This is a genomic window from Streptomyces sp. NPDC053673 (assembly GCF_055585225.1).
Window position 1 is genome coordinate 163032 of sequence record NZ_JBVJKN010000010.1, and the last position, 55509, is coordinate 218540.

A 55509-nucleotide genomic window follows, 5' to 3' on the forward strand; every position below is an offset into this window, starting at 1 on the left:
CCGACCACGCCCCGGTCCGTGTGGCGCACCGCGAGCCGGGCCAGGGTACGGGCGTCCAGGGGGTGCTTCATCCGGTTGGCGGCGACCACGACCCGTATCCCGAGGCCGGTCTCGCGCGCCGCGCCGTCCACGGCGTCGAGGATGACCTCGAGCGCGGGGATCAGCCCACCCAGCATCGGCGCGTACGACGTCGGGTCGACCTGGATCTCCAGCCAGCCGGAACCGTCCTTGACGTCCTCCTGGGCCGTCTCCCGAACCAGCCGCTGGATGTCCTCGGGCGCCCGCAGGCAGGAGCGCGCGATGTCGTAGAGCCGCTGGAAGCGGAACCAGCCGCGCTCGTCCGTCGCCCGGAGCTTCGGCGGTTCGCCGCCGGTCAGCGCGTCGGGGAGGTGCACGCCGTACTTGTCGGCGAGTTCGAGGAGGGTGGCGGGCCGCATCGACCCGGTGAAGTGCAGATGCAGATGGGCCTTGGGCAGCAGGGTGAGATCTCGGACGTCCGGGGGGTTCGGGGGGTGTCCCGCTGAAAGGTGGGGCATTACAGGATCCTGCCGCACGCCCCGCCCGTACGGCACCCCCTTTCCCCGATCGGGTCCTTGCCCGAACGAAGAAACGGACCCCCGGCCGAAGCCGGGAGCCCGTCAGAAAGCGGAACTGGCGGCACTGGGGGAACCAGCGGAACCAGCGGAAACCGGAACCTCAGTCCCGGGCCTCCGAGAGCAGCTTCTGGATCCGCGAGACACCCTCGACCAGGTCCTCGTCGCCCAGCGCGTACGACAGCCGCAGATAGCCCGGCGTACCGAAGGCCTCGCCCGGCACGACCGCGACCTCGGCCTCGTCCAGGATCAGCGCCGCCAGCTCGACCGAGGTCTGCGGGCGCTTGCCGCGGATCTCCTTGCCGAGCACACCCTTCACCGAGGGGTACGCGTAGAACGCGCCCTCGGGCGTCGGGCAGACCACACCGTCGATCTCGCTCAGCATGCGCACGATCGTCTGCCGGCGGCGGTCGAAGGCCTCACGCATCTTCGCGACCGCGTCCAGGTTCCCGGAGACGGCGGCCAGCGCCGCGACCTGCGCCACGTTCGACACGTTCGACGTGGCGTGCGACTGCAGGTTGGTCGCGGCCTTCACGACGTCCTTCGGGCCGACGAACCAGCCCACCCGCCAGCCGGTCATCGCGTACGTCTTCGCCACACCGTTCACCACGATGCACTTGTCGCGCAGCTCGGGCACGAGGGCCGGCAGCGAGGTGAACTTCGCGTCGCCGTAGACGAGGTGCTCGTAGATCTCGTCCGTCAGCGCCCACAGGCCGTGCTCCAGTGCCCAGCGGCCGATCGCCTCGGCGTCCGCCTCGCTGTAGACCGCGCCGGTGGGGTTGGACGGGGAGACGAAGAGGACCACCTTGGTCTTCTCGGTGCGTGCCGCCTCCAGCTGCTCCACCGACACCCGGTAGCCGGTGGTCTCGTCGGCGACGACCTCCACCGGGACGCCGCCGGCGAGGCGGATCGACTCGGGGTACGTCGTCCAGTACGGGGCCGGGACGATGACCTCGTCACCCGGGTCCAGGATCGCCGCGAAGGCCTCGTAGATCGCCTGCTTGCCGCCGTTGGTCACCAGGACCTCGGCGGGGTCGACCTCGTAGCCGGAGTCGCGCAGCGTCTTCTCGGCGATGGCCTTCTTCAGCTCGGGGAGGCCGCCGGCCGGCGTGTAGCGGTGGTACTTGGGGTTCTTGCAGGCCTCGATCGCGGCCTCGACGATGTAGTCGGGAGTCGGGAAGTCCGGCTCGCCGGCGCCGAAACCGATCACCGGACGCCCGGCGGCCTTGAGGGCCTTGGCCTTGGCGTCGACGGCGAGGGTCGCGGACTCGGAGATCGCGCCGATTCGGGCGGAGACCCGGCGCTCGGTGGGTGGAATAGCAGCGCTCATGCGGCCATCGTCCCAGACCCCGCTCGGCCCGGGCACACAGGTTTCGAAGAACGGACGGGGTGCTCACGGGACGGTGACCCGGCGCGTACCCGACGGCCGGCACGAACGCGAAAGAGAGCGAAAGAGCGCGAAAGAACGCGGACAGGAACCGCCTCGGAGCTATCTGTTCGACGCACGGCCTCTGACCACGTACACTCACTCGTCGTTGGCCCTCACCGACCACCTCTACTGATGCGGTAGGTTTGGGGGAACCACAAAGGGTCGTAGCTCAATTGGTAGAGCACTGGTCTCCAAAACCAGCGGTTGGGGGTTCAAGTCCCTCCGGCCCTGCTACACACACCGCCAGGATGTGTGCGCATGTACGTACATCAATGCACAGCCGTGCGGCTCGACCGGGCGCGGCACGGCCACGACCCGGAATCAGGTGAGAGACGTGACGGACGCCGTGGGCTCCATCGACATGCCTGATGCCGAGGACGAAGCGCCGGAGAACCGGAAGAAGACCCGGAAGGGCGGCAAGCGCGGAAAGAAGGGCCCCCTGGGTCGTCTCGCGCTGTTCTACCGCCAGATCGTCGCCGAGCTGCGCAAGGTCGTCTGGCCCACTCGAAGCCAGCTGACGACGTACACCACCGTGGTGATTGTCTTCGTTGTCATCATGATCGGCCTCGTGACCGTGATTGACTATGGCTTCCAGGAAGCAGTCAAGTACGTCTTCGGCTGATCCCGCGGAGGGCGCCTCATCGGCGCCCCTTTCGCATGTTCCACCCCATCTGTATCCAGGAAGAAGCAGCCACCGTGTCTGACCCGAACCTGAACGACGCCGTTGAGCCGCGCGTAGATGCAGCGGAGTCCACCGAGGACCAGCTCGACATCGTTGAGGCGGCGGACGCTGTGGACCCAGACCAGGCGGAAGCTGCGGACGCCGAGTCGGGCGTGCCGGCCGAGGAAGCCGCGATCCACGTCGAGGACGAGAGCGTCATCGAGGACGAGGACGAGGACGAGGACGTGACCGCCGAGGACGAGTCCGAGGCGGCCGCAGAGTTCACCGAGGAGGGCGAAGAGGCCGAGGAAGCTCCGGCCGCGGAGCCCGAGGCCCCCGCCGACCCGATCGCGGCGCTCCGCGACGAGCTGCGCGGTCTGCCCGGTGAGTGGTACGTGATCCACACCTACGCGGGCTACGAGAAGCGCGTGAAGGCCAACCTGGAGCAGCGCGCCGTCTCGCTGAACGTCGAGGACTTCATCTACCAGGCCGAGGTGCCCGAGGAAGAGATCGTCCAGATCAAGAACGGTGAGCGCAAGAACGTCCGGCAGAACAAGCTGCCCGGCTATGTGCTCGTCCGGATGGATCTGACGAACGAGTCCTGGGGCGTCGTCCGCAACACCCCCGGTGTCACCGGCTTCGTCGGCAACGCCTACGACCCGTACCCGCTGACCCTGGACGAGATCGTCAAGATGCTCGCCCCGGAGGCGGAGGAGAAGGCCGCCCGCGAGGCCGCCGAGGCCGAGGGCAAGCCGGCTCCGGCCCGCAAGGTCGAGGTCCAGGTGCTGGACTTCGAGGTCGGCGACTCGGTCACCGTCACCGACGGTCCGTTCGCCACCCTGCAGGCCACGATCAACGAGATCAACGCCGACTCGAAGAAGGTCAAGGGCCTCGTCGAGATCTTCGGCCGCGAGACCCCGGTCGAGCTGAGCTTCGACCAGATCCAGAAGAACTAACCGGCACACAGGTTTCCGATCAGGTCAGAACGGCCCTCATGGCCGTTCTGACCTGCTCGGTTTTTGGCCGCGCAGCCATACCCGTTATCGTTGTGCGGTATGCCTCCATCCGGATGACCGGGTGGAAGCCACGCAGTTTCAGCAAACTCTCACTAGGACCCGGAGAGAGCAATGCCTCCCAAGAAGAAGAAGGTCACGGGGCTCATCAAGCTCCAGATCCAGGCCGGCGCCGCCAACCCGGCTCCGCCGGTCGGCCCCGCGCTGGGCCAGCACGGCGTCAACATCATGGAGTTCTGCAAGGCCTACAACGCCGCGACCGAGTCGCAGCGTGGCATGGTCGTGCCGGTGGAGATCACGGTCTACGAGGACCGTTCCTTCACCTTCGTCACCAAGACTCCGCCGGCCGCCAAGCTGATCCTCAAGGCCGCGGGTGTGGACAAGGGCTCCGGCGAGCCGCACAAGACCAAGGTCGCCAAGCTGACGCGCGACCAGGTCCGTGACATCGCCACCACCAAGATGCCCGACCTGAACGCCAACGACCTGGACGCCGCCGAGAAGATCATCGCCGGCACCGCCCGTTCCATGGGCATCACGGTCGAGGGCTGACAGTCCCCGTCTGACCTCTCAGTGGCAGGGCCAGCGCCGGCCCGGACCACGACTCCACACCTGAACCAACAGGAGAAGAAGTGAAGCGCAGCAAGGCTCTCCGCGGCGCGGACGCCAAGATCGACCGGGAGCGCACCTACGCCCCGCTTGAGGCCGTCCGTCTCGCCAAGGACACCGCCACCACCAAGTTCGACGGCACCGTCGAGGTCGCCTTCCGCCTGGGCGTTGACCCGCGCAAGGCCGACCAGATGGTCCGTGGCACCGTGAACCTTCCGCACGGCACCGGCAAGACCGCCCGGGTCCTGGTCTTCGCGACCGGTGACCGTGCTGCAGCCGCGGAAGCCGCGGGCGCCGACATCGTCGGCTCCGACGAACTGATCGACGAGGTTTCGAAGGGCCGTCTGGACTTCGACGCCGTCGTCGCCACCCCGGACCTCATGGGCAAGGTCGGCCGCCTCGGCCGCGTGCTCGGTCCCCGTGGTCTGATGCCGAACCCCAAGACCGGCACCGTGACCATGGACGTCGCCAAGGCTGTCAACGACATCAAGGGCGGCAAGATCGAGTTCCGCGTCGACAAGCACTCGAACCTGCACTTCATCATCGGCAAGGTCTCCTTCGACGAGACGAAGCTGGTCGAGAACTACGCCGCGGCGCTGGAGGAGATCCTCCGTCTGAAGCCGTCCGCCGCGAAGGGCCGCTACATCAAGAAGGCGACCCTGACCACCACCATGGGCCCCGGCATCCCGCTGGACTCCAACCGCACCCGCAACCTCCTCGTCGAGGAGGACCCGGCGGCTGTCTGACCGGGCTGAGCTGTCCGACGGCTCGCGTCCTGTGAACCGGCCCCCGCACCTCTCCTGAGGCGCGGGGGCCGGTTTTTTCGTACGACAGTGTCAGAGACGTGGGTTACCGTTCAGTTGACGTCACAGACGAAATACCAAGGGGTGGGGATTCATGAGCATGTCCGCATGGAAGCGCGCGGGCGTCTCTCTGACGGCGGTTGCCGTCATCGCGGGGGTCGCGGGGTGCCAGGACGGTGACGGAGGGAAGAAGGCCGCAGCGCCCGGGAAGGCCGCGCCTCACTCCCAGGGCTCGGTGACCGAGGTCCTCCAGGCCGCGTACAAGAAGACGGCGGCGGCGAAGTCCGCGAAGGTCCGTATGACCATGTCCATGCCCGCGGGGATGGACGGCGGCGGCACCATGGAGATGACCGGTGTCCAGGGGTGGAACCCCACGGTGATGGACTTCACCATGAAGGGCTCCATGCTCAAGGCGGGCGACCCCGACGCCCCCGAGCAGATGCGCATGGTGTGGCTGGACAACGTCATGTACATGGACATGGGTGCGAAGAACGCCGCCCAGATGGACGGCAAGCGCTGGATGAAGATGGACCTCAAGGCCGCCGCGGAGGCCAGCGGCGACAAGGCCCTGCAGCAGCAGATGACCGGCAGCCTGGAGAACATGAACCAGGACCCGGCCCAGCAGCTCGCCCTGCTGCTCGGCTCGCCGAGCGTCAAGCACGTGGGTGCCGAGAAGGTCGACGGTGTCCAGACGCAGCACTACAAGGGCACGCTGACGTTCGAGGAGATGGTCAAGGCCAACAAGTCCCTCGATGTGCTCTCCGAGAAGGAGCGCAAGGACCTCGTCGCCAACGTCAAGAAGGCGGGCATCAAGGGGTACGACACCGAGGTCTGGGTCAACGAGGACAACTACCCGGTGAAGATGGTCGTCGGCATGAAGATGCCCCAGGGCACCGTGCACATGACCGCCAACTACTCGGACTACGGCGCCAAGGCCAGCGTCCAGGCGCCGCCGGCCAAGGACACCCTGGACCTCTTCAAGATGCTGAAGGACCTGGAGAACGCCGGGATGGACGGCGGCACCGGCTCCGGCGCCTGATAGCCCCGATGGACCGATTTGCTTGACGCGGGCCCGTTCCCGTAACCTTCCACAGAAGCCAAAGACCGCTGGTCGTTGCTGTGCCCGCAAGGGTGCGGTGGCCGAAGGATCCGCTAGCTGCGGACGACCCGCGCAGGTGACTGTGGATGAGCTCCCGGATGCCGCTCTTCGAAGAGCACAACCGGTCGAGCTACGCCCCGTGCGCCTGCGCCGGGGCGTTTCGTTTTGTTCAGCCCCTTCTGAGCGGTCCTCATCACCCGGAAGGAGGCCGACGCTCTATGGCAAGGCCCGACAAGGCTGCCGCGGTAGCCGAGCTCGCGGAGCAGTTCCGCAGCTCGAACGCCGCTGTGCTGACCGAGTACCGGGGTCTCACCGTGGCGCAGCTCAAGACGCTGCGTCGTTCGCTCGGTGAGAACGCCCAGTACGCCGTGGTGAAGAACACGCTGACCAAGATTGCGGCCAACGAGGCCGGGATCACTTCGCTCGACGACCAGTTCGCTGGTCCGACGGCGGTTGCCTTCATCACCGGTGACCCGGTGGAGTCGGCGAAGGGTCTTCGTGACTTCGCCAAGGACAACCCCAACCTGATCATCAAGGGCGGTGTCCTTGATGGCAAGGCGCTGTCCGCCGATGAGATCAAGAAGCTTGCGGACCTCGAGTCCCGCGAGGTTCTGCTCGCCAAGCTGGCGGGCGCCATGAAGGGCAAGCAGTCCCAGGCTGCCGCGCTCTTCCAGGCGCTTCCCTCGAAGTTCGTCCGCACCGCGGAGGCGCTTCGTGCCAAGCAGGCCGAGCAGGGCGGTGCCGAGTAATTCGGCTCGCGCAATGACCGTCGCCGCATAAGCGGGCGCTGGTCGCAGCGGGCCAAACGTACGCCCGCCGACATGTACATCCGGCACCAGCCGAATTAGTGGAAGGATCGCCCATCATGGCGAAGCTCAGCCAGGAAGACCTGCTCGCGCAGTTCGAGGAGATGACCCTCATCGAGCTCTCCGAGTTCGTGAAGGCCTTCGAGGAGAAGTTCGACGTCACCGCCGCCGCCCCGGTCGCCGTTGCCGGCGCTGCTGTTCCGGGTGCCCCGGCCGAGGCCGTCGAGGAGAAGGACGAGTTCGACGTCATCCTCACCGGCGCCGGCGAGAAGAAGATCCAGGTCATCAAGGTCGTGCGTGAGCTGACCTCCCTGGGTCTGAAGGAGGCCAAGGACCTCGTCGACGGCACCCCGAAGCCGGTCCTCGAGAAGGTCGCCAAGGACGCTGCGGAGAAGGCTGCCGAGTCCCTCAAGGCTGCCGGCGCCTCCGTCGAGGTCAAGTAAGTTTCGACTTGCTCCTCTGCCGCGCGGCACGGAGTCTCCTGACTCCCGCGCTGTAACGCGCACGCACTGAAGGACGATCACCCATGCGGGTGGTCGTCCTTCGGCGTTCCCGGAGGCACCCGGGTGGCTGTCTTGCACTGATCGCTGCGGAGAGTAAGGTGATCTTCGCCGTGCGCCAGGTGACGATCTCCACCGAGTGGGGGGCCTTGACGAACCGCACGCAGCGCGCAATTCTCAGGACGCGTCGTCACAACGGTCCAAACTCGAGGCATGGATCGACGACCGAACGGGCAGTATCGGTGTGCGCCTCCAGCGCACGGCATACCGCGGAGTTGAGAACAACGAGGGTCTCGGAAAACCCGCCCTGGACATCAGTGGGCCAAGTGGCTACACTGACCCTTTGCGCTGCCTGTTAGCTGCCCCCTGCCCGTCACCAGGGGCATACCCTCGCACGAGCATCGTTGACCGAATAGCCCTGACCTGGCCATTTGACCAATCAGGAGCCGTCTGTCTTCGTGCCCGGCTGGGGACCGGTACGCGCGTAGTGAGTCCGAGCCCTCGGAAGGACCCCCTCTTGGCCGCCTCGCGCAACGCCTCGACCGCGAATACGAACAACGGCGCAAGCACCGCCCCGCTGCGCATCTCCTTTGCAAAGATCAAGGAGCCCCTCGAGGTTCCGAACCTCCTTGCGCTGCAGACCGAGAGCTTTGACTGGCTGCTCGGCAATGCCGCCTGGAAGGCTCGTGTCGAGGCGGCTCTGGAGTCCGGACAGGACGTCCCCACCAAGTCCGGTCTGGAGGAGATCTTCGAGGAGATCTCTCCGATCGAGGACTTCTCCGGGTCGATGTCGCTGACCTTCCGCGACCACCGCTTCGAGCCCCCGAAGAACTCGATCGACGAGTGCAAGGAGCGCGACTTCACGTACGCCGCGCCGCTCTTCGTCACGGCCGAGTTCACCAACAACGAGACCGGTGAGATCAAGTCCCAGACGGTCTTCATGGGCGACTTCCCGCTCATGACGAACAAGGGCACCTTCGTCATCAACGGCACCGAGCGTGTCGTGGTGTCGCAGCTGGTCCGCTCGCCGGGTGTCTACTTCGACTCCTCCATCGACAAGACGTCCGACAAGGACATCTTCTCCGCCAAGATCATCCCGTCCCGGGGTGCCTGGCTGGAGATGGAGATCGACAAGCGCGACATGGTCGGTGTCCGCATCGACCGCAAGCGCAAGCAGTCCGTCACCGTCCTCCTGAAGGCGCTCGGCTGGACCACCGAGCAGATCCTCGAGGAGTTCGGCGAGTACGAGTCGATGCGCGCCACCCTGGAGAAGGACCACACCCAGGGCCAGGACGACGCGCTGCTCGACATCTACCGCAAGCTGCGCCCGGGCGAGCCCCCGACGCGCGAGGCCGCGCAGACCCTTCTTGAGAACCTGTACTTCAACCCGAAGCGCTACGACCTCGCCAAGGTCGGCCGCTACAAGGTCAACAAGAAGCTCGGCGCGGACGAGCCGCTGGACGCCGGCGTGCTCACCACCGACGACGTCATCGCGACCATCAAGTACCTGGTCAAGCTGCACGCCGGTGAGGTCGAGACGGTCGGCGAGAACGGCACGCAGATCGTCGTCGAGACCGACGACATCGACCACTTCGGCAACCGTCGTCTGCGCAACGTCGGCGAGCTCATCCAGAACCAGGTCCGCACGGGTCTGGCTCGTATGGAGCGCGTCGTGCGCGAGCGCATGACCACCCAGGACGTCGAGGCGATCACGCCGCAGACCCTGATCAACATCCGGCCGGTCGTCGCCTCCATCAAGGAGTTCTTCGGCACCAGCCAGCTGTCCCAGTTCATGGACCAGAACAACCCGCTGTCGGGCCTGACCCACAAGCGCCGTCTGTCGGCGCTGGGCCCCGGCGGTCTGTCCCGTGAGCGGGCGGGCTTCGAGGTCCGAGACGTGCACCCGTCCCACTACGGACGCATGTGCCCGATCGAGACCCCCGAAGGCCCGAACATCGGTCTGATCGGTTCGCTCGCCTCGTACGGCCGCGTCAACGCGTTCGGCTTCGTCGAGACGCCGTACCGCAAGGTCGTCGACGGCCAGGTCACCGACGAGGTGGACTACCTGACCGCCGACGAGGAGGACCGCTTCGTCATCGCGCAGGCCAACGCCGCGCTGGGCGAGGACCTGCGCTTCTCCGAGCCTCGCGTGCTCGTTCGCCGTCGTGGCGGCGAGGTCGACTACGTGCCGCCGGCGGACGTGGACTACATGGACGTCTCGCCGCGCCAGATGGTGTCGGTCGCGACCGCCATGATCCCGTTCCTCGAGCACGACGACGCCAACCGTGCCCTCATGGGCGCGAACATGATGCGCCAGGCCGTGCCGCTCATCAAGGCGGAGGCCCCGCTCGTCGGCACCGGCATGGAGTACCGCTGTGCCACCGACGCCGGCGACGTCATCAAGGCGGAGAAGGACGGTGTGATCCAGGAGGTCTCGGCCGACTACGTCACCGTCGCCAACGACGACGGCACGTACACCACGTACCGCGTCGCCAAGTTCTCCCGCTCGAACCAGGGCACCTCGGTCAACCAGAAGGTCGTCGTCGCCGAGGGCGACCGGGTCGTCGAGGGCCAGGTCCTCGCCGACGGCCCGGCCACCGAGAACGGTGAGATGGCGCTCGGCAAGAACCTGCTGGTCGCGTTCATGCCGTGGGAGGGTCACAACTACGAGGACGCGATCATCCTGTCGCAGCGCCTCGTCCAGGACGACGTGCTCTCCTCGATCCACATCGAGGAGCACGAGGTCGACGCCCGTGACACCAAGCTCGGCCCCGAGGAGATCACCCGGGACATCCCGAACGTCTCCGAGGAGGTCCTCGCCGACCTCGACGAGCGCGGCATCATCCGTATCGGTGCCGAGGTCGTCGCCGGCGACATCCTGGTCGGCAAGGTCACCCCGAAGGGTGAGACCGAGCTGACCCCGGAGGAGCGCCTGCTCCGCGCGATCTTCGGTGAGAAGGCCCGTGAGGTCCGTGACACCTCGCTGAAGGTGCCGCACGGCGAGACCGGCAAGGTCATCGGCGTCCGCGTCTTCGACCGCGAGGAGGGCGACGAGCTTCCCCCCGGTGTGAACCAGCTCGTGCGCGTGTACGTCGCGCAGAAGCGCAAGATCACCGACGGTGACAAGCTCGCCGGCCGTCACGGCAACAAGGGCGTCATCTCCAAGATCCTGCCGATCGAGGACATGCCGTTCCTGGAGGACGGCACCCCGGTCGACATCATCCTCAACCCGCTGGGTGTCCCGTCCCGAATGAACCCGGGACAGGTCCTGGAGATCCACCTCGGCTGGCTCGCCAGCCGCGGCTGGGACGTCTCCGGCCTCGCCGACGAGTGGGCCCAGCGCCTGCAGTCCATCGGCGCGGACCAGGTCGCGCCGGGCACCAACGTCGCGACCCCGGTCTTCGACGGTGCGCGCGAGGACGAGCTCGCGGGTCTGCTCCAGCACACCATCCCGAACCGGGACGGCGAGCGCATGGTGCTCCCGACCGGTAAGGCGAGGCTGTTCGACGGCCGCTCCGGCGAGCCGTTCCCGGACCCGATCTCGGTCGGGTACATGTACATCCTCAAGCTCCACCACCTGGTCGACGACAAGCTGCACGCCCGGTCGACCGGTCCGTACTCGATGATCACCCAGCAGCCGCTGGGTGGTAAGGCTCAGTTCGGTGGCCAGCGGTTCGGTGAGATGGAGGTGTGGGCGCTGGAGGCTTACGGCGCCGCGTACGCCCTCCAGGAGCTGCTGACCATCAAGTCCGACGACGTCACCGGCCGCGTGAAGGTCTACGAGGCCATCGTCAAGGGCGAGAACATCCCCGAGCCCGGCATCCCCGAGTCCTTCAAGGTGCTCATCAAGGAGATGCAGTCCCTGTGCCTCAACGTGGAGGTGCTGTCCTCGGACGGCATGTCCATCGAGATGCGCGACACCGACGAGGACGTCTTCCGCGCCGCGGAGGAGCTCGGTATCGACCTGTCCAGGCGAGAGCCGAGCAGCGTCGAAGAGGTCTGACGGGCTTGGCCGGGGCTTCCACGAGGAGCCCCGGCTGTCCCCGGACCCTCCCCCTACGCCCTGCGGGCGTGGAGGGGCCCCCATCAGACCATTGATTGAGACACGACCCTGAGAGGGATTGACGCATAGTGCTCGACGTCAACTTCTTCGACGAGCTCCGGATCGGCCTGGCCACCGCTGACGACATCCGTCAGTGGTCCCACGGCGAGGTCAAGAAGCCCGAGACCATCAACTACCGCACCCTCAAGCCCGAGAAGGACGGACTCTTCTGCGAGAAGATCTTCGGTCCTACCCGGGACTGGGAGTGCTACTGCGGCAAGTACAAGCGTGTCCGCTTCAAGGGCATCATCTGTGAGCGGTGTGGCGTCGAGGTCACCCGCGCCAAGGTGCGCCGTGAGCGGATGGGCCACATCGAGCTGGCCGCTCCCGTCACCCACATCTGGTACTTCAAGGGCGTTCCGTCGCGGCTGGGCTACCTGCTCGACCTCGCCCCGAAGGACCTGGAGAAGGTCATCTACTTCGCGGCGTACATGATCACGTACGTCGACGAGGAGCGCCGCACCCGCGACCTGCCCTCGCTGGAGGCCCACGTCTCCGTCGAGCGCCAGCAGATCGAGAACCGCCGCGACGCCGACCTGGAGGCCCGCGCCAAGAAGCTCGAGGCCGACCTGGCCGAGCTCGAGGCCGAGGGTGCCAAGGCCGATGTGCGCCGCAAGGTGCGCGAGGGTGCCGAGCGTGAGATGAAGCAGCTGCGCGACCGCGCCCAGCGCGAGATCGACCGCCTGGACGAGGTGTGGAGCCGCTTCAAGAACCTCAAGGTCCAGGACCTGGAGGGCGACGAGCTGCTCTACCGCGAGCTGCGTGACCGCTTCGGCACGTACTTCGACGGTTCGATGGGTGCCGCGGCGCTGCAGAAGCGCCTGGAGTCCTTCGACCTGGAGGAGGAGGCCGAGCGCCTCCGCGAGATCATCCGTACCGGCAAGGGCCAGAAGAAGACCCGTGCGCTCAAGCGCCTCAAGGTCGTCTCCGCCTTCCTGCAGACCAGCAACAGCCCCAAGGGCATGGTGCTGGACTGCGTCCCGGTGATCCCGCCGGACCTGCGTCCGATGGTGCAGCTGGACGGTGGCCGCTTCGCGACCTCCGACCTGAACGACCTGTACCGCCGGGTCATCAACCGGAACAACCGTCTGAAGCGTCTGCTCGACCTCGGTGCCCCCGAGATCATCGTGAACAACGAGAAGCGGATGCTCCAGGAGGCCGTCGACGCGCTGTTCGACAACGGCCGCCGCGGCCGTCCGGTCACCGGTCCCGGTAACCGCCCGCTGAAGTCCCTCAGCGACATGCTGAAGGGCAAGCAGGGTCGCTTCCGTCAGAACCTGCTCGGTAAGCGAGTCGACTACTCGGCGCGTTCCGTCATCGTCGTCGGCCCGCAGCTGAAGCTGCACCAGTGCGGTCTGCCCAAGGCCATGGCGCTGGAGCTCTTCAAGCCGTTCGTGATGAAGCGCCTGGTCGACCTGAACCACGCGCAGAACATCAAGAGCGCCAAGCGCATGGTCGAGCGCGGCCGCACCGTCGTGTACGACGTCCTCGAAGAGGTCATCGCCGAGCACCCGGTGCTGCTGAACCGTGCGCCCACGCTGCACCGCCTCGGCATCCAGGCCTTCGAGCCGCAGCTGGTCGAGGGCAAGGCCATCCAGATCCACCCGCTCGTCTGCACCGCGTTCAACGCGGACTTCGACGGTGACCAGATGGCCGTGCACCTGCCGCTGTCCGCGGAGGCGCAGGCCGAGGCCCGCATCCTGATGCTGTCCTCGAACAACATCCTCAAGCCGGCCGACGGCCGACCGGTCACCATGCCGACCCAGGACATGGTGCTGGGCCTCTTCTTCCTCACCACGGACGAGGAGGAGCGCGAGGTGCGCGGCGAGGGCCGTGCGTTCAACTCCACCGCCGAGGCGATCATGGCCTTCGACGCCCGGGAGCTCTCGCTCCAGGCGAAGGTCGACATCCGCTTCCCGATCGGCACCGTCCCGCCGCGTGGCTGGACCCCGCCGGTCGCCGAGGAGGGTGAGCCGGAGTGGCAGCAGGGTGACTCGTTCCGTCTGCGGACGACCCTGGGCCGTGCGCTCTTCAACGAGCTGCTGCCCGAGGACTACCCGTTCGTCGACTACTCGGTCGGCAAGAAGCAGCTCTCCGAGATCGTCAACGACCTCGCCGAGCGCTACCCGAAGGTCATCGTGGCGGCGACGCTCGACAACCTGAAGGCGGCCGGCTTCTACTGGGCGACCCGTTCCGGCGTCACCGTGGCCATCTCCGACGTCGTCGTTCCCGAGGCGAAGAAGGAGATCGTCGCGGGCTACGAGGCCCAGGACGAGAAGGTCCAGAAGCAGTACGAGCGCGGTCTGATCACCAAGGACGAGCGCACGCAGGAGCTCATCGCGATCTGGACCAAGGCGACCAACGAGGTTGCCGAGGCCATGAACGAGAACTTCCCGAAGACCAACCCCATCTTCATGATGGTCAACTCGGGTGCTCGTGGAAACATGATGCAGATGCGTCAGATCGCCGGTATGCGTGGTCTGGTGTCGAACGCCAAGAACGAGACGATCCCGCGTCCCATCAAGGCGTCGTTCCGTGAGGGCCTGTCCGTGCTGGAGTACTTCATCTCCACCCACGGTGCCCGTAAGGGTCTCGCCGACACCGCTCTGCGTACCGCCGACTCGGGTTACCTGACGCGTCGTCTGGTCGACGTCTCGCAGGACGTCATCATCCGCGAGGAGGACTGTGGCACCGACCGCGGTCTGAAGCTGCGGATCGCCGAGCGCGGCGCCGACGGTGTCCTGCGCAAGGCGGAGGACGTCGAGACGTCCGTGTACGCGCGGATGCTCGCCGAGGACGTCGTCGTGGACGGCAAGGTCATCGCGCCGGCCAACGTCGACCTCGGTGACGTGCTCATCGACGCGCTGGTGGGCGCGGGTGTCGAGGAGGTCAAGACCCGCTCGGTCCTGACCTGTGAGTCCGCGGTCGGTACGTGTGCGTACTGCTACGGCCGTTCGCTCGCCACCGGCAAGCTGGTCGACATCGGTGAGGCGGTCGGCATCATCGCCGCCCAGTCCATCGGTGAGCCCGGTACCCAGCTGACGATGCGTACCTTCCACACCGGTGGTGTGGCCGGTGACGACATCACCCAGGGTCTGCCGCGTGTCGTCGAGCTCTTCGAGGCCCGTACGCCGAAGGGTGTCGCCCCGATCTCCGAGGCCGCCGGCCGCGTGCGGATCGAGGAGACCGAGAAGACCAAGAAGATCATCGTCACCCCGGACGACGGCAGCGACGAGACGGCTTTCCCGATCTCGAAGCGCGCCAAGGTCCTGGTGCGCGAGGGCGACCACGTCGAGGTGGGCCAGAAGCTCACCTTCGGTGCGACCAACCCGCACGACGTGCTGCGCATCCTCGGCCAGCGGGCCGTCCAGGTCCACCTGGTCGGCGAGGTCCAGAAGGTCTACAACTCGCAGGGTGTGTCGATCCACGACAAGCACATCGAGATCATCATCCGGCAGATGCTGCGCCGTGTGACGATCATCGAGTCCGGCGACGCGGAGCTGCTGCCGGGCGAGCTCGTGGAGCGCTCGAAGTTCGAGACCGAGAACCGTCGTGTGGTCACCGAGGGCGGTCACCCCGCCTCCGGCCGTCCGCAGCTGATGGGTATCACCAAGGCCTCGCTCGCCACCGAGTCGTGGCTGTCGGCGGCGTCCTTCCAGGAGACGACCCGGGTTCTGACCGACGCGGCGATCAACGCCAAGTCGGACTCCCTGATCGGCCTCAAGGAGAACGTCATCATCGGTAAGCTCATCCCGGCCGGTACGGGCCTGTCCCGCTACCGCAACATCCGGGTCGAGCCGACCGAGGAGGCCAAGGCCGCGATGTACTCGGCCGTCGGCTACGACGACATCGACTACTCGCCGTTCGGCACGGGCTCCGGCCAGGCCGTTCCGCTGGAGGACTACGACTACGGTCCGTACAACCAGTAAGGCGTACGACGTCTGACGAAGGGCGGCCACTCCGTTTCGTACGGGGTGGCCGCCCTTCGGCGTTGGTTCCGGGCCTTCCGGACTTGTGCGGGCCCGAGAGGGGGCTTGTGGCGCTCGGACGGCGGTCCGGGGCGCTTGGGGGCATCCTGGTGGCGTACCTGCGTGTCGGGCCCGCTTGCATTTGTTTTGACCGAACTCGGTGAGGTAGGTACGCTCAGACCTTGTGCCTGGGGTGTGCCTGGGCTCATGTGCGTGTCCTCAACCGCACAGCGAGCCAAGACCGGCCACCGTAATTCTGCGCTTTTCCGCCTTGCGGCGGGAGTCTGCAGCATTCGACACACCCGACCGCGTGGGTCGGCGACGTTCCAGGTTAGCTTCACTAACGGCACACAGAAACCGGAGAAGTAGTGCCTACGATCCAGCAGCTGGTCCGTAAGGGCCGGCAGGACAAGGTCGAGAAGAACAAGACGCCCGCACTGGAGGGTTCCCCCCAGCGTCGCGGCGTCTGCACGCGTGTGTTCACGACCACCCCGAAGAAGCCGAACTCGGCCCTCCGTAAGGTCGCGCGTGTGCGTCTGACCTCCGGCATCGAGGTCACGGCCTACATTCCGGGTGAGGGACACAACCTGCAGGAGCACTCCATCGTGCTCGTGCGTGGTGGCCGTGTGAAGGACCTGCCGGGTGTTCGCTACAAGATCATCCGCGGTTCCCTCGACACCCAGGGTGTCAAGAACCGCAAGCAGGCCCGCAGCCGCTACGGCGCCAAGAAGGAGAAGTAAGAATGCCTCGTAAGGGCCCCGCCCCGAAGCGCCCGGTCATCATCGACCCGGTTTACGGTTCTCCTCTGGTGACCTCGCTGATCAACAAGATCCTGCTCAACGGCAAGCGTTCCACCGCTGAGCGCATCGTCTACGGCGCCATGGAAGGCCTCCGCGAGAAGACCGGCGCTGACCCGGTCATCACGCTGAAGCGCGCCCTCGAGAACGTCAAGCCGTCTCTCGAGGTCAAGTCCCGCCGTGTCGGTGGCGCCACCTACCAGGTGCCGATCGAGGTCAAGCCCGGTCGCGCCTCCACCCTCGCGCTGCGCTGGGTCGTGGGTTACTCCCGCGCCCGCCGTGAGAAGACCATGACCGAGCGCCTCATGAACGAGCTGCTGGACGCCTCGAACGGCCTCGGCGCTTCGGTCAAGAAGCGTGAGGACACGCACAAGATGGCCGAGTCCAACAAGGCCTTCGCGCACTACCGCTGGTAGTCGCTACCCACATCGAGAACCGAGAGAAGACTGAGCCTTATGGCCACCACTTCGCTTGACCTGGCCAAGGTCCGCAACATCGGGATCATGGCCCACATCGACGCGGGCAAGACGACGACCACCGAGCGCATCCTGTTCTACACCGGTGTGTCTTACAAGATCGGTGAGGTCCACGACGGCGCTGCCACGATGGACTGGATGGAGCAGGAGCAGGAGCGCGGCATCACGATCACGTCCGCCGCGACGACCTGTCACTGGCCGCTCGAGGACGTCGACCACACCATCAACATCATCGACACCCCGGGTCACGTCGACTTCACCGTCGAGGTGGAGCGTTCCCTGCGTGTGCTCGACGGTGCCGTGACGGTGTTCGACGGCGTCGCCGGCGTCGAGCCGCAGTCCGAGACCGTCTGGCGTCAGGCGGACCGCTACGGCGTTCCGCGTATCTGCTTCGTCAACAAGCTCGACCGCACCGGTGCCGAGTTCCACCGCTGCGTGGACATGATCAGCGACCGCCTTGGTGCGCAGCCGATCGTCATGCAGCTCCCGATCGGTGCCGAGGCCGACTTCAAGGGCGTCATCGACCTGGTCCGTATGAAGGCCCTGGTCTGGTCCGCCGAGGCGGCCAAGGGCGAGATGTACGACGTCGTCGACATCCCGGCCACCCACACCGAGGCTGCCGAGGAGTACCGCGGCAAGCTCGTCGAGGCCGTCGCCGAGAACGACGAAGAGATCATGGAGCTGTACCTGGAGGGCCAGGAGCCTTCCGAGGAGCAGCTGTACGCCGCGATCCGTCGTATCACCATCGCCTCCGGCAAGGGCAAGGGCACCACGGTCACCCCGGTGTTCTGTGGCACCGCGTTCAAGAACAAGGGCGTTCAGCCCCTGCTCGACGCGGTCGTGCGCTACCTCCCGTCGCCCGTCGACATCGAGGCCATCGAGGGCCACGACGTCAAGGACGCGGACCTGGTCGTCAAGCGCAAGCCGTCCGACGACGAGCCGCTGTCGGCGCTGGCGTTCAAGATCATGAGCGACCCGCACCTCGGCAAGCTCACCTTCGTGCGCATCTACTCCGGCCGTCTGGAGTCCGGCACCGCCGTGCTGAACTCCGTGAAGGGCCGCAAGGAGCGCATCGGCAAGATCTACCGCATGCACGCGAACAAGCGTGAGGAGATCGAGTCGGTGGGCGCCGGTGACATCGTCGCCGTCATGGGCCTGAAGCAGACCACCACCGGTGAGACGCTCGCGGACGAGAAGAACCCGGTGATCCTGGAGTCCATGGACTTCCCGGCGCCGGTCATCGAGGTCGCGATCGAGCCCAAGTCCAAGGGCGACCAGGAGAAGCTGGGTGTCGCCATCCAGCGTCTCGCGGAGGAGGACCCCTCCTTCCAGGTGCACACCAACGAGGAGACCGGCCAGACCGTCATCGGCGGTATGGGCGAGCTTCACCTCGAGGTGCTGGTCGACCGGATGAAGCGCGAGTTCAAGGTCGAGGCCAACGTCGGCAAGCCTCAGGTCGCGTACCGCGAGACGATCCGCAAGGCCGTCGAGCGCGTGGACTACACCCACAAGAAGCAGACCGGTGGTACCGGTCAGTTCGCCAAGGTGCAGATCGCGATCGAGCCGATCGAGGGCGGCGACGCCGCGTACGAGTTCGTGAACAAGGTCACCGGTGGTCGTATCCCGAAGGAGTACATCCCTTCGGTCGACGCCGGTGCGCAGGAGGCCATGCAGTTCGGCATCCTGGCCGGCTACGAGATGACGGGCGTCCGCGTCACGCTTCTCGACGGTGCCTACCACGAGGTCGACTCCTCCGAGCTCGCCTTCAAGATCGCCGGTTCGCAGGCCTTCAAGGAGGCCGCGCGCAAGGCGTCCCCCGTGCTCCTCGAGCCGATGATGGCCGTTGAGGTCACCACGCCCGAGGACTACATGGGTGATGTCATCGGTGACATCAACTCCCGCCGTGGCCAGATCCAGGCCATGGAGGAGCGTGCCGGTGCCCGTGTCGTCAAGGGCCTGGTGCCGCTGTCGGAGATGTTCGGCTACGTCGGCGACCTCCGCAGCAAGACCTCGGGTCGCGCAAGCTACTCGATGCAGTTCGACTCCTACGCCGAGGTTCCGCGGAACGTCGCCGAGGAGATCATCGCGAAGGCCAAGGGCGAGTAACTCACCCGAGTACACGCTTTAGGCTTGACGCCGTATCCGTCGGGGCGATTCCCCGCGAACCCGTGAGGCTCGCCCCGGCGGACGGCAATCCAGCAAAGATCACCCTGGCGCCGATGAGTAAGGCGTACAGAACCACTCCACAGGAGGACCCCAGTGGCGAAGGCGAAGTTCGAGCGGACTAAGCCGCACGTCAACATCGGCACCATCGGTCACATTGACCACGGTAAGACGACCCTCACGGCCGCCATTACCAAGGTGCTGCACGACGCGTACCCGGACCTGAACGAGGCCTCGGCCTTCGACCAGATCGACAAGGCTCCTGAGGAGCGCCAGCGCGGTATCACCATCTCCATCGCGCACGTCGAGTACCAGACCGAGTCGCGTCACTACGCCCACGTCGACTGCCCCGGTCACGCGGACTACATCAAGAACATGATCACCGGTGCCGCCCAGATGGACGGCGCCATCCTCGTGGTCGCCGCCACCGACGGCCCGATGCCGCAGACCAAGGAGCACGTGCTCCTGGCCCGCCAGGTCGGCGTTCCGTACATCGTCGTCGCCCTGAACAAGGCCGACATGGTGGACGACGAGGAGATCCTGGAGCTCGTCGAGCTCGAGGTGCGTGAGCTCCTCTCCGAGTACGAGTTCCCGGGCGACGACCTGCCGGTCGTCAAGGTCTCGGCGCTCAAGGCGCTCGAGGGCGACAAGGAGTGGGGCCAGTCGGTCCTGAACCTGATGGCCGCCGTCGACGAGGCGATCCCGCAGCCCGAGCGTGACGTCGACAAGCCGTTCCTGATGCCGATCGAGGACGTCTTCACGATCACCGGTCGTGGCACCGTCGTCACCGGCCGTATCGAGCGTGGTGTCCTCAAGGTCAACGAGACCGTCGACATCGTCGGTATCAAGCAGGAGAAGACCACCACCACGGTCACCGGCATCGAGATGTTCCGCAAGCTGCTCGACGAGGGCCAGGCCGGTGAGAACGTCGGTCTGCTCCTCCGTGGCATCAAGCGCGAGGACGTCGAGCGCGGCCAGGTCATCATCAAGCCCGGTTCGGTCACGCCGCACACCGAGTTCGAGGCCCAGGCCTACATCCTGTCGAAGGACGAGGGTGGCCGTCACACCCCGTTCTTCAACAACTACCGCCCGCAGTTCTACTTCCGTACCACGGACGTGACCGGCGTGGTGACCCTCCCCGAGGGCACCGAGATGGTCATGCCGGGCGACAACACCTCCATGACCGTCCAGCTGATCCAGCCGGTCGCCATGGAGGAGGGCCTCAAGTTCGCCATCCGTGAGGGTGGCCGGACCGTCGGCGCCGGCCAGGTCACCAAGATCAACAAGTAAGTCTTGTTGGTTTGACCTGGTAGCTCTTCACGAGCACCAAGCAGGAGGCCCCGCACCGGAAGGTGCGGGGCCTCTTCGCGTTTCCGTACGTCCTCGCGTTTCCGTATGTCCTGCGCGGCTGGTACGTCCTCCCGGACCGGTGCGTCCTACCCGGCCGTACCGGCCTCCGGTTGCCAGATCCAGGGGTGCGCGTCCGCGCCCATGCCGACCGCCGTGGCTCCGGAGCGGCCCACGAGGAGCGCGGGGGAGTCCAGTGACTCCGTGCCCTGGCTGCGTGTCAGCACCCTTGAACCCGAACGGAGTTGGACCCGGCCGCGGAGGTCCTTGCCGAGCAGCACCGGGCCGCCCCGGGCCACGGCCGCGCTCACCGGGCCGTATCCGTCGAAGCGCTCCTTGCGGGTCCGGGCCGGGGCGCCGCCGGCCCGGACCGCGATCACCGCCGCGGACGTCGGCTTGCGGTAGTAGAGCTCGACGCCGCCGTCGTCCGTCGGGAGCGCGGCGATCGGACCTCCGGGCACCGGCAGCGCGCTGCCGCCGTCCGGCTTGAAGGCGAACTCCTCACCGAGGACGTCCTGCGCCCAGTGGTGCACGGTCTCCCGCCCCGCGCCGAAGACATGGACCCGGCCCGCGCCGTCCACGACCGCCGAAAGACCGTCCTGGATCTCGCCTCCGCCGAGGTCCCGCCAGCGGTCCCAGCGCCCGTCGGTGTCCCGTACGCGCGTGCTGATCCCCTTGTCGGCGTTGCGCACGAAGAGGTGGACCCGCCCGTCCGGGGCGGTCACCGCGACCGGGACACCGATACGGCGGCCCCGGTCGTCGTCCCGCTCCGGATTGCCGAGCCCGTTCCAGGCGAGGAACTCCCCGCCCGGCGTACGCTGTTCCAGCAGCACCACCTCGCGGCGGTTCGGTCCGCCGTGGCCGCCGATCGCGGCGAAGCGCAGCGCGAAGACGAGCTGCCGCCCGTCCTTCAGGGCCGCCGAGCCGAGCGCCGGCGCGAGCGGCCCGCCGCCCAGGTCGTCCGGGTTGCCCCACTGTCCGCTGCCCCGCTCGGTCTCCCGCCACCGCACGGCACGCAGCCCGATCACCCCGTACGCGGCAAGCCGCCCGTCGGGCTCGGTGGTGACGACGGGGCGTGCGCCCGGATAGCGGTGGTGGGTTGAGCGGACCCAGCCCTTCTTGTTCGTCAGCGGGCGGACGCCGCCCACGTTGTAGTCGCCGCAGCCGGAGGGGTTTCCGCACTCCCACTCGGGGTCGCCGCCGTACGGGACGAGATGGGCGGCCTTCTCCTGTAGCACCTTCGACGGGAGATTCTTGGGCCAGTGGCGGTTGTAGTAGCCGCGGAAGGCCGTGGCGACGAAGCCGGGGACCCGACCGCCGTCCTGGGTCGCCTCCGCCACCCAGCGCACCATCGCCGCCCAGCTGAACGACGCGACGGCGGTGTGGTCGGCGTGGTCCGAGTAGCCGCGCTGTTCGCTGTCCTTCTTGCGGGTCGCCTCGTCGCTGTGCTGGATGTCCGGGTCGGGGTCCAGGGTCTGGATCACGGTCGGCCGGTACTGCTCCATCAGCCCGACGAGTACGTCGACGAGTTCGTCGTAGTCGTACGACACGGCCCTGCGCTGCGGGGAGTCCTTGGCGACGACGGTGCTTAGGCCCAGCGCCCGGTCCTGCCAGAGGCTGGGGATCGCCATGTAGCGGCGGGTGGTGTGCATGGGGAGGTTCAGGAAGATCAGCTCGACCCGGCGGTGTCCGTTGGTGAGCGTGTTGATCTCGGCCTCGTGGTCCCGGCGGAGGGCGGCGACGCCCTTGGTCCAGTCGGTGAACGCGTCAAGTCCGAGGAGCGTCGCGTAGGCCTGCCGCAGGCCCTGGTGGCGGGCGGAGGAATAGGCGTCCCTGTCCGCCGGGACGTCCCAGTTCCCCGGTATGTGGTTCTTCCCGTCGTGCTCCCCGGCGGTGACATAGACGCAGACGAGCGGCACCCCGGCGTCCAGCATCCGCTGCGTGTCCGGGTTCATGAAGTACAGGTCGTCGTCCGGGTGGGCGAGGATCTGCATCAGCTGCGCGCGGCGCGAGCTGGCAATCGGCATTCCGGGCGCGGGGTCCGCGGTGGGCGTGGGCCGCCGGGGCGTGGGCACGGAGCAGGCGCTGAGGGCGGTGGCTCCGGCCGCGGCTGCGATGGCGGCGATGACGCTGCGGCGGCGCGGGCGCGGGCGCGTGCGCGTGCGCGGGCGTCCGGGCCGGGCGGCGGTGACGTGGTCGGCCGTGCCGGTGGCCGTGGAGTCGAAGCCGCCCGGGCGGGCGGACGCGGGCATGCCTCGCGCAGCGCTGTCGTTCACGTGTGGTGCTCCGTCCGCTTCCCCCCGCAGCGGTCGGGCGTGGCCCCCGGCTGCGTACTGTGATCTCCCCGGATGGCGGACGGCAGGGCCGGTCGGAGCCGCCATCCGCGATCAGCTAGACGGAATTTCGATGCTCAGGGTTGCGCGGGACGCCGCGTGCGGCCGGCGGCCCGGCGTGCCCGAGCGGCCCCGGCAGATCCTGTCCGTCCTGTCCGGTCGATCACACGTGCCGGCGGCCGGGGCCGGCGTCACCGCAGCGTCGGAACCTCGCCGCAGTCCGCCCAGGCGAGCGTGACACCTGGCAGTCCCCTCAGCCATCGTTCGGCGATCTCCGCGAGAAGGGCCTTGTCCGGGGGAGTGGCGCCGAGGCCGATGGCGTACCGGGCCCCGGACCGGTCGGTCGCGAACGGGCGCGGCCAGGCGTGGACGTCCGGTGCGCCCGCCTCCTCCAACGCCGTGAGCAGGGCGCGCATACGGCCACGGACGCGACCCTCGTCAGGGCCGTCCGGGACGGTCAGGACCGCCCAGGCCGCATGGCGGCGGTGCAGCGGCGGCGGGGAGAGGAGCTCCGGCCAGGGGTCCGCTCCGGACTCCGCGGCCGCGTCCAGGATCTCCCAGGCGCGGAACAGCTCCTGGGCCAGCAGATCGCGGCCGCCCGCGCTGACCTGGTCGGTACAGGACCTGACCGGTTCGGTCGGGGTCAGGACCAGGGGCTCGCGCCAGTCCCACACGGCCCAGGTGGCGAAGAACTGCCGGAGCCGCCCGGCGGCCGGGAGTCCTCCGGTCTCGTGGGCGGTACGGGCAGCGAGGACGGACCAGGCCAGGCCCGGCAGCCCGCCGAGCGGGGCCGAGTCCAGGCCGCGGGCCCTCGCCCAGGCCTTGACCTCCGTGGCGAGCCGGGCGAAGGCGTCCCGGTGGGCGCCCGCCGCGTCGAGCACCGCGTCCGCGTCGCTGACCGCGCTGAGTGCGATCGCCGCGGCGTCGCCCAGCTCGGCCCGGCGCGCGACCGCCTCGGCGGGGTCGAGGTCCCCGGTCGCCACGACGACGAGGTCGACGGCCAGGTCGCCGACCCGCAGCCGCAGCCCGGGCACCCGCGCCCCGACGACCTCGCGTACGTCGGTGGCCTCCGGCAGAGCCGCGGCGACCCGGGCCCGTACCTCCTCGATCCCGGTCCCGCCCGGCAGTGCGGCCACCAGATCCAGGTCCGCACCGGTCAGGGCGCACCCCATGCGCCGTGAGCCGACGACGTGGACGATGCCGTCGGCCAGTGCGTCGGAGATGCGCTGCGCGGTGCGCCGGGCGTGTGCTTCGCGGTCGGGGGCTCCGGGTGCATCGGGGTTCGGTGCGACGGCTCCCTCCTCGGACACCCATCGCACCTCGCCCGTCCCCAGCGCGACCGTCGCCCGCACCCGCATCGGCTCGTCGCCCCGCCGGGACAGCAGGACCACGTCACCGACGCGTGCCGTCATGCCGTCGAGCAGGGCCTCGCAGTGGGCGGCGAGCTGCTGCGGATCGCGGGTCCTGCCCAGCGAGAGATGCGGGGTGAAGCCCGTGGCGCGGCCCCCGCAGCGGGGGAAGCGCTCTTCCAGCGCGCGGCGCAGTTCCGCCCAGGGCGTCGCGTCGGCCGCCGCGGGGTCGAGCCAGACGGTGGCGTCCTCCCGGTGCCCGAAGCTGTGCACCCCTTCGAGCCGTGCGGTGAACGGCGGTGTCCCCGCCGCCGCCTCGGAGAGCAGCGGGGCCGCCCGCTCGAAGTCGCACTCCGGTACGAAACCGAAGAGCACATTGACATGCGGCGGCCAGCGGTGGATCTGCCGGTCGTGCTCGCGTCGGATGTGCTGGATCGGCGGCCACAGTTCCCGCGGGGGGATCCAGGCGACGGCTGTCCGGGCCGTCGCCCGGACGGCGAGCACCTCGGCCGGCGCATCGCCGCCGCCGAAGCTCAGGTCCGCCGCCACGGCGTAGTGGTCCGAGGCGTACAGCCCGTCGGGCGCCGGAGTGTCGCCCAGCAGGGCCGCCCCGTCCACCCTGAGCCCCTCCGTCCCCGGTCCCTCGGCCCGCAGCAGCACGCGGTCCAGCCGGGACGCCCGTCCGGACAGCGACGACACCCGGGCCAGCGGATTGACGCCCGGGTCGAAGGTGGGCGTCCGGTCGCCGTGCCCGTGCGCCTCGCTCCAGGCGTCGCGCATCCCGAGCGTCGTCTCCGGCAGGTCCCCGCCGTCGTTGAAGTCGCCCAGCAGGACCACGTCACCCTCGACACCTGCCAGCCCCTCGGCGAGCCGCACCAGCTCGGCCTCCCGCCGGGCCGCCCCGCCCTCGGAGTGATCGCTGCTCAGATGGGTCGCGGCGACGACGGCCCGACCGGCCGCCGTGTCCACGACCAGCGCCGTGACGGCCTTGTGCGGGCCGAGGACATGGACCCCCGCCTCCCGCACCGGCAGCCGGCTGAGCAGCAGCACTCCGCAGTCGTCGACGTCCTTCCCGGCCGGGTCGGTGCCGAGCGTGTACGCCTCCCGCACCCAGGGCGCGTCCAGCAGCATCGCGAGCAGCTCCGTCTCGACCTCCTGGAGGGCGATGACGTCCGCGTCGGCCTCGCGAAGAGCCGCCAGCAGCATCGGCCGGCGCCGGACGGTGTCGATGCGGTCGCTGTCGTACCGGTCCCACAGCGTGTTCCAGGTCAGTACGCGCAGCCCGCCGGCCGCCGGGACGCCCCGAGGCGCGTCCGCGGCCACCCAGCCGCGTGCCGCGTCCCACACGTACGGCGTGCGGGCCGAGAAGAACGGCGACCGCAGCCGACGCGGGTCCCGTATCCGCCCGGCGTCCGTCGCGTCGATGCGGTCCACACCCGCGGACCGGTCCCAGACCACTTCGCCGTCGGCCTCGAAGAACAGCACCCGGTGCCACGGGATCTCGCCGGCAGGGTCGAAGTCGTCCAGCGGCATCCGCTTGGGCGCGGCGCCGCGCTGGTTGATCCCCATCACGAAGCGGGCCGGGTCGAACCGCGGATCCCACTGGACCCGGTGGTAGATCTCCTCGCTGGTACGCACCTACGCCTCCTCCTCGACGGTCCCGCCCGCGCCGATGTACCAGGTGCGGTGCGCCTGTCCGGGGTACGGCGGGACGAACCGGTGCAGCTGCGCGGTGAGCACCTCGGGCGGCACCGGGTGCGCCCGCTCCGCATTGCGCCGGACCAGCTCGTCCTCGCCGACCAGCACCACCGCGTGTGTGACGAGGGCGTCGCGGCGGTGCGCGACCGCGTGCACCAGGGAACGCTGGTGCGGGTTGAGGGATGTGGCGTCCCACACCACGGTCCCACCTTCCGCCAGTGCCGTGCCGAGCCGGTCGAGACCCGCGCGCAGGACCTCCCCGTTCGCACGCTGGTCGGCGCGTGAGCCCCGGGCCTCGCGCAGCTCGTCGAGAGAGACGTACGTATCGACTCCGCCGAGGCGCCGCGCGAAGGTGCTCTTGCCGCTGCCCGACGGGCCGACCATGTGGATCAGCCGGGGGAAGTCCCCGGACCGCCACCGCCAGGTCGCCGCGACGGCCTCCTCGACGGTCCGGATCCGCCCGCGCGCGTAGGCGTCCCGCGCCTCGGCCCAGCAGCGGCCGGCCGTGTCCGCCTCAAGATCGGCGAACGCCTCCTTCAGCGCGGCCGGCGGCCCGGCGTCCTCCGCGTGCAGCGCGGACCACTCCACCTGGTCGCGCGCTTCGGCATCGGGTGCGACCGCCCCCGCGACGGCGTGCAGCACGTCCAGGTCGACGGCGTACGACATCCGTACGAGCCCGGACCTGCGCTCCTCGTCGGGATACGGGCGGTGCAGCCCGGTGTGCAGCCCGACCAGGTCAGCCACGCGCCGTGCGAGCGGCAGGCCGAGCGGCCGCGCCAGCCGCCCCGCGAGCGACCCGCGCCGGCTCTTGTGCAGCAGCGCGGCCAGCACGCCGGCGAGCCGCGCGTCCCCGGTCCTGTCGAGGCGGGCGCCCACGTCGGCGGCCGCGGCCTCGTCCCCGTCCGGTACTCCCACGGCGGCCGCCAGCGCCTCGGTGTCCGGCGTCGCCCCCGACCTGACCGCCCACAGCGCGGCGGACGGCCCCAGTCCGTTCGCCACGACAGCGGCATGCATCCAGTGCGTACCGGTCTGTACGTGCCCGGGCCGCACCCACTTGGCGACCCGTCGGCCGAACTCCTCCAGGCCGAAGCCGTCGACCGTCCGTACGACGTACCCCTCCTGGCGCCCGGTCTCCAGCCGGATCCCGCGCAGAGCCCGCTCGGCCGCCTTGTCGAGGGTGCCCCGCCACAGCACCGGCGGTACGGGGACCCCCAGCTCCCGCAGGAATCCCACGGTCCGGTCCCAGTCGAGACAGCGGCCGTCCGCGTCCCAGACGGAGAATCCGTAGAACCAGCTCTCCAGCTCCTCGTACGCGATCGAGTGCCGTGCGTACATGTTCTCCCCGCACACCCGCCACCCCGCGGGTATCCGGTCCGCGATCCGCCCCTGAAGCCCCTTCACCCAGGCCCGCGACGGATGATGCGCCGAATCCAGCGACCGCGCGTGCAGCCCGTCGGCGTACAGCGTCGTGTTCTCGCCGTCGAGCTTCTCGGTGACGACGACCTCCCGCCCGGCGAACCCCGACAGATCGGCGACCCGTACGTCGTCGGAAGCCGCGCCGGGCGACCACGGCAGATGCGGCGTCCGCGGATAGTGCGTCCGCGGATGGTGCGTCCGCATGATGATCGAGCCCCCGGTTGTCGGCATGTGGTGCACGGTCACTCTAGGAGCGCGGGGAGCGGTGCTCGATCGATTATCCGCCAGGCTCCAGTCGGCTACTCGTCGCCGAAGATCTCCTCGGCGGCGGAGACGGTGACGGCGCGGGCGAGCCACGTACGCAGAACCTCGCGGTCGTCACAGGTGGTGACGCGCTCGCGGGTCTCGTCTGAGACCGCGATGCCGCGCTTCTCCAGCACGAGGAGGACATCCTCGGTGCGGCTCTCGGCGCGGCCCTCGGCGCGGCCCTCGGCTCGGAGCTCTTCGGAGATGGGCGACTTGAAGAACGACAGGTCGACGGCCATCAGGTGCCTCCACAGTTCTGCGGCTGGGCGCCTGCCCAGGCCTTGTGCGATGAGTTCGGCGAGGGTGGTCGAGCGCACATGCCGATGGCGTGTCTCGTCGGCGACCGTAGGCGGACAACGTGTGCTGGGTACTGGCGAGTTGGGGAGGTTCACCCGCAGGAGTGAGAACGTCTGGCGGACGGGCCCAGCTCCGTCCGTACGAGGTCCAGCTCGGCCCACAGCGTCCTGCGCGGGACGGGCCCGGACGCAGCCCCAGCGGGTCCGCGAGCGCTGCGAGCAGCAGTGGTCCGCGCCCCGACTCGTTGTCGGCCGAGGACGGCTGGGGATGGCGGCCCGGGAGAGGGCTGCGCGTGTTCGTCACCTCGATGCGAAGCGCCCGGTCGGCCCCGCGCCGGTCGCACGCCCCCTGTCGTGCGGGCACATCTGGCCGCATTCGTCGTGTACGTCCCCCTGCCCCTGACCGACGGCAGGAGCGCGCACGCACCATGATCCGCCAGCTTGTATCCTCCGCCCACCTGTTCGTGGAATGTCCACGGCAGCGTTGTGAAACTCAGGGTGGGGACAGTGGGGCAGAACGCACCGGAGGGGCGGCCCGAGGGCGGGTCGTCGGTGTCGGACGAGGAGTTGGCGGAGTTCCTCAGCCGAGCCGAGAAGGACCGCGGAGCCGGCGCACCGAAAGAGCCGTCCGCCAGGGCGCGCATGGTGACCGAGCGGCTGCGCGCGGAGGACGAGCGCCGCCGTAGGGAAGGGAAGCCGGCCGAGCCGGAGGGCTGGCGGACCGGGCCCGCATGGCAGGAGACGAACGGGGGCGCGAGGAAGCGCCGCCGCGTCGCGCTGGCGCTCGGGATGCTGGCCACCGTCGCGCTCGCTGTCGTCGCCGTACGGCCACTGGTCACCGACGGGCTGCCCGGCGACGCGGACAAGAGCGCCGCGCCGCTCTCCGCCGAGACGGTCCGGCCCACCGCCGCGCCGTCCGAGGAGCTGTTCCCGGATCTGCCGACCCTCAAGGAGCCGTTCCGGGGCTCGCCCGCGGTCCGCTGGGCGGACGGGGCCGCCGGTATCCAGGTGCCCGAGGCCAAGGCCGTCGGCGGGATGAGCAAGGACCAGGTCGCCCACGCGCTGCGCAGTACCAAGGAACTGCTGGTCGCCTCGAACCTCGATCCGGCCGCCCTTCGCGGTGAGCGCCCGGCGGCCGCGCTGGCACTGCTCGATCCTCGCCAGAAGGACGTCCACGGCCTGCTCGAGCGGGCTGTGCGCGAGCCCGGCAAGGACCAGGACCCGCTGTGGATGTTCAGCCGTTTCGACCCTGCCGAGGTGCGCCTGGTGGGTGACGTGGTCAAGACGCGGGGGCGGATGACCTTCGGCAAGGGGGAGCGCAGCGGCGAGGTGCAGGTGCACGCCGACTACACCTTCGTTTATCCCGTGGTGAAGGCGAAGCCCGGAGCGGACGAGGTGACGCGGACCGTCGTCCGCCGCCAGATGACGTTCGCCCTGTACGACCCGGCCGAGGTGGTGACCACCCGCGGCAGGCTGTACGTGCTCCGGTGGGACATGACCAGCGGAAACTCCGACTGCGCCAAGGACGGCGACGGCTTCCTGCGGCCGCTGTTCGCGGAGGATCTTGCGGGTGGTGCGGCGCCCGGGGCGTCGGGCCCGGCCGTGGACCCGTACGACCGCAGCAAGGACCTCGCCGACCTCCCGCAGGAATGCGGCACGGTCACCCGGACCTGAGCGGTGCCCACCGAACCGCGGGGCGCCGCCTGCGTACCTGAGGTGTACCTGAGCAGAACCTGCCAAGCCGCGGGTGCTTCGCGCGCCGCGGTTTGACACCCAACCCCGTCGGGGTAATGTCTTCCGCTCGATTGGCGGCCCGAGCGCCCCGTATGGCAGACTGTCGGGGTTGCTCGGTTGAGTGCCGATGCTGCGCGCCTCCCGCCGGGAGGACCGGAAGCGAGTCCCACAGTACTCGTCGTCCCAACTGCCTCACGGCAGCGCTGGGGCGGACGTACGGGAATCTTCCGGGAAGTGTCAGCGGGGCCCCGGCCAGGCACCCGGTGGGTCTTCGCCCCCGTTCAGCGGTCTCTTCTGCGGATCGCAATCCCCTCCAGCAGGGAATCCGTCACCGGATATCTGCGTAGCGGGAGTGCGACACGCCCGACCGCGTGGGTCGGAGGAGAGGGCTGGTAACACCGGGTTCCAGAGCGTTACGAGACAGACAGGACTACGAAGTAGCCATGGCGGGACAGAAGATCCGCATCCGGCTCAAGGCCTACGACCACGAGGTCATCGACTCCTCGGCGAAGAAGATCGTCGAGACGGTGACCCGCACTGGTGCGTCGGTCGCGGGCCCGGTGCCGCTGCCCACTGAGAAGAACGTGTACTGCGTCATCAAGTCGCCGCACAAGTACAAGGACTCGCGCGAGCACTTCGAGATGCGCACGCACAAGCGCCTCATCGACATCCTCGACCCCACGCCGAAGACGGTTGACTCGCTGATGCGTCTCGACCTGCCGGCCGGCGTCGACATCGAGATCAAGCTCTGAGGTGACGCGCGAGATGGCTAAGCAGATCAAGGGCATCCTGGGCGAGAAGCTCGGCATGACTCAGGTCTGGGACGAGAACAACCGTGTCGTCCCGGTCACCGTCGTCAAGGCCGGCCCCAACGTCGTCACCCAGGTCCGCACGAACGACACCGACGGCTACGAGTCGGTCCAGATCGCCTTCGGCGAGATCGACCCGCGCAAGGTGAACAAGCCCCTCAAGGGCCACTTCGCCAAGGCCGACGTCACCCCCCGTCGTCACCTCGTCGAGATCCGTACCGCCGACGCCGGCGAGTACACCCTCGGCCAGGAGATCACCGCCGAGGTCTTCGAGGCGGGCGTGAAGGTCGACGTCACCGGCAAGAGCAAGGGCAAGGGCTTCGCCGGTGTCATGAAGCGTCACAACTTCAAGGGCCTCGGCGCCGGTCACGGCACCCAGCGCAAGCACCGCTCTCCCGGCTCCATCGGTGGCTGCGCCACCCCGGGCCGTGTGTTCAAGGGCCTCCGCATGGCGGGCCGTATGGGCAACGAGCGGGTCACCACCCAGAACCTGACCGTCCACGCCGTTGACGCGGAGAAGGGTCTGCTGCTCATCAAGGGCGCGGTTCCTGGTCCGAACGGCGGCCTCGTCCTGGTCCGTACCGCGGCCAAGGGGGCCTGAGGTAACCGATGAGCACCATTGACATCCTTTCGCCCGCTGGCGACAAGGCCGGTAGCGTCGAGCTCCCCGCGGAGATCTTCGACGCCAAGGTCAGCGTTCCGCTGATCCACCAGGTCGTCGTCGCGCAGCTGGCCGCTGCCCGTCAGGGCACGCACAAGACCAAGACCCGCGGCGAAGTCCGTGGTGGCGGCAAGAAGCCTTACCGCCAGAAGGGCACCGGCCGCGCCCGTCAGGGTTCGACCCGTGCGCCGCAGTTCGCCGGCGGTGGCGTCGTCCACGGCCCCGTGCCGCGTGACTACTCGCAGCGGACCCCGAAGAAGATGAAGGCCGCCGCCCTGCGCGGTGCCCTCACCGACCGGGCCCGTCACTCCCGTATCCACGTCGTCTCCGGCGTGGTCGAGGGTGCCGCCTCCACCAAGGCCGCCAAGACGCTGTTCGGCAAGATCTCGGAGCGCAAGAACCTGCTCCTGGTCGTCGACCGCAGCGACGAGGCCGCGTGGCTGTCCGCCCGCAACCTGCCCCAGGTGCACATCCTGGAGCCGGGCCAGCTGAACACGTACGACGTGCTCGTCTCCGACGACGTGGTCTTCACCCAGGCCGCTTTCGAGTCCTTCGTGTCTGGCCCCAAGGCCGCTGAGACCGAAGGGAGCGAGGCCTGATGTCCGAGGCCACGATCACCAGCAAGAGCTTCACGGACCCGCGCGACCTGCTGATCAAGCCGGTCGTCTCCGAGAAGAGCTACGCGCTGCTGGACGAGAACAAGTACACGTTCGTCGTCGACCCGCGTGCGAACAAGACCCAGATCAAGCAGGCCGTCGAGGCGGTCTTCAAGGTCAAGGTCACCGGGGTCAACACGATCAACCGCCAGGGCAAGCGCAAGCGCACCCGCACCGGTTTCGGTAAGCGCGCCAACACCAAGCGCGCCATCGTGACCCTTGCCGAGGGCGACCGTATCGACATCTTCGGCCAGGCCTCCTAACGGAGAGCCCTGGTCCGAATATCGGACGAGGACTGAGAAATGGGTATCCGCAAGTACAAGCCGACGACTCCGGGCCGTCGTGGCTCCAGCGTCGCCGACTTTGTCGAGATCACGCGGTCCACGCCGGAGAAGTCGCTGGTCCGTCCCCTGCACAGCAAGGGCGGCCGTAACAACGCCGGTCGTGTGACCGTTCGCCACCAGGGCGGTGGCCACAAGCGCGCCTACCGAGTGATCGACTTCCGTCGTCACGACAAGGACGGCGTGCCGGCCAAGGTCGCGCACATCGAGTACGACCCCAACCGCACCGCGCGCATCGCTCTTCTGCACTACGCGGACGGCGAGAAGCGCTACATCATCGCGCCGCGTGGCCTGAACCAGGGCGACCGTGTCGAGAACGGCCCGGCCGCCGACATCAAGCCCGGTAACAACCTGGCGCTGCGCAACATCCCGGTCGGTACGACCATCCACGCCATCGAGCTGCGGCCCGGCGGCGGCGCGAAGTTCGCCCGTTCCGCGGGTGCCTCCGTGCAGCTGCTGGCGAAGGAGGGCTCCATGGCCCACCTTCGTATGCCGTCCGGCGAGATCCGCCTGGTCGACGTCCGCTGCCGCGCCACCATCGGCGAGGTCGGCAACGCCGAGCAGTCGAACATCAACTGGGGCAAGGCCGGCCGTATGCGCTGGAAGGGCGTCCGCCCGACCGTCCGCGGTGTCGCCATGAACCCGGTCGACCACCCGCACGGTGGTGGTGAGGGCAAGACCTCCGGTGGTCGCCACCCGGTCTCCCCGTGGGGTCAGAAGGAGGGTCGTACTCGTTCTCCCAAGAAGGCGAGCAACAAGTACATCGTCCGCCGCCGCAAGACGAACAAGAAGCGCTAGGAGCGGGTTTAGATGCCGCGCAGTCTCAAGAAGGGGCCCTTCGTCGACGACCACCTCATCAAGAAGGTGGACGTTCAGAACGAGGCAGGCACCAAGAACGTCATCAAGACCTGGTCCCGTCGCTCGATGATCGTCCCGGCCATGCTGGGCCACACGATCGCGGTGCACAACGGCAAGACCCACGTCCCGGTGTTCGTCACCGAGTCGATGGTCGGCCACAAGCTCGGCGAGTTCTCGCCGACTCGCACCTTCCGCGGCCACGTCAAGGACGACCGGAAGTCGAAGCGCCGCTAATCGCGGGGTGGAACGACTATGACTTACACCGAAGGGACAACCATGGAAGCCAGGGCCCAGGCGCGGTACATCCGCGTCACGCCCATGAAGGCCCGCCGCGTGGTGGACCTCATCCGTGGCATGGATGCCACGGAGGCTCAGGCGGTCCTGCGTTTCGCCCCGCAGGCCGCGAGCGTGCCGGTCGGCAAGGTGCTGGACAGCGCCATCGCCAACGCCGCGCACAACTACGACCACACGGACGCCTCTTCGCTGTTCATCAGCGAGGCGTACGTGGACGAGGGCCCGACCCTGAAGCGGTTCCGTCCGCGTGCTCAGGGCCGTGCCTACCGGATCCGTAAGCGGACCAGCCACATCACCGTGGTCGTCAGCAGCAAGGAAGGAACCCGGTAATGGGCCAGAAGGTAAACCCGCACGGGTTCCGGCTCGGCATCACCACGGACTTCAAGTCCCGGTGGTACGCCGACAAGCTGTACAAGGACTACGTCAAGGAAGACGTCGCCATCCGTCGGATGATGACGTCCGGCATGGAGCGCGCCGGTATCTCGAAGGTTGAGATCGAGCGCACCCGTGACCGCGTGCGGGTGGACATCCACACCGCGCGTCCCGGCATCGTCATCGGCCGCCGTGGCGCCGAGGCCGACCGCATCCGCGGCGACCTCGAGAAGCTCACGGGCAAGCAGGTCCAGCTGAACATCCTCGAGGTCAAGAACCCCGAGGTCGACGCTCAGCTCGTGGCCCAGGCCGTTGCCGAGCAGCTGTCCTCCCGCGTCTCCTTCCGCCGCGCCATGCGCAAGAGCATGCAGTCGGCCATGAAGGCGGGTGCCAAGGGCATCAAGATCCAGTGTGGTGGCCGTCTCGGCGGCGCCGAGATGTCCCGCTCGGAGTTCTACCGCGAGGGCCGTGTGCCGCTGCACACGCTCCGCGCGAACGTCGAGTACGGCTTCTTCGAGGCCAAGACCACCTTCGGCCGCATCGGCGTGAAGGTCTGGATCTACAAGGGCGACGTCAAGAACATCGCCGAGGTCCGCGCCGAGAACGCCGCTGCCCGCGCCGGCAACCGCCCGGCCCGTGGTGGCGCTGACCGCCCGGCCCGTGGTGGCCGTGGTGGCGAGCGTGGCGGTCGCGGTCGTAAGCCGCAGCAGCAGTCCGCGCCGGCTGCCGAGGCCCCCAAGGCCGACGCCCCCGCCGCCGCTCCGGCTGCTGAGAGCACCGGAACGGAGGCCTGACCGACATGCTGATCCCCCGCAGGGTCAAGCACCGCAAGCAGCACCACCCCAAGCGCCGCGGTATGGCCAAGGGTGGTACGACGGTTGCGTTCGGCGAGTACGGCATTCAGGCCATGACTCCGGCGTACGTGACCAACCGCCAGATCGAGGCGGCTCGTATCGCGATGACCCGCCACATCAAGCGTGGCGGCAAGGTCTGGATCAACATCTACCCGGACCGCCCGCTGACGAAGAAGCCTGCCGAGACCCGCATGGGTTCCGGTAAGGGTTCCCCGGAGTGGTGGGTCGCGAACGTGCACCCGGGCCGGGTCATGTTCGAGCTGTCCTACCCGAACGAGAAGATTGCACGTGAGGCTCTGACTCGCGCGGCTCACAAGCTGCCGATGAAGTGCCGGATCGTCAAGCGCGAGGCAGGTGAAGCGTGATGTCGGCCGGTACCAAGGCGTCCGAGCTGCGCGAGCTGGGCAACGAGGAGCTTGTTGCCAAGCTCCGCGAGGCCAAGGAAGAGCTGTTCAACCTCCGCTTCCAGGCGGCGACCGGTCAGCTCGAGAACCACGGCCGGCTGAAGGCCGTCCGCAAGGACATCGCGCGGATCTACACCCTGATGCGTGAGCGCGAGCTGGGCATCGAGACGGTGGAGAGCGCCTGATGAGCGAGAGCAACGTGACTGAGAACACTGAGACCAACAGCGCCTCCGGCGCGGGCTCGCGCGGTTTCCGCAAGACCCGTGAGGGTCTGGTCGTCAGCGACAAGATGGACAAGACCGTCGTCGTCGCCGTCGAGGACCGTGTCAAGCACGCGCTGTACGGCAAGGTCATCCGCCGTACGAACAAGCTCAAGGCCCACGACGAGCAGAACGCCGCGGGTGTCGGCGACCGCGTCCTCCTCATGGAGACCCGGCCGCTGTCCGCGACGAAGCGCTGGCGCGTCGTCGAGATCCTCGAGAAGGCCAAGTAATTTTGCGGGGGGCTCACGCCCCCCGCATGCCCCCCCGCTGGGGCCTCGGCCCCAGCACTAGTTCCGCCAGGCTCCGGGGACTGCTCACGCGGTCCCCGGGGAACCAGCAGACGATCAGGAGATAAGACGTGATCCAGCAGGAGTCGCGGCTTCGCGTCGCCGACAACACTGGTGCCAAGGAGATCCTTTGCATCCGTGTTCTCGGTGGCTCGGGCCGCCGCTACGCGGGCATCGGTGACGTCATCGTCGCCACCGTCAAGGACGCGATCCCCGGTGGCAACGTGAAGAAGGGTGACGTCGTCAAGGCGGTCATCGTTCGCACCGTCAAGGAGCGCCGCCGCCAGGACGGCTCGTACATCCGCTTCGACGAGAACGCCGCCGTCATTCTGAAGAACGACGGCGACCCTCGCGGCACCCGTATCTTCGGCCCGGTGGGCCGTGAGCTGCGCGAGAAGAAGTTCATGAAGATCATCTCGCTCGCGCCGGAGGTGCTGTAAGCATGAAGATCAAGAAGGGCGACCTGGTTCAGGTCATCACCGGTAAGGACAAGGGCAAGCAGGGCAAGGTCATCGCGGCCTTCCCCCGCGAGGACCGTGTCCTGGTCGAGGGTGTCAACCGGGTCAAGAAGCACACCAAGGCCAACCAGCCGGGCCGTGCGTCGCAGGCCGGCGGCATCGTCACCACCGAGGCCCCCATTCACGTGAGCAACGTTCAGCTCGTCGTGGAGAAGGACGGCAACAAGGTCGTGACCCGCGTCGGTTACCGCTTCGACGACGAGGGCAACAAGATCCGCGTTGCCAAGCGGACGGGTGAGGACATCTGATGGCTACCACCACCACTCCGCGTCTCAAGACGAAGTACCGCGAGGAGATCGCGGGCAAGCTGCGTGAGGAGTTCTCCTACGAGAACGTCATGCAGGTTCCCGGCCTCGTGAAGATCGTGGTCAACATGGGTGTGGGCGACGCCGCCCGCGACTCCAAGCTGATCGAGGGTGCCATCAAGGACCTCACCACGATCACCGGTCAGAAGCCGGCCGTCACCAAGGCCCGCAAGTCCATCGCGCAGTTCAAGCTGCGTGAGGGCCAGCCGATCGGTGCCCACGTCACGCTTCGTGGCGACCGCATGTGGGAGTTCCTGGACCGCACCCTGTCGCTCGCGCTTCCGCGCATCCGCGACTTCCGTGGCCTGTCCCCCAAGCAGTTCGACGGCCGTGGCAACTACACCTTCGGTCTCACGGAGCAGGTCATGTTCCACGAGATCGACCAGGACAAGATCGACCGCGTCCGGGGTATGGACATCACCGTGGTGACCACGGCGACCAACGACGCTGAGGGCCGTGCCCTTCTCCGTCACCTCGGCTTCCCGTTCAAGGAGGCGTAAGCGAGATGGCGAAGAAGGCTCTGATTGCCAAGGCTGCTCGTAAGCCCAAGTTCGGTGTGCGTGCGTACACCCGCTGCCAGCGCTGCGGCCGTCCGCACTCCGTGTACCGCAAGTTCGGCCTGTGCCGCGTGTGCCTTCGTGAGATGGCTCACCGTGGCGAGCTGCCGGGCGTGACCAAGAGCTCCTGGTAGTTCCGGATTTCCGGAATTACTGGAGGCTCTCGGTAAGCAACGGGACGGCGGGGCCCTCCTCACACATGCCGTAGGCTTGTGGGGTTGGGCGCCCGCCGCCCTGATCGACTTACTACGCCGTAGGTCCCCGCGCCGCACCCGTCCCGCCCATGTGTGGGGAGAGGGATGGCGCATACAGGAAACCCCGGCGAGAGAGGCCGAAGGCCAATTCATGACCATGACTGATCCGATCGCGGACATGCTGACTCGTCTGCGTAACGCGAACTCGGCGTACCACGACTCCGTGACGATGCCGCACAGCAAGATCAAGTCGCACATCGCGGAGATCCTCCAGCAGGAGGGCTTCATCACGGGCTGGAAGGTCGAGGACGCCGAGGTCGGCAAGAACCTCGTCCTCGAGCTGAAGTTCGGTCCGAACCGTGAGCGCTCCATCGCGGGCATCAAGCGGATCTCCAAGCCCGGTCTCCGGGTGTACGCGAAGTCCACCAACCTGCCGAAGGTACTGGGCGGCCTGGGCGTGGCGATCATCTCCACGTCGCACGGGCTCCTCACCGACAAGCAGGCCAGCAAGAAGGGTGTGGGCGGGGAAGTCCTCGCCTACGTCTGGTAGTCGGGAACGGAGGAGAAGAAACATGTCGCGTATCGGCAAGCTCCCCATCTCGGTTCCCGCCGGCGTGGATGTCACCATCGATGGCCGTACGGTCCAGGTGAAGGGTCCCAAGGGCACCCTCAGCCACACCGTTGCCGCGCCGATCGAGATCGTGAAGGGTGAGGAAGGCGTTCTGAACGTCACCCGCCCGAACGACGAGCGTCAGAACAAGGCCCTGCACGGCCTGTCCCGCACGCTGGTGGCCAACATGATCACCGGTGTGACCCAGGGATACACCAAGGCGCTTGAGATCAGCGGTGTCGGTTACCGCGTTGCCGCGAAGGGCTCCAACCTGGAGTTCCAGCTCGGCTACAGCCACCCGATCCTGGTGGAGGCCCCCGAGGGCATCTCCTTCAAGGTCGAGTCGCCGACCAAGTTCTCGGTCGAGGGCATCGACAAGCAGAAGGTCGGCGAGGTCGCCGCGAACATCCGCAAGCTGCGCAAGCCCGACCCGTACAAGGCCAAGGGCGTGAAGTACGCGGGCGAGGTCATCCGCCGCAAGGTCGGAAAGGCTGGTAAGTAAGCCATGGCATACGGCGTGAAGATTGCCAAGGGCAAGGCCTACAAGGGCGCTTCCCTGAAGCGTCGCCACATCCGCATCCGCAAGAAGATCTCGGGTACCCCGGCGCGTCCGCGTCTGGTCGTCACCCGGTCCAACCGCGGCATCACGGCTCAGGTCATCGACGACCTCGCGGGTCACACCCTCGCGTCGGCGTCCACCCTGGACTCGTCCATCCGCGGCGGCGAAGGCGACAAGTCGGCGAAGGCGAAGCAGGTCGGCCAGCTCGTGGCCGAGCGTGCCAAGGCCGCCGGCGTCGAGGCTGTCGTGTTCGACCGTGGCGGCAACCAGTACGCCGGGCGCATCGCCGCCCTGGCGGACGCCGCCCGCGAAGCCGGCCTGAAGTTCTGAGCCGGTTCCGTAGCTCAGCGGAAAACGAAGAGAGGTAATTCCAATGGCTGGACCCCAGCGCCGCGGAAGCGGTGCCGGTGGCGGCGAGCGGCGGGACCGGAAGGGCCGTGACGGCGGCGCAGCTGCCGCCGAGAAGACCGCTTACGTTGAGCGCGTTGTCGCGATCAACCGTGTCGCCAAGGTTGTGAAGGGTGGTCGTCGCTTCAGCTTCACCGCGCTGGTCGTGGTGGGCGACGGTGACGGCACCGTGGGTGTCGGTTACGGCAAGGCCAAGGAGGTGCCGGCCGCCATCGCCAAGGGTGTTGAGGAGGCCAAGAAGCACTTCTTCAAGGTCCCCCGTATCCAGGGCACCATCCCGCACCCGATCACGGGCGAGAAGGCCGCGGGCGTCGTCCTGCTCAAGCCTGCTTCCCCCGGTACCGGTGTTATCGCCGGTGGCCCGGTGCGTGCCGTGCTGGAGTGCGCCGGCGTTCACGACATCCTGTCGAAGTCGCTCGGCTCGTCCAACGCGATCAACATCGTGCACGCGACCGTGGAGGCCCTGAAGGGCCTGCAGCGTCCCGAGGAGATCGCGGCTCGCCGTGGTCTGCCGCTCGAGGACGTCGCCCCCGCGGCCCTGCTTCGTGCGCGTGCGGGAGCGGGTGCGTAATGGCCCGCCTCAAGATCACGCAGACGAAGTCGTACATCGGCAGCAAGCAGAACCACCGCGACACCCTGCGTTCGCTTGGCCTGAAGAGGGTCAACGACGTGGTCGTCAAGGAGGACCGCCCCGAGTTCCGCGGAATGGTGCACACCGTCCGCCACCTCGTGACGGTTGAGGAGGTCGACTGATCATGGCGGAGAACAACCCGCTCAAGATCCACAACCTCCGTCCCGCCCCGGGCGCCAAGACCGCCAAGACCCGTGTGGGTCGTGGTGAGGCGTCGAAGGGTAAGACGGCCGGTCGTGGTACCAAGGGCACGAAGGCCCGCTACCAGGTTCCGGAGCGCTTCGAGGGTGGGCAGATGCCCCTCCACATGCGTCTCCCGAAGCTGAAGGGCTTCAAGAACCCGTTCCGCACCGAGTACCAGGTCGTGAACCTGGACAAGCTGGCCGCGCTCTACCCGCAGGGTGGCGAGGTCACGGTGGCCGATCTGGTCGCCAAGGGTGCGGTGCGCAAGAACAGCCTCGTCAAGGTCCTGGGCCAGGGCGAGATCTCCGTGGCGCTGCAGGTTTCGGTTGACGCCGTCTCCGGCTCCGCCAAGGAGAAGATCGCCGCCGCCGGCGGCACCGTCACCGAGCTCGTCTGAGACGAGCCGATGGCTTGAACATCGACCGGGGATGCCTCGCAACGGGGGCATCCCCGGTTGGTCGTTCCAAGCGGGGCACACTCGCCGGTAAGGTGGCGTGCGTTGTTGCTGTTATCCCTTGGGGGGCGACCCCCTGGCCGTGAGGTCCGCCCACAGGGCACTCCGAGCGGCTCTTGACTCATACGTATTCGTCGAACCTCAAGACCGTCACCTCTGACGCTTTGCGCGGGGGTCGCAGGAGGCACCGTGCTCACCGCGTTCGCCCGGGCGTTCAAGACGCCCGACCTGCGCAAGAAGCTGCTCTTCACGCTCGGCATCATCGTGCTGTACCGGGTCGGCGCACACATCCCCGTCCCCGGTGTCAGCTACGAGAGTGTCCAGATCTGTGTGGACCAGGCATCGAAGAACAACAACAGCTTGTTCGGCCTCGTCAACATGTTCAGCGGCGGAGCGCTGCTGCAGATCACGATCTTCGCGCTCGGCATCATGCCGTACATCACGGCGAGCATCATCCTGCAGCTGCTGACCGTGGTCATTCCGCGCCTGGAAGCCCTCAAGAAGGAGGGCCAGTCCGGCACGGCGAAGATCACGCAGTACACGCGCTACCTCACGGTCGCCCTCGCCGTGCTGCAGGGCACCGGTCTGGTGGCCACCGCCCGCAGCGGTGCGCTGTTCTCCGGCTGTTCGGCCGCCCGTGACATCGTCCCCGATCAGTCGATCTTTGTGACCGCCACCATGGTGATCACGATGACCGCCGGTACGGCCATGGTGATGTGGCTCGGTGAGCTGATCACCGACCGCGGTATCGGCAACGGCATGTCGATCCTCATGTTCATCTCGATCGCGGCCGGCTTCCCCGGCGCGCTGTGGGCCATCAAGGAGAGCGGCAAGCTCGCCAAGGGCTGGATCGAGTTCGGCACGGTCATTCTGATCGGCTTCGTGATGGTCGCCCTCGTCGTCTTCGTCGAGCAGGCCCAGCGCCGTATCCCGGTGCAGTACGCGAAGCGCATGATCGGCCGCAGGTCCTACGGCGGTACGTCCACATACATCCCGCTCAAGGTGAACCAGGCGGGTGTGATTCCCGTCATCTTCGCGTCGTCGCTGCTCTACATTCCCGCCCTGATCGCGCAGTTCTCGAACTCCAACGCGGGCTGGAAAACCTGGATCGAAACCCATCTGGTCAAGGGTGACCACCCGTACTACATCACTCTGTACTTCCTGATGATCGTGTTCTTCGCCTTCTTCTACGTGGCGATCTCGTTCAACCCCGAGGAAGTCGCGGACAACATGAAGAAGTATGGTGGCTTCATCCCGGGTATCCGGGCTGGTCGACCTACTGCTGAGTATCTGAGCTATGTGCTCAACCGGATCACTTGGCCGGGCTCGCTGTATCTGGGTCTGATCGCTCTTGTGCCGACGATGGCGTTGGCAGGCTTCGGTGGTGCGAACCAGAACTTCCCGTTCGGTGGCACCAGCATCCTCATCATCGTGGGTGTCGGTCTCGAGACCGTGAAGCAGATCGAGAGCCAGCTCCAGCAGCGCAATTACGAAGGGTTCCTCCGCTGATGCGAATCGTCCTCGTCGGACCGCCCGGTGCCGGCAAGGGAACGCAGGCCGCGTTCCTTGCCAAGAACCTGTCGATCCCGCACATCTCCACGGGCGACCTCTTCCGGGCCAACATCAGTCAGGGCACGGAGCTCGGCAAGCAGGCCAAGGCGTACATGGACGCCGGCAACCTGGTGCCCGACGAGGTCACCATCGGGATGGCCAGGGACCGCATGGCTCAGCCGGACGCCCAGAACGGGTTCCTGCTCGACGGCTTCCCGCGCAACGTCTCGCAGGCCGAGGCGCTCGACGCCGCGCTCGCGGTCGACGGCGTGAAGCTGGACGCGGTGCTGGACCTGGAGGTCCCCGAGGACGAGGTCGTGAAGCGGATCGCGGGTCGCCGCATCTGCCGCAACGACAGCGCGCACGTCTTCCACGTCACGTACAGCCCGGCGAAGACCGAGGGCGTCTGTGATGTCTGCGGCGGCGAGCTGTACCAGCGCGACGACGACTCCGAGGAGACCGTGCGCAAGCGGCTCGAGGTCTACCACACGCAGACCGAGCCGATCATCGACCACTACCGGGCCCAGGGCCTCGTGGTCACCATCTCCGCGCTCGGCAAGGTCACCGACGTGACCGAGCGGGCGATGGAGGCGCTGCAGAAGGACCGGGCCGCCCAGGCCTGAGCCACGCTGCAACTCTGAAGCTCTATGCGACAACGGCCGCGGTGTCCCAGGGACGCCGCGGCCGTATCGTTGATTACCGACGCATACCGACGAAACACTCTCCGAACCTGAAAGGCGCCGGCCCTCATGGTGCAGATCAAGACCCCCGAGCAGATCGCGAAGATGCGCGAGGCGGGGCTGGTCGTCGCCGCCATCCATGCGGCAACCCGTGAGGCCGCGGTTCCCGGCGCCACCACGAAGGATCTGGACGAGGTCGCCCGCAAGGTGATCGCCGACCACGGCGCCAAGTCGAACTTCCTGGGGTACGGCGGCTTCCCCGCCACCATCTGCACCTCGGTGAACGAGGTCGTGGTCCACGGCATCCCGGACGAGAAGACGGTCCTCAAGGACGGCGACATCATCTCCATCGACGCCGGCGCGATCGTCGACGGCTGGCACGGCGACGCCGCGTACACCGCCTTCGTGGGTGACGGTCACGCCCCGGAGCTGATCGAGCTCTCCCGGGTGACCGAGGAGTCCATGTGGGCCGGAATCGCCGCGATGAAGAACGGCAACCGGCTCGTCGACATCTCGCGGGGGATCGAGACGTACATCCGCCGCCAGCCGAAGCCGGGCGGCGGTAAGTACGGGATCATCGAGGAGTACGGCGGCCACGGCATCGGCACCGAGATGCACATGGACCCGCACCTGCTGAACTACGTCTCGCGCAAGCGGGGCAAGGGCCCGAAGCTGGTCCCCGGCTTCTGCCTGGCCATCGAGCCAATGGTGTCGCTCGGCACCCCGCACACCGAGGTCCTCTCGGACGACTGGACGGTCATCACCATCGACGGCACCTGGTCCTCGCACTGGGAGCACTCGGTGGCGCTGACGGAGGAGGGCCCGCTGGTGCTCACCGCCCCGGACGGCGGAAGGGCGAAGCTGGCGGAGCTGGGCGTCACGGCAGCCCCGGACCCTCTCGCATAACGATCTCCGCGTTGGGCAAACTTCTCTGATTCGTCTTTTCCAGGGGCCTGACGTAGACTGACTCGTCGGCTCTCGTGTACCCGTATGTCCGCATGCGGCGACGAGAGTCGATCAAGGTAGCCGATTCGAAGGGCGAAGCGTGGCCAAGAAGCAAGGTGCCATCGAAATTGAGGGCACCGTGATCGAGTCCCTGCCGAACGCCATGTTCAAGGTGGAGCTCCAGAACGGTCACAAGGTCCTCGCGCACATCTCCGGCAAGATGCGGATGCACTACATCCGTATCCTCCCGGACGACCGGGTCGTCGTGGAGCTGTCTCCGTACGACCTGACGCGTGGCCGGATCGTCTACCGGTACAAGTAGATCTTGCCCTCACCCCCTCCCGTGGGGTGCTGGCACTGACCCGGAGAACCTCACATCCCATGAAGGTCAAGCCGAGCGTCAAGAAGATCTGCGACAAGTGCAAGGTGATCCGCCGTCACGGCCGGGTCATGGTCATCTGCGACAACCTGCGCCACAAGCAGCGCCAGGGCTGACGCACGCCAACCTGCACTTCGCAGTACTTCGCGCGACGCAAGCAATACGTACACAAGCAGTGCCCGTCCAAGCCGCACGGTTTCCGAACCACGCGGCTGACGACACCTCCGGCGGGGGCCGGGGACCCGGACGTACCACTTCTCCAGCAAGGGGAGGTCGGCGGTCGGGAGCGGTACTGCGGAAGACCCCCGAACACCACAGGAGCCATTGAATGGCACGCGTTTCCGGTGTTGACATCCCGCGCGACAAGCGTGTGGAGGTCGCACTCACCTACGTCTTCGGTATCGGCCGCACCCAGTCGAAGGCGACTCTCGCCGCGACCGGTGTGAACCCGAACACCCGCGTTCGTGACCTGGCCGAAGAGGACCTGGTCAAGATCCGCGAGTACGTGGACGCCAACCTCAAGACCGAGGGTGACCTCCGTCGCGAGATCCAGGCCGACATCCGGCGCAAGGTCGAGATCGGCTGCTACCAGGGTCTGCGCCACCGTCGTGGCCTGCCCGTCCACGGTCAGCGCACCAGCACGAACGCTCGTACCCGCAAGGGCCCGCGTCGCGCCATCGCCGGTAAGAAGAAGCCGGGCAAGAAGTAGTCCACAGCGGACGCTCATCAGCGGTCTTCGCTGTAGGACCGACCACCTCCTCTCCATCTGGAGTTAAGACATGCCCCCCAAGGGACGTCAGGGCGCTGCCAAGAAGGTGCGCCGCAAGGAAAAGAAGAACGTCGCTCACGGCCACGCGCACATCAAGAGCACGTTCAACAACACCATCGTTTCGATCACCGACCCGACCGGCAACGTGATCTCCTGGGCCTCCGCCGGCCACGTCGGCTTCAAGGGCTCGCGCAAGTCCACCCCCTTCGCCGCGCAGATGGCCGCCGAGTCGGCCGCCCGCCGCGCGCAGGAGCACGGCATGCGCAAGGTCGACGTCTTCGTCAAGGGTCCCGGCTCCGGCCGTGAGACCGCGATCCGCTCCCTCCAGGCCACGGGCCTCGAGGTCGGCTCGATCCAGGACGTCACCCCCACGCCGCACAACGGCTGCCGTCCCCCCAAGCGCCGCCGCGTCTGACGCGTCGCGCTTGACCTGAGTGTTCGGGCGGTACGGCCCCCTTTCGGGCCGTACCGCCCGTACCCTTGAAGTACGCAACAGTGAAACCATCGGGCTCCGCCCGATGGCCGTCGGACGTCAAATAGTGGGCGTCCACGACTGAAGGAAAAACACCATGCTGATCGCTCAGCGTCCTTCGCTGACCGAAGAGGTTGTCGACGAGTACCGCTCGCGGTTCGTCATCGAGCCGCTGGAGCCCGGCTTCGGCTACACGCTCGGCAACTCTCTGCGCCGTACGCTCCTCTCCTCGATCCCGGGCGCTGCTGTCACGTCCATCCGGATCGACGGTGTCCTGCACGAGTTCACCACCGTGCCGGGCGTCAAGGAAGACGTCACCGACCTCATCCTGAACATCAAGCAGCTGGTCGTCTCCTCGGAGCACGACGAGCCCGTCGTGATGTACCTGCGCAAGCAGGGTCCGGGTCTGGTCACCGCCGCCGACATCGCGCCCCCGGCCGGTGTCGAGGTCCACAACCCCGACCTCGTCCTCGCCACGCTGAACGGCAAGGGCAAGCTGGAGATGGAGCTCACCGTCGAGCGCGGTCGCGGCTACGTCTCCGCCGTGCAGAACAAGCAGGTGGGCCAGGAGATCGGCCGGATCCCGGTCGACTCCATCTACTCGCCGGTGCTCAAGGTCACCTACAAGGTCGAGGCGACCCGTGTCGAGCAGCGCACCGACTTCGACAAGCTGATCGTCGACGTCGAGACCAAGCAGGCCATGCGTCCGCGCGACGCCATGGCGTCGGCCGGTAAGACCCTGGTCGAGCTGTTCGGTCTGGCGCGCGAGCTCAACATCGACGCCGAGGGCATCGACATGGGCCCGTCCCCGACGGACGCCGCGCTCGCTGCCGACCTGGCGCTGCCGATCGAGGAGCTGGAGCTCACGGTCCGCTCGTACAACTGCCTCAAGCGCGAGGGCATCCACTCCGTGGGTGAGCTCGTCGCCCGCTCCGAGGCCGACCTGCTCGACATCCGCAACTTCGGTGCGAAGTCGATCGACGAGGTCAAGGCGAAGCTGGCCGGCATGGGCCTGGCCCTCAAGGACAGCCCGCCCGGATTCGACCCGACCGCCGCCGCCGACGCCTTCGGCGCCGACGACGACGCGGACGCAGGCTTCGTCGAGACCGAGCAGTACTGATCTGAGTCGCGGCTCGCGTCTTCGGCCGGGGGTTCGGGGGTTGTCCCCCGGATGAGCACAGTGTCGAGACCGAGCAGTACTGATCTGAGCTGCGGCTCGCGTCTTCGGCCGGGGGTCCGGGGGTTGTCCCCCGGATCAACACCGCGTCGGGACCGAGCAGTGCTGAGAGATTTGCGGGGGGCTCACGCCCCCCCGCACCTGCCCCCTCGCGACCGCCTGGGGGAACTGACATCGGTACCTGATACGGCCGGTGCAGATCACAAGGAGAAACACCATGCCGAAGCCCGCCAAGGGTGCCCGTCTGGGCGGCAGCGCCGCGCACGAGAAGCTGCTTCTCGCGAACCTCGCGAAGTCGCTGTTCGAGCACGGCCGCATCACCACGACCGAGGCCAAGGCCCGCCGCCTGCGTCCGGTCGCCGAGCGTCTGATCACGAAGGCGAAGAAGGGCGACATCCACAACCGTCGCCTGGTGCTGCAGACGATCACGGACAAGAGCGTCGTCCACACGCTCTTCACCGAGATCGCTCCGCGCTACGCCGAGCGTCCGGGTGGTTACACCCGGATCACGAAGATCGGCAACCGTCGTGGTGACAACGCCCCGATGGCCGTGATCGAGCTCGTCGAGGGCGAGATCGCGAAGAAGGCCACGGTCGCCGAGGCCGAGGCCGCCACCAAGCGCGCGGTCAAGGAGGCCGACGAGGCCAAGGTCGAGGAGACCAAGGCCGAGGACGCCGCCGAGGCTCCGGCCGAGGAGTCGAAGGACGCCTGAGCGTTCTGAGACGGCTTTACGGCTGACGGACGGGCCCGTTCCCCTTTGTGGGGGCGGGCCCGTTCCTGCTGAAAGGGATTACGAGACGTGAGCGATGACGTGAGGCCCGGCTTCGTACGGGTGCGGCTGGACCTGTCGTACGACGGCAAGGAGTTCTCGGGCTGGGCCAGGCAGACCCGCGGGCAGCGGACCGTGCAGGGCGAGATCGAGGACGCGATCCGTACGGTGACACGGTCGTCGGAGACGTACGAGCTGACCGTCGCCGGACGCACCGACGCGGGGGTGCATGCCCGGGGGCAGGTGGCGCATGTCGATCTGCCGCAGGCGGTGTGGGACGACCACCGGGAGAAGCTGCTGCGGCGGCTCGCAGGGCGGCTGTCGCACGACGTGAGGGTGTGGAAGGCCGAGGAGGCCCCCGCCGGGTTCAACGCCCGTTTCTCCGCGATCTGGCGGCGCTACGCCTACCGCGTCACCGACCACCCCGGCGGCGTCGACCCGCTGCTGCGCGGCCATGTGCTGTGGCACGACTGGCCGCTCGACGTGGACGCCATGAACGCCGCCGCCGAGAAGCTCCTCGGCGAGCACGACTTCGCGGCGTACTGCAAGAAGCGCGAGGGCGCCACGACCATCCGGACCCTGCAGGAGCTGCGCTGGGAGCGCGGCGCGGACGGGATCCTCACCGCGACCGTGAAGGCCGACGCCTTCTGCCACAACATGGTGCGCGCGCTGGTCGGCGCGATGCTGTTCGTCGGCGACGGGCACCGTCCCGTGGACTGGCCGGGCCAGGTGCTGGCCGCGGGCGTCCGTGACTCGGCCGTACACGTCGTACGGCCGCACGGACTCACCCTGGAGGAAGTCGGCTATCCCGCCGACGAGTTGCTGGCCGCGAGGAATCTGGCGGCCCGCAACAAGCGGTCGTTGCCCGCGTCACTGACCGGCGGGAGCGGTGGCTGCTGCTGACGCCTGCATCTCGCCCCGGCGCACGATCTGACGGAACGTGAACTCCGCCAGGTCGTCGCCCGGCTGGAACGCCTTGGTGTCGCCCTTGGTGATGGACTTTCCGTTCAGATAGCCGGTCGTGGTGAAGTAGGCGTAGCGGCCGTAGGAGTTGCCCACGAAGCGGCACACCGGGCCGCCCTTGCAGAAGCCTGCGACGCCCGAGCCGGCCAGCGGGGCGATGCTGCGCGCCGTCTGCTTCGCGGCGGCCTGTGCCTGGGCCTCCGTCGGGAAGACCGCGACACCGATGGTGACGGCCACGCCGTCCTTCGTGTACGTCGCGCGGATCACCTGGTCGCAGCCGTTGGACCGGAGCGCCGCGCCGAGCGAACCCTGGGTGGCCGAGGCGCAGTTGGTGGTGCGGGCGGTGGAGCCCTTGGCGTAGACCCGGTCGCCCATCGTCAGCTTCTTGCCCGGGTAGAGGGTGTCGGCGCTGAGGGGTGCCTTGTCCTTCTTCTCGCTGGAGATGAAGTCCTTCGGGTTGGGCGGGGGCGGCGGCGCGACCGACGAGAACGACGGCTCGGGCTGGGTGGTCTCGTTCGGCAGATCGGGCGCCGTGGGCAGATCAGTGGCGTTCTTGCCGGAGTCGCCGCCCTTGTTCGTGGACACGACGGCCGTGGCCACGATCGCGGCGATCGCGGCGGTCGCCAGCGCGCCGCCGCCGATCAGCAGCCACCTCTTGCGGCGTGTGCGCGCGGCCGAGGCGTCGGCCAGCGCCGCCCAGTCCGGCGTCTGCAAGGACTGCGACTGCTGCGACTGCTGTCCGTACTGCTGGTGCGGCTCCTGCGGCCACTGGGGTCCCCCAAAGCTCATGCCGCGCATCCTAAACCGGTTGGGCGGGAGCGTGTCCGCCGGTGAGAATGCCCGCCATGGGACATCTCGAGGCCGCGCATCTGGAGTACTACCTGCCGGACGGGCGGGTGCTGCTGGGCGACGTCTCCTTCCGGGTGGGGGACGGCTCGGTCGTCGCCCTCGTCGGGGCGAACGGTGCCGGCAAGACGACCTTGCTGCGGCTGCTCTCCGCGGGGCTGAAGCCGCACGGCGGGACCGTGTCGGTGAGCGGCGGTCTGGGGGTGATGCCGCAGTTCGTGGGCTCGGTGCGGGATGAGCGCACGGTCCGGGACCTGCTGGTGTCGGTGGCCCAGCCGCGGATCCGGGAGGCGGCACGGGCGGTCGACGAGGCCGAGCAGCTGATCATGACGGTCGACGACGAGGCCGCGCAGATGCGGTACGCGCAGGCGCTGAGCGACTGGGCCGAGGTGCAGGGCTACGAGGCCGAGACGGTCTGGGACATGTGCACCATGGCCGCGCTCGGCGTCCCGTACGAGAAGGCGCAGTGGCGGCTCGTACGGACGCTCTCCGGCGGTGAGCAGAAGCGGCTGGTGCTGGAGGCACTGCTGCGCGGCCCCGACGAGGTGCTGCTCCTCGACGAGCCGGACAACTATCTGGACGTCCCGGGCAAACGCTGGCTGGAGGAGCGGCTGCGGGAGACCCGTAAGACCGTGCTCTTCGTCTCCCACGACCGGGAGCTGCTGGCCCGCGCGGCGCAGAAGATCGTGGCGGTGGAGCCGGGGCCCGCGGGCAGCGACGTGTGGGTGCACGGCGGGAGCTTCGGCACGTTCCACGAGGCGCGCCGGGAGCGGTTCGCGCGGTTCGAGGAGCTGAAGCGGCGCTGGGAGGAGAAGCACGCCCAGCTGAAGAAGCTGGTGATCAATCTGCGGCAGGCCGCGTCGGTCAGCCATGAGCTGGCGTCGCGGTACGCGGCGGCCCAGACCCGGCTGCGGAAGTTCGAGGAGGCCGGCCCGCCGCCGGAGCCGCCGCGCGAGCAGGACATCCGGATGCGGCTGCGCGGCGGGCGTACCGGCGTGCGGGCGGTGACCTGCGAGAACCTGGAGCTGACGGGGCTGATGAAGCCCTTCTCGCTGGAGATCTTCTACGGTGAGCGGGTCGCGGTCCTCGGGTCGAACGGCTCGGGGAAGTCGCACTTCCTGCGGCTGCTGGCCGGGGAACAGGTGGCGCACAGGGGGACCTGGAAGCTGGGTGCGCGGGTCCTGCCCGGGCACTTCGCCCAGACCCACGCGCACCCCGAGCTGCTGGGCCGCACGCTCGTCGACATCCTGTGGACGGAGCATGCGAAGGACCGCGGCGGCGCGATGAGCGCGCTGCGGCGGTACGAGCTGGAGCGGCAGGGCGATCAGCCGTTCGACCGGCTGTCGGGCGGGCAGCAGGCGCGCTTCCAGATCCTGCTGCTGGAGCTGCGGGGGACGACGGCGCTGCTGCTGGACGAGCCGACGGACAACCTGGATCTGGAGTCGGCGGAGGCGCTGCAGGAAGGGCTCGAAGCGTACGAGGGGACGGTGCTGGCGGTGACCCACGACCGCTGGTTCGCGAAGAGCTTCGACCGCTACCTGGTCTTCGGCTCCGACGGGGTGGTGCGGGAGACCGGGGAGCCGGTCTGGGACGAGCGCAGGGTGGTGCGGGAGCGGTAGGGGGCGGGCGGCGTGGGGGAGAGGTCCCGGCCGTGGGGCCGAGGCGTTTTGACCCGCGTGGGTGCCCGAAGGTATTCTTCTGGTTCGTTATGCGTATTGGCTTGGTCGTTCTCACGCGAGGGGCCCTTACGCCGGTCCACCGGGCCGATGACCAGCGGCATGCACTCGGGTTGCGTCCCCGATGTGCGGCCAAGGCTGTCGTGATCGTCCGGGTGGCCTTAGGACCCTTCCCCCAAGCCCTAGGGCTTGGGGATACCCCAACACTGAGAAGCGAAGGCTACGACCGTGCGTACGTACAGCCCCAAGCCCGGCGATGTCACCCGCCAGTGGCACGTCATTGACGCCCAGGACGTCGTCCTGGGGCGTCTGGCGACCACTGCCGCCACCCTTCTGCGGGGCAAGCACAAGCCGATCTACGCGCCGCACGTTGACGCTGGTGACTTCGTCATCATCATCAACGCCGAGAAGGTGCACCTGTCCGGCAACAAGCGGACCCAGAAGATGGCGTACCGCCACTCCGGCTACCCGGGTGGTCTGCGTTCCGTCCGCTACGACGAGCTGCTCGAGAAGAACCCCGAGAAGGCCATCGAGAAGGCCGTCAAGGGCATGCTCCCGAAGAACTCCCTGGGCCGTCAGATGCTCTCGAAGCTGAAGGTCTACGCGGGCGAGAACCACCCGCACGCTGCTCAGCAGCCGGTTCCGTTCGAGATCACCCAGGTCGCGCAGTAAGTCCGGCCACCCCCTAAGACGAAAAGAATCTGAGGAGCATCGTGGCCGAGACCACCGCTGAGACCCCCGTCGAGGGCGAAGAGACCTACGCCGAGGTCACCACCTTCGAGTCCGACGTCCCCGTCGAGGGCGAGTACACGAGCGAGTCGCTCGCGTCCCGCTTCGGCGAGCCCCAGCCGGCTGCCGGCCTGGGTCGTCGCAAGAACGCCATCGCCCGCGTCCGGATCGTTCCGGGCACCGGCAAGTGGAAGATCAACGGTCGCACCCTTGAGGACTACTTCCCCAACAAGGTGCACCAGCAGGAAGTCAACGAGCCCTTCAAGGTGCTCGAGCTCGACGACCGCTACGACGTCATCGCCCGTATCTCGGGTGGCGGCGTCTCCGGCCAGGCCGGCGCCCTGCGCCTCGGCGTGGCCCGCGCGCTGAACGAGGCGGACGTGGACAACAACCGCGGCCCGCTGAAGAAGGCCGGCTTCCTGAGCCGCGACGACCGTGCCGTCGAGCGCAAGAAGGCCGGTCTGAAGAAGGCCCGCAAGGCCCCGCAGTACAGCAAGCGCTAATCCCGCCTGCTTGCCACATACGGCATACGTTCGCCCCGGCGGCACTCAGTGCCGCCGGGGCGTTCTGTTTCGGCCACCGGGGAGACCCCCCGGGGTGACACAGCTCGACGCCTCGGGCGTATAAACACAGGAACGCGCCAGAGGCTCGCGTTTTCGGAGCATTTTCGGAGGACACCAGTGGGACGACTCTTCGGCACGGACGGTGTGCGCGGTGTCGCCAACGCGGATCTGACGGCGGAGCTCGCGCTCGGTCTGTCGGTCGCGGCGGCGCACGTACTCGCCGAGGCGGGCACGTTCGAGGGCCATCGGCCGACGGCGGTGGTCGGGCGTGATCCCCGCGCGTCCGGGGAGTTCCTGGAGGCCGCCGTCGTGGCGGGTCTCGCGAGCGCGGGCGTGGACGTCCTGCGTGTCGGTGTGCTGCCCACACCCGCGGTGGCGTATCTGACCGGCGTGCTGGGCGCCGACCTCGGTGTGATGCTGTCGGCGAGCCACAACGCCATGCCGGACAACGGCATCAAGTTCTTCGCGCGCGGCGGCCACAAGCTGGCCGACGACCTGGAGGACCGGATCGAGTCCGTGTACGAGGAGCACCGCACCGGTGCGCCGTGGGACCGGCCGACCGGCTCCGGTGTGGGCCGTGTCCGCGACTACGACGAGGGTTTCGACAAGTACGTCGCCCACCTCATCGCGGTTCTGCCGAACCGGCTCGACGGGCTGAAGGTCGTCCTCGACGAGGCGCACGGCGCCGCGGCCCGGGTCTCGCCCGAGGCGTTCACGCGGGCGGGCGCGGAGGTCGTGACGATCGGCGCGGAGCCGGACGGGCTCAACATCAACGACGGCTGCGGGTCCACGCACCTGGACCTGCTGAAGGCCGCGGTCGTCGAGCACAAGGCCGACTTCGGTATCGCCCACGACGGTGACGCGGACCGCTGCCTCGCCGTGGACGCGGCGGGCAACGAGATCGACGGCGACCAGATCCTGGCGGTGCTGGCGCTGGCCATGCGCGAGGCGGGCACGCTGCGCGGCAACACGGTCGTCGCGACGGTGATGTCCAACCTCGGCTTCAAGCTGGCGATGGAGCGCGAGGGCGTGCAGCTCGTGCAGACCGCGGTCGGCGACCGGTACGTCCTGGAGTCGATGAAGGCCGAGGGCTACGCGCTGGGCGGCGAGCAGTCCGGCCACGTCATCGTCCTCGACCACGCCACGACGGGCGACGGCACGCTGACCGGTCTGATGCTGGCGGCGCGGGTCGCGGCGACGGGCCGCTCGCTCGCCGAGCTGGCGGGCGTCATGGAGCGTCTCCCGCAGATCCTGATCAACGTTCCGGACGTCGACAAGTCGCGTGTCGCCACCTCCGACGAGCTGTCGGCCGCCGTCGCCGACGCGGAGCGCGAGCTCGGCTCGACGGGCCGGGTCCTCCTGCGCCCGTCCGGCACCGAGCCCCTCGTCCGTGTGATGGTCGAGGCCGCGGACATCGACCAGGCGCGGTCGGTGGCGGGACGGCTGGCTGACGCGGTGAAGTCGGCGCTGGGGTGACGTGACGTGTGCGCAGGGGGTGGCCCCCCTGCGCGAACCCCCCTGGCGGGGCGCGGTGCGGGCGGGTCCCTGTCCCGGCGTCCCGGACCTCGCGGGGGTGATGGTGTGCCCGGTGCGGTGCGCCTCCGGCGGGGGCGGTGACGGTGTGCCCGGTGCCGTGACGGCGTCCGGTGTGTCCGTCCTCAATCTCCCCCTACGCCCTGCGGCGTGGGGGGACCCCCAGACGGGCTCGGGGGGCGCCGGTGGGTGGTGGGGCGGGGCCCCTCCGGGCTCACCTCCTCGGAAATCGGTGGATACGGCGTCATCCGGAACCACCACCCGATTTCTCCCCCTAGGACTTCGTCCTGGGGGGGACCCCCAGCGAGGGGCGACCCTGCACGGCCCCGCACCGGCCCGCTTTCCGACCGCGGGCCGTGAGGGGTGGGGCCGCTTTGGCCCGGGTCCGGGCCGGTGGGTGGTGGCGCGGGGCCCCTCCTGGGGGGACCCCCAGCGAGGGGCGACCCTGCACGGCCCCGCACCGGGTCGTCCCGCGTCTGCGGCCCGGTGGGATCCGGTCCGTTCGCCGGCTGAGGTCCGGTCGGGGTGCCGATGGGCCGCCGTTCGGCCCAGCCGTGTGTGTGGCGATGCGGGGGCCGCTGGTCGGGCTCGTACGTTCAGGTCGTATGACGGACGTATCGAGGGAGCTGCCCAGTCGGCGCGCTGCGCTTGCCGGGCTCGTCGGTGGGGCTGCGATGGTCGCCGGGTGCACACGCTCGGACGCGGCCCCCACATCCAGCCCCAGCCCCACGGCGTCGCCCCCCGCCGGCGCGGGCGGTCCGACGCCCGGAGTGATGACGCTCTTCAAGGACCCGGGGTTCAACTTCAACGGGCTCTTCGCGCTCGGCGGGTCCGGCTTCGGCGCCGCTGAGGTCGGTGAGGTGCTCACCGCCGTGAACACCATCAACAAGGCCGGCCTCTCCTCGCAGACGTACGTCGAGACCTTCAGGAAGCTCGGCGACCAGCTGATGGAGGCACCCGAGGACAGCAAGCCCGACGACCAGACCACGCGTTTCCGTTCGCTGAGGGCCGCGCAGTACTACGCCCAGGCGCTGTTCTTCGTCCTCGGCTCCGACGACCCCGGCAGCGAGGAACAGCTCTACAAGGCCGGACGCGGTGCCTGGGACAGGTTCTGCGACCTGTGCGACCCGGCGCCGGTGAAGACGAACGTCCCGTACGGGAAGTCCCCGCTGCCCGTGTGGTTCTTCCGTCCGGACGAGGCCGAGCAGCGCCGCCCGACCGTGATCCTCACCAACGGCAGCGACGGGCAGAACGTCGACATGTGGACCTACGGCGTCTCGGCCGCCCTGGACCGTGGCTGGAACGCCCTGGTGTACGACGGGCCCGGTCAGGGACAGCTGCTCTTCGTGGACCAGGTGGTCTTCACCCCGACCTGGGAGAAGGTCGTCACTCCGCTCGTCGACTGGCTGGTCGCCCGCCCGGACGTGGACACCGACAAGATCGCCCTGACCGGGCTGAGCATGGCCGGCGACCTCGCGCCCCGTGCCGCGGCCTTCGAGCAGCGGATCGCCGCTCTGGTGGCGATGCCCGGCTGTGTGAACCCGTGGCTGGGTTTCCCCGCGGAGCTCCGGGAGCTGGTCACCCCGGACAAGGAGGAGACCAACGAGGTCTGGAACAAGGAGGTCGTTCCCGAGCTGTCCCCGGCCGATGCCGCGACGATCAAGAAGCGCTTCGAGCCCTTCTCCGTCCCGGCGATGCTGGCCGCCCGCGAGGGCAAGATGTTCACCGACCTGTGGACCCCCGCGCAGGGCGTCCAGGCGCTGGCCATCACCGATGTCGTGGGCCGCATCAAGATGCCCACGCTGGTCCTGGACTACGACTACGAGCAGTTCTATCCCGGGCAGCCGCGCCAGATGTTCGACAAACTCACGTCCCCCAAGGACTACGTGAAGCTCACCACGGCCGAGGGCGCCCAGCTGCACTGCTCCCCGATGGCCCCGCAGCTGCACTGTGAGGTGGTCTTCGACTGGCTGCAGGAGACGCTGTCAGGCCGCTGACTTCCTCGCCGTACGCTGTCGCTGGATCTTCCACAGCCACTTCTGGGTGCAGAGTGTGAGCGTGCCGGCGACGATGATGCCCAGCAGATTGAGCAGCAACTGCTCGCTGGAGCCCCAGGCCTGGCCGTACTCGCGGTAGCTGAGGGCCACCGCCGCGTTGGCCGCGGCCGGGACCGTCGTCACCGAGATGGCCACGCCGACCAGCGCGCCCGATTTGGCCGAGGTCAGCGAGAGGGTGCCGGCGATCCCCGCGAGGACGGCGACGACGAACGAGAACGCGTCGGGGGCGTAGATGAACGCCGTGTTGGGCCGCTCCGCCGCCAGCATCGAGCGCTCGAAGAGGCCGATGCCGTTCATGAAACAGCTGAAGAGGACCGTGAGCAGCATCGCCGCGGCGAAGCCCACGACCAGCGCCACCATCGAGCGCCACGCCAGCCGCGGCAGCCGCTGCACCACGGCCGTGCTGAATCCGGCGAGCGGCCCGAACTCCGGGCCGACGGCCATCGCGCCCACGATGAGGATCGCGTTGTCGAGCACCACACCGCACGCGGCGATCATCGTCGCCAGCGTCAGGAACGCGATGTAGGTGAAGGAGAGCGTCGACTCCTCGTGGGTCGCATCGGTCAGGTGCTCCCACAGCACCGCGTCCGCGCCCTCGCCCGGAGCCTCGTCCTCCGCCTTGTCGGCGCGCTTGGACAGCGAAAGGTCGATGTTCTCGACCGCGATCGAGCCCTCTCTTTCGAGGCC

The 55509-nt window shown here is 68.2% G+C and carries 58 protein-coding genes and 1 tRNA gene (2 of these 59 running past the window's edge); 51 read left to right on the top strand and 8 right to left on the bottom strand.

Annotated features, from left to right (window positions below):
- Both ACZ6ZQ_RS17320 and ACZ6ZQ_RS17325 read right to left on the bottom strand, forming a co-directional pair.
- A protein-coding gene (locus ACZ6ZQ_RS17320) for an adenosine deaminase (protein ID WP_469769366.1) crosses the window boundary here: on the bottom strand, window positions 1-536 show its 5' portion. The gene continues 526 nt to the left of window position 1, outside the view; the window shows 536 of its 1062 coding nt (coding positions 1-536); its start codon is at window positions 534-536; its stop codon lies beyond the left edge, outside the window.
- A 160-nt stretch (window positions 537-696) separates the two neighbouring features.
- Window positions 697-1923 carry a pyridoxal phosphate-dependent aminotransferase gene (locus ACZ6ZQ_RS17325; RefSeq protein ID WP_469769367.1) on the bottom strand — a complete coding sequence of 409 codons (1227 nt, stop codon included), beginning with the start codon at window positions 1921-1923 and terminating at the stop codon, window positions 697-699.
- 257 nt (window positions 1924-2180) lie between these two features.
- Here ACZ6ZQ_RS17325 and ACZ6ZQ_RS17330 point away from each other — a divergent pair.
- From ACZ6ZQ_RS17330 to tuf, 14 genes are all read left to right on the top strand, one after another.
- Window positions 2181-2253: transfer RNA gene (locus tag ACZ6ZQ_RS17330), tRNA-Trp, on the top strand.
- A gap of 103 nt (window positions 2254-2356) precedes the next feature.
- Window positions 2357-2644 carry a preprotein translocase subunit SecE gene (gene secE / locus ACZ6ZQ_RS17335; RefSeq protein WP_453662591.1) on the top strand — a complete coding sequence of 96 codons (288 nt, stop codon included), beginning with the start codon at window positions 2357-2359 and terminating at the stop codon, window positions 2642-2644.
- A 74-nt stretch (window positions 2645-2718) separates the two neighbouring features.
- On the top strand, window positions 2719-3639 hold the full coding sequence (gene nusG, locus ACZ6ZQ_RS17340) for a transcription termination/antitermination protein NusG (protein WP_469769368.1): 921 nt from the start codon (window positions 2719-2721) through the stop codon (window positions 3637-3639).
- A 171-nt stretch (window positions 3640-3810) separates the two neighbouring features.
- Window positions 3811-4245, top strand: a complete 435-nt coding sequence (rplK, locus tag ACZ6ZQ_RS17345; RefSeq protein WP_003956479.1) for a 50S ribosomal protein L11 — start codon at window positions 3811-3813, stop codon at window positions 4243-4245.
- Window positions 4246-4325: 80 nt separating this feature from the next.
- On the top strand, window positions 4326-5048 hold the full coding sequence (rplA, locus tag ACZ6ZQ_RS17350; protein ID WP_469769369.1) for a 50S ribosomal protein L1: 723 nt from the start codon (window positions 4326-4328) through the stop codon (window positions 5046-5048).
- Between the two features lie 151 nt (window positions 5049-5199).
- Window positions 5200-6144, top strand: coding sequence for an SCO4651 family lipoprotein (locus ACZ6ZQ_RS17355; protein ID WP_469769370.1), 945 nt, complete (start codon window positions 5200-5202; stop codon window positions 6142-6144).
- A gap of 278 nt (window positions 6145-6422) precedes the next feature.
- Complete coding sequence (rplJ, locus tag ACZ6ZQ_RS17360; protein WP_469769371.1) at window positions 6423-6953, top strand: 50S ribosomal protein L10; 531 nt, start codon at window positions 6423-6425, stop codon at window positions 6951-6953.
- A gap of 116 nt (window positions 6954-7069) precedes the next feature.
- Entirely contained in the window at window positions 7070-7453 is a 384-nt protein-coding gene (rplL, locus tag ACZ6ZQ_RS17365; RefSeq protein WP_469769372.1) for a 50S ribosomal protein L7/L12, read from the top strand.
- Window positions 7454-8027: 574 nt separating this feature from the next.
- Window positions 8028-11513, top strand: a complete 3486-nt coding sequence (gene rpoB / locus ACZ6ZQ_RS17370; RefSeq protein ID WP_469769373.1) for a DNA-directed RNA polymerase subunit beta — start codon at window positions 8028-8030, stop codon at window positions 11511-11513.
- Window positions 11514-11641: 128 nt separating this feature from the next.
- Window positions 11642-15541 carry a DNA-directed RNA polymerase subunit beta' gene (locus ACZ6ZQ_RS17375; protein WP_469769374.1) on the top strand — a complete coding sequence of 1300 codons (3900 nt, stop codon included), beginning with the start codon at window positions 11642-11644 and terminating at the stop codon, window positions 15539-15541.
- Between the two features lie 407 nt (window positions 15542-15948).
- Window positions 15949-16320, top strand: a complete 372-nt coding sequence (gene rpsL, locus ACZ6ZQ_RS17380) for a 30S ribosomal protein S12 (RefSeq protein ID WP_003948652.1) — start codon at window positions 15949-15951, stop codon at window positions 16318-16320.
- A gap of 2 nt (window positions 16321-16322) precedes the next feature.
- Window positions 16323-16793, top strand: a complete 471-nt coding sequence (gene rpsG / locus ACZ6ZQ_RS17385) for a 30S ribosomal protein S7 (RefSeq protein ID WP_006347241.1) — start codon at window positions 16323-16325, stop codon at window positions 16791-16793.
- A 39-nt stretch (window positions 16794-16832) separates the two neighbouring features.
- On the top strand, window positions 16833-18959 hold the full coding sequence (fusA, locus tag ACZ6ZQ_RS17390) for an elongation factor G (RefSeq protein ID WP_469769375.1): 2127 nt from the start codon (window positions 16833-16835) through the stop codon (window positions 18957-18959).
- A gap of 153 nt (window positions 18960-19112) precedes the next feature.
- A complete protein-coding gene (tuf, locus tag ACZ6ZQ_RS17395; RefSeq protein WP_469769376.1) occupies window positions 19113-20306 on the top strand; it encodes an elongation factor Tu in 1194 nt (397 codons plus the stop codon).
- A gap of 146 nt (window positions 20307-20452) precedes the next feature.
- On the opposite strand, the gene ACZ6ZQ_RS17400 is transcribed toward tuf, so the two are convergent.
- The 4 genes from ACZ6ZQ_RS17400 to ACZ6ZQ_RS17415 all read right to left on the bottom strand — a co-directional run bounded on the left by ACZ6ZQ_RS17400 (window position 20453) and on the right by ACZ6ZQ_RS17415 (window position 27704).
- Complete coding sequence (locus tag ACZ6ZQ_RS17400; RefSeq protein WP_469769424.1) at window positions 20453-22615, bottom strand: PIG-L family deacetylase; 2163 nt, start codon at window positions 22613-22615, stop codon at window positions 20453-20455.
- Between the two features lie 272 nt (window positions 22616-22887).
- Window positions 22888-25683 carry a poly(A) polymerase gene (locus ACZ6ZQ_RS17405; protein WP_469769377.1) on the bottom strand — a complete coding sequence of 932 codons (2796 nt, stop codon included), beginning with the start codon at window positions 25681-25683 and terminating at the stop codon, window positions 22888-22890.
- Window positions 25684-27390 carry an RNA ligase family protein gene (locus ACZ6ZQ_RS17410; RefSeq protein ID WP_469769378.1) on the bottom strand — a complete coding sequence of 569 codons (1707 nt, stop codon included), beginning with the start codon at window positions 27388-27390 and terminating at the stop codon, window positions 25684-25686.
- Window positions 27391-27458: 68 nt separating this feature from the next.
- A complete protein-coding gene (locus tag ACZ6ZQ_RS17415) occupies window positions 27459-27704 on the bottom strand; it encodes a hypothetical protein (protein ID WP_469769379.1) in 246 nt (81 codons plus the stop codon).
- Window positions 27705-28268: 564 nt separating this feature from the next.
- Between ACZ6ZQ_RS17415 and ACZ6ZQ_RS17420 the strand changes: the two genes are divergently transcribed.
- The 32 genes from ACZ6ZQ_RS17420 to truA all read left to right on the top strand — a co-directional run bounded on the left by ACZ6ZQ_RS17420 (window position 28269) and on the right by truA (window position 47358).
- On the top strand, window positions 28269-29435 hold the full coding sequence (locus ACZ6ZQ_RS17420; RefSeq protein WP_469769380.1) for a hypothetical protein: 1167 nt from the start codon (window positions 28269-28271) through the stop codon (window positions 29433-29435).
- Window positions 29436-29938: 503 nt separating this feature from the next.
- Window positions 29939-30247 (top strand): 30S ribosomal protein S10, encoded by a 309-nt coding sequence (gene rpsJ, locus ACZ6ZQ_RS17425; RefSeq protein WP_003948644.1) that lies wholly within the window; start codon window positions 29939-29941, stop codon window positions 30245-30247.
- A 13-nt stretch (window positions 30248-30260) separates the two neighbouring features.
- Window positions 30261-30905: a 50S ribosomal protein L3 gene (gene rplC / locus ACZ6ZQ_RS17430; protein WP_450723883.1), complete on the top strand. Its 645-nt coding sequence runs from the start codon at window positions 30261-30263 to the stop codon at window positions 30903-30905.
- A gap of 8 nt (window positions 30906-30913) precedes the next feature.
- The gene (gene rplD / locus ACZ6ZQ_RS17435; RefSeq protein WP_385567011.1) at window positions 30914-31564 is read left to right on the top strand and encodes a 50S ribosomal protein L4; all 651 of its coding nucleotides are present in this window, start codon (window positions 30914-30916) and stop codon (window positions 31562-31564) included.
- Window positions 31564-31884 carry a 50S ribosomal protein L23 gene (gene rplW / locus ACZ6ZQ_RS17440; protein WP_453657873.1) on the top strand — a complete coding sequence of 107 codons (321 nt, stop codon included), beginning with the start codon at window positions 31564-31566 and terminating at the stop codon, window positions 31882-31884. Before rplD ends, rplW begins: the two co-directional genes overlap by 1 nt.
- A 39-nt stretch (window positions 31885-31923) precedes the next feature.
- The gene (rplB, locus tag ACZ6ZQ_RS17445; RefSeq protein WP_384935305.1) at window positions 31924-32760 is read left to right on the top strand and encodes a 50S ribosomal protein L2; all 837 of its coding nucleotides are present in this window, start codon (window positions 31924-31926) and stop codon (window positions 32758-32760) included.
- Window positions 32761-32772: 12 nt separating this feature from the next.
- A complete protein-coding gene (rpsS, locus tag ACZ6ZQ_RS17450; protein ID WP_003956461.1) occupies window positions 32773-33054 on the top strand; it encodes a 30S ribosomal protein S19 in 282 nt (93 codons plus the stop codon).
- Window positions 33055-33096: 42 nt separating this feature from the next.
- On the top strand, window positions 33097-33444 hold the full coding sequence (rplV, locus tag ACZ6ZQ_RS17455; protein ID WP_009327087.1) for a 50S ribosomal protein L22: 348 nt from the start codon (window positions 33097-33099) through the stop codon (window positions 33442-33444).
- Window positions 33444-34280, top strand: a complete 837-nt coding sequence (gene rpsC / locus ACZ6ZQ_RS17460; protein WP_290350885.1) for a 30S ribosomal protein S3 — start codon at window positions 33444-33446, stop codon at window positions 34278-34280. Before rplV ends, rpsC begins: the two co-directional genes overlap by 1 nt.
- A 5-nt stretch (window positions 34281-34285) precedes the next feature.
- A complete protein-coding gene (gene rplP / locus ACZ6ZQ_RS17465) occupies window positions 34286-34705 on the top strand; it encodes a 50S ribosomal protein L16 (protein ID WP_005313579.1) in 420 nt (139 codons plus the stop codon).
- Window positions 34705-34929: a 50S ribosomal protein L29 gene (rpmC, locus tag ACZ6ZQ_RS17470; protein WP_017949657.1), complete on the top strand. Its 225-nt coding sequence runs from the start codon at window positions 34705-34707 to the stop codon at window positions 34927-34929. The genes rplP and rpmC overlap by 1 nt, the downstream gene beginning before the upstream one ends.
- A complete protein-coding gene (gene rpsQ / locus ACZ6ZQ_RS17475; RefSeq protein ID WP_469769381.1) occupies window positions 34929-35237 on the top strand; it encodes a 30S ribosomal protein S17 in 309 nt (102 codons plus the stop codon). Before rpmC ends, rpsQ begins: the two co-directional genes overlap by 1 nt.
- 128 nt (window positions 35238-35365) lie before the next feature.
- Complete coding sequence (gene rplN, locus ACZ6ZQ_RS17480; RefSeq protein ID WP_003956455.1) at window positions 35366-35734, top strand: 50S ribosomal protein L14; 369 nt, start codon at window positions 35366-35368, stop codon at window positions 35732-35734.
- 2 nt (window positions 35735-35736) lie between these two features.
- Window positions 35737-36060 carry a 50S ribosomal protein L24 gene (gene rplX / locus ACZ6ZQ_RS17485; RefSeq protein WP_105868304.1) on the top strand — a complete coding sequence of 108 codons (324 nt, stop codon included), beginning with the start codon at window positions 35737-35739 and terminating at the stop codon, window positions 36058-36060.
- Entirely contained in the window at window positions 36060-36617 is a 558-nt protein-coding gene (gene rplE, locus ACZ6ZQ_RS17490; protein WP_153486744.1) for a 50S ribosomal protein L5, read from the top strand. Before rplX ends, rplE begins: the two co-directional genes overlap by 1 nt.
- A 5-nt stretch (window positions 36618-36622) precedes the next feature.
- Complete coding sequence (locus ACZ6ZQ_RS17495) at window positions 36623-36808, top strand: type Z 30S ribosomal protein S14 (protein WP_003956452.1); 186 nt, start codon at window positions 36623-36625, stop codon at window positions 36806-36808.
- 211 nt (window positions 36809-37019) lie between these two features.
- Complete coding sequence (gene rpsH, locus ACZ6ZQ_RS17500; protein WP_017949652.1) at window positions 37020-37418, top strand: 30S ribosomal protein S8; 399 nt, start codon at window positions 37020-37022, stop codon at window positions 37416-37418.
- A 22-nt stretch (window positions 37419-37440) separates the two neighbouring features.
- A complete protein-coding gene (rplF, locus tag ACZ6ZQ_RS17505; protein ID WP_469769382.1) occupies window positions 37441-37980 on the top strand; it encodes a 50S ribosomal protein L6 in 540 nt (179 codons plus the stop codon).
- A 3-nt stretch (window positions 37981-37983) separates the two neighbouring features.
- Window positions 37984-38367, top strand: a complete 384-nt coding sequence (rplR, locus tag ACZ6ZQ_RS17510) for a 50S ribosomal protein L18 (protein ID WP_336547169.1) — start codon at window positions 37984-37986, stop codon at window positions 38365-38367.
- 43 nt (window positions 38368-38410) lie between these two features.
- Window positions 38411-39016 (top strand): 30S ribosomal protein S5, encoded by a 606-nt coding sequence (gene rpsE, locus ACZ6ZQ_RS17515; RefSeq protein ID WP_020132624.1) that lies wholly within the window; start codon window positions 38411-38413, stop codon window positions 39014-39016.
- Entirely contained in the window at window positions 39016-39198 is a 183-nt protein-coding gene (gene rpmD, locus ACZ6ZQ_RS17520) for a 50S ribosomal protein L30 (protein ID WP_071273185.1), read from the top strand. The genes rpsE and rpmD overlap by 1 nt, the downstream gene beginning before the upstream one ends.
- 2 nt (window positions 39199-39200) lie before the next feature.
- Window positions 39201-39656, top strand: coding sequence for a 50S ribosomal protein L15 (gene rplO / locus ACZ6ZQ_RS17525; protein WP_351226540.1), 456 nt, complete (start codon window positions 39201-39203; stop codon window positions 39654-39656).
- 246 nt (window positions 39657-39902) lie between these two features.
- A complete protein-coding gene (gene secY / locus ACZ6ZQ_RS17530; protein WP_469769383.1) occupies window positions 39903-41222 on the top strand; it encodes a preprotein translocase subunit SecY in 1320 nt (439 codons plus the stop codon).
- Complete coding sequence (locus tag ACZ6ZQ_RS17535) at window positions 41222-41887, top strand: adenylate kinase (RefSeq protein ID WP_469769384.1); 666 nt, start codon at window positions 41222-41224, stop codon at window positions 41885-41887. Before secY ends, ACZ6ZQ_RS17535 begins: the two co-directional genes overlap by 1 nt.
- Before the next feature lie 126 nt (window positions 41888-42013).
- Entirely contained in the window at window positions 42014-42850 is an 837-nt protein-coding gene (gene map, locus ACZ6ZQ_RS17540) for a type I methionyl aminopeptidase (RefSeq protein WP_469769385.1), read from the top strand.
- A 139-nt stretch (window positions 42851-42989) separates the two neighbouring features.
- Window positions 42990-43211, top strand: a complete 222-nt coding sequence (gene infA / locus ACZ6ZQ_RS17545) for a translation initiation factor IF-1 (RefSeq protein WP_003956442.1) — start codon at window positions 42990-42992, stop codon at window positions 43209-43211.
- A gap of 59 nt (window positions 43212-43270) precedes the next feature.
- Window positions 43271-43384, top strand: coding sequence for a 50S ribosomal protein L36 (gene rpmJ / locus ACZ6ZQ_RS17550; RefSeq protein ID WP_003956441.1), 114 nt, complete (start codon window positions 43271-43273; stop codon window positions 43382-43384).
- A gap of 212 nt (window positions 43385-43596) precedes the next feature.
- Window positions 43597-43977 carry a 30S ribosomal protein S13 gene (rpsM, locus tag ACZ6ZQ_RS17555; protein WP_004946638.1) on the top strand — a complete coding sequence of 127 codons (381 nt, stop codon included), beginning with the start codon at window positions 43597-43599 and terminating at the stop codon, window positions 43975-43977.
- 70 nt (window positions 43978-44047) lie between these two features.
- Entirely contained in the window at window positions 44048-44452 is a 405-nt protein-coding gene (gene rpsK, locus ACZ6ZQ_RS17560) for a 30S ribosomal protein S11 (RefSeq protein WP_003948617.1), read from the top strand.
- Between the two features lie 154 nt (window positions 44453-44606).
- Complete coding sequence (locus ACZ6ZQ_RS17565; protein WP_003956430.1) at window positions 44607-45629, top strand: DNA-directed RNA polymerase subunit alpha; 1023 nt, start codon at window positions 44607-44609, stop codon at window positions 45627-45629.
- A 274-nt stretch (window positions 45630-45903) separates the two neighbouring features.
- The gene (rplQ, locus tag ACZ6ZQ_RS17570) at window positions 45904-46398 is read left to right on the top strand and encodes a 50S ribosomal protein L17 (protein ID WP_469769386.1); all 495 of its coding nucleotides are present in this window, start codon (window positions 45904-45906) and stop codon (window positions 46396-46398) included.
- Window positions 46399-46485: 87 nt separating this feature from the next.
- Entirely contained in the window at window positions 46486-47358 is an 873-nt protein-coding gene (gene truA, locus ACZ6ZQ_RS17575) for a tRNA pseudouridine(38-40) synthase TruA (protein WP_469769387.1), read from the top strand.
- Here truA and ACZ6ZQ_RS17580 read toward each other — a convergent pair.
- Window positions 47326-48207 carry a hypothetical protein gene (locus tag ACZ6ZQ_RS17580; protein ID WP_469769388.1) on the bottom strand — a complete coding sequence of 294 codons (882 nt, stop codon included), beginning with the start codon at window positions 48205-48207 and terminating at the stop codon, window positions 47326-47328. The two genes, truA and ACZ6ZQ_RS17580, sit on opposite strands and share 33 nt — an antisense overlap.
- Window positions 48208-48254: 47 nt before the next feature.
- On the opposite strand from ACZ6ZQ_RS17580, the gene ACZ6ZQ_RS17585 reads away from it, so the two are divergent.
- The 5 genes from ACZ6ZQ_RS17585 to ACZ6ZQ_RS17605 all read left to right on the top strand — a co-directional run bounded on the left by ACZ6ZQ_RS17585 (window position 48255) and on the right by ACZ6ZQ_RS17605 (window position 54762).
- Window positions 48255-49883: an ABC-F family ATP-binding cassette domain-containing protein gene (locus ACZ6ZQ_RS17585; RefSeq protein WP_469769425.1), complete on the top strand. Its 1629-nt coding sequence runs from the start codon at window positions 48255-48257 to the stop codon at window positions 49881-49883.
- A gap of 285 nt (window positions 49884-50168) precedes the next feature.
- Window positions 50169-50612, top strand: a complete 444-nt coding sequence (gene rplM / locus ACZ6ZQ_RS17590) for a 50S ribosomal protein L13 (RefSeq protein ID WP_453657898.1) — start codon at window positions 50169-50171, stop codon at window positions 50610-50612.
- Window positions 50613-50653: 41 nt separating this feature from the next.
- On the top strand, window positions 50654-51172 hold the full coding sequence (gene rpsI, locus ACZ6ZQ_RS17595) for a 30S ribosomal protein S9 (protein ID WP_453657900.1): 519 nt from the start codon (window positions 50654-50656) through the stop codon (window positions 51170-51172).
- Between the two features lie 177 nt (window positions 51173-51349).
- A complete protein-coding gene (glmM, locus tag ACZ6ZQ_RS17600) occupies window positions 51350-52708 on the top strand; it encodes a phosphoglucosamine mutase (protein ID WP_469769389.1) in 1359 nt (452 codons plus the stop codon).
- Window positions 52709-53538: 830 nt separating this feature from the next.
- Window positions 53539-54762 (top strand): alpha/beta hydrolase family protein, encoded by a 1224-nt coding sequence (locus tag ACZ6ZQ_RS17605; protein WP_469769390.1) that lies wholly within the window; start codon window positions 53539-53541, stop codon window positions 54760-54762.
- Here the strand turns inward: ACZ6ZQ_RS17605 and ACZ6ZQ_RS17610 are convergent.
- Window positions 54751-55509: the 3' portion of a DUF389 domain-containing protein gene (locus tag ACZ6ZQ_RS17610; protein WP_469769391.1), read on the bottom strand. It continues 189 nt past the right edge of the window; only the last 759 of its 948 coding nucleotides appear in the window; its start codon lies off the right edge, out of view; the stop codon is at window positions 54751-54753. The genes ACZ6ZQ_RS17605 and ACZ6ZQ_RS17610 overlap by 12 nt on opposite strands.

What these genes read in the sequence shown, in the direction of transcription:
- ACZ6ZQ_RS17495 (WP_003956452.1), top strand. Translation starts at nt 36,623, where the DNA reads ATGGCGAAGAAGGCTCTGATTGCCAAGGCTGCTCGTAAGCCCAAGTTC.
- rplB (WP_384935305.1), top strand. Translation starts at nt 31,924, where the DNA reads ATGGGTATCCGCAAGTACAAGCCGACGACTCCGGGCCGTCGTGGCTCC.
- rplE (WP_153486744.1), top strand. Translation starts at nt 36,060, where the DNA reads ATGGCTACCACCACCACTCCGCGTCTCAAGACGAAGTACCGCGAGGAG.
- rpsE (WP_020132624.1), top strand. Translation starts at nt 38,411, where the DNA reads ATGGCTGGACCCCAGCGCCGCGGAAGCGGTGCCGGTGGCGGCGAGCGG.
- rplC (WP_450723883.1), top strand. Translation starts at nt 30,261, where the DNA reads ATGGCTAAGCAGATCAAGGGCATCCTGGGCGAGAAGCTCGGCATGACT.
- rpsC (WP_290350885.1), top strand. Translation starts at nt 33,444, where the DNA reads ATGGGCCAGAAGGTAAACCCGCACGGGTTCCGGCTCGGCATCACCACG.
- ACZ6ZQ_RS17410 (WP_469769378.1), bottom strand. Translation starts at nt 27,390, where the DNA reads ATGCCGACAACCGGGGGCTCGATCATCATGCGGACGCACCATCCGCGG.
- rpsK (WP_003948617.1), top strand. Translation starts at nt 44,048, where the DNA reads ATGCCCCCCAAGGGACGTCAGGGCGCTGCCAAGAAGGTGCGCCGCAAG.
- ACZ6ZQ_RS17605 (WP_469769390.1), top strand. Translation starts at nt 53,539, where the DNA reads ATGACGCTCTTCAAGGACCCGGGGTTCAACTTCAACGGGCTCTTCGCG.
- rpsH (WP_017949652.1), top strand. Translation starts at nt 37,020, where the DNA reads ATGACCATGACTGATCCGATCGCGGACATGCTGACTCGTCTGCGTAAC.
- rpsQ (WP_469769381.1), top strand. Translation starts at nt 34,929, where the DNA reads ATGAGCGAGAGCAACGTGACTGAGAACACTGAGACCAACAGCGCCTCC.
- rplW (WP_453657873.1), top strand. Translation starts at nt 31,564, where the DNA reads ATGTCCGAGGCCACGATCACCAGCAAGAGCTTCACGGACCCGCGCGAC.
- rplF (WP_469769382.1), top strand. Translation starts at nt 37,441, where the DNA reads ATGTCGCGTATCGGCAAGCTCCCCATCTCGGTTCCCGCCGGCGTGGAT.
- ACZ6ZQ_RS17325 (WP_469769367.1), bottom strand. Translation starts at nt 1,923, where the DNA reads ATGAGCGCTGCTATTCCACCCACCGAGCGCCGGGTCTCCGCCCGAATC.
- fusA (WP_469769375.1), top strand. Translation starts at nt 16,833, where the DNA reads ATGGCCACCACTTCGCTTGACCTGGCCAAGGTCCGCAACATCGGGATC.
- ACZ6ZQ_RS17535 (WP_469769384.1), top strand. Translation starts at nt 41,222, where the DNA reads ATGCGAATCGTCCTCGTCGGACCGCCCGGTGCCGGCAAGGGAACGCAG.
- rplV (WP_009327087.1), top strand. Translation starts at nt 33,097, where the DNA reads ATGGAAGCCAGGGCCCAGGCGCGGTACATCCGCGTCACGCCCATGAAG.
- map (WP_469769385.1), top strand. Translation starts at nt 42,014, where the DNA reads ATGGTGCAGATCAAGACCCCCGAGCAGATCGCGAAGATGCGCGAGGCG.
- rpsG (WP_006347241.1), top strand. Translation starts at nt 16,323, where the DNA reads ATGCCTCGTAAGGGCCCCGCCCCGAAGCGCCCGGTCATCATCGACCCG.
- rpsJ (WP_003948644.1), top strand. Translation starts at nt 29,939, where the DNA reads ATGGCGGGACAGAAGATCCGCATCCGGCTCAAGGCCTACGACCACGAG.
- rplR (WP_336547169.1), top strand. Translation starts at nt 37,984, where the DNA reads ATGGCATACGGCGTGAAGATTGCCAAGGGCAAGGCCTACAAGGGCGCT.
- rpmD (WP_071273185.1), top strand. Translation starts at nt 39,016, where the DNA reads ATGGCCCGCCTCAAGATCACGCAGACGAAGTCGTACATCGGCAGCAAG.
- rplP (WP_005313579.1), top strand. Translation starts at nt 34,286, where the DNA reads ATGCTGATCCCCCGCAGGGTCAAGCACCGCAAGCAGCACCACCCCAAG.
- ACZ6ZQ_RS17565 (WP_003956430.1), top strand. Translation starts at nt 44,607, where the DNA reads ATGCTGATCGCTCAGCGTCCTTCGCTGACCGAAGAGGTTGTCGACGAG.
- ACZ6ZQ_RS17355 (WP_469769370.1), top strand. Translation starts at nt 5,200, where the DNA reads ATGAGCATGTCCGCATGGAAGCGCGCGGGCGTCTCTCTGACGGCGGTT.
- rpmC (WP_017949657.1), top strand. Translation starts at nt 34,705, where the DNA reads ATGTCGGCCGGTACCAAGGCGTCCGAGCTGCGCGAGCTGGGCAACGAG.
- rpsS (WP_003956461.1), top strand. Translation starts at nt 32,773, where the DNA reads ATGCCGCGCAGTCTCAAGAAGGGGCCCTTCGTCGACGACCACCTCATC.
- rpmJ (WP_003956441.1), top strand. Translation starts at nt 43,271, where the DNA reads ATGAAGGTCAAGCCGAGCGTCAAGAAGATCTGCGACAAGTGCAAGGTG.
- rpsM (WP_004946638.1), top strand. Translation starts at nt 43,597, where the DNA reads ATGGCACGCGTTTCCGGTGTTGACATCCCGCGCGACAAGCGTGTGGAG.
- rplD (WP_385567011.1), top strand. Translation starts at nt 30,914, where the DNA reads ATGAGCACCATTGACATCCTTTCGCCCGCTGGCGACAAGGCCGGTAGC.
- rplQ (WP_469769386.1), top strand. Translation starts at nt 45,904, where the DNA reads ATGCCGAAGCCCGCCAAGGGTGCCCGTCTGGGCGGCAGCGCCGCGCAC.
- rplK (WP_003956479.1), top strand. Translation starts at nt 3,811, where the DNA reads ATGCCTCCCAAGAAGAAGAAGGTCACGGGGCTCATCAAGCTCCAGATC.
- ACZ6ZQ_RS17400 (WP_469769424.1), bottom strand. Translation starts at nt 22,615, where the DNA reads ATGCCCGCGTCCGCCCGCCCGGGCGGCTTCGACTCCACGGCCACCGGC.
- rplO (WP_351226540.1), top strand. Translation starts at nt 39,201, where the DNA reads ATGGCGGAGAACAACCCGCTCAAGATCCACAACCTCCGTCCCGCCCCG.
- rplL (WP_469769372.1), top strand. Translation starts at nt 7,070, where the DNA reads ATGGCGAAGCTCAGCCAGGAAGACCTGCTCGCGCAGTTCGAGGAGATG.
- rplJ (WP_469769371.1), top strand. Translation starts at nt 6,423, where the DNA reads ATGGCAAGGCCCGACAAGGCTGCCGCGGTAGCCGAGCTCGCGGAGCAG.
- ACZ6ZQ_RS17415 (WP_469769379.1), bottom strand. Translation starts at nt 27,704, where the DNA reads ATGGCCGTCGACCTGTCGTTCTTCAAGTCGCCCATCTCCGAAGAGCTC.
- ACZ6ZQ_RS17585 (WP_469769425.1), top strand. Translation starts at nt 48,255, where the DNA reads ATGCCCGCCATGGGACATCTCGAGGCCGCGCATCTGGAGTACTACCTG.
- ACZ6ZQ_RS17580 (WP_469769388.1), bottom strand. Translation starts at nt 48,207, where the DNA reads ATGAGCTTTGGGGGACCCCAGTGGCCGCAGGAGCCGCACCAGCAGTAC.
- rplX (WP_105868304.1), top strand. Translation starts at nt 35,737, where the DNA reads ATGAAGATCAAGAAGGGCGACCTGGTTCAGGTCATCACCGGTAAGGAC.